The sequence below is a fragment of the Pseudomonas sp. MLB6B genome (assembly GCF_054508135.1).
The window spans coordinates 4,208,331-4,264,484 of sequence record NZ_CP199313.1; the positions used below are offsets into that span (position 1 = coordinate 4,208,331).

53 protein-coding genes (2 of these 53 running past the window's edge) are annotated in these 56,154 nt (G+C 63.5%); 34 read left to right on the forward strand and 19 right to left on the reverse strand.

What is annotated here, in order from left to right; genetic code table 11:
- Positions 1-224, forward strand: the 3' portion of a protein-coding gene (locus ACSMEV_RS18605; protein WP_459206447.1) for an NAD(P)/FAD-dependent oxidoreductase. Its footprint begins 1,393 nt before the window's first position; the window shows 224 of its 1,617 coding nt (coding positions 1,394-1,617); its start codon lies off the left edge, out of view; the stop codon is at positions 222-224.
- A 93-nt stretch (positions 225-317) separates the two neighbouring features.
- Here the strand turns inward: ACSMEV_RS18605 and ACSMEV_RS18610 are convergent, their stop codons facing one another.
- The 6 genes from ACSMEV_RS18610 to dinG form a co-directional block, all read right to left on the reverse strand.
- Positions 318-782 (reverse strand): outer membrane lipoprotein, encoded by a 465-nt coding sequence (locus ACSMEV_RS18610; protein WP_313740828.1) that lies wholly within the window; start codon positions 780-782, stop codon positions 318-320.
- Positions 783-976: 194 nt separating this feature from the next.
- Positions 977-1,624: a pyridoxamine 5'-phosphate oxidase gene (gene pdxH / locus ACSMEV_RS18615; RefSeq protein WP_459206448.1), complete on the reverse strand. Its 648-nt coding sequence runs from the start codon at positions 1,622-1,624 to the stop codon at positions 977-979.
- A gap of 18 nt (positions 1,625-1,642) precedes the next feature.
- Positions 1,643-2,653, reverse strand: coding sequence for an OmpA family protein (locus ACSMEV_RS18620; protein ID WP_459206449.1), 1,011 nt, complete (start codon positions 2,651-2,653; stop codon positions 1,643-1,645).
- 98 nt (positions 2,654-2,751) lie between these two features.
- Positions 2,752-3,897: a serine hydrolase domain-containing protein gene (locus ACSMEV_RS18625; protein ID WP_459206450.1), complete on the reverse strand. Its 1,146-nt coding sequence runs from the start codon at positions 3,895-3,897 to the stop codon at positions 2,752-2,754.
- A gap of 125 nt (positions 3,898-4,022) precedes the next feature.
- A complete protein-coding gene (locus tag ACSMEV_RS18630; RefSeq protein WP_459206451.1) occupies positions 4,023-6,260 on the reverse strand; it encodes a beta-galactosidase in 2,238 nt (745 codons plus the stop codon).
- A gap of 96 nt (positions 6,261-6,356) precedes the next feature.
- The gene (dinG, locus tag ACSMEV_RS18635; protein WP_314488490.1) at positions 6,357-8,501 is read right to left on the reverse strand and encodes an ATP-dependent DNA helicase DinG; all 2,145 of its coding nucleotides are present in this window, start codon (positions 8,499-8,501) and stop codon (positions 6,357-6,359) included.
- 95 nt (positions 8,502-8,596) lie between these two features.
- On the opposite strand from dinG, the gene ACSMEV_RS18640 reads away from it, so the two are divergent.
- Complete coding sequence (locus tag ACSMEV_RS18640; protein ID WP_459206452.1) at positions 8,597-9,061, forward strand: CopD family protein; 465 nt, start codon at positions 8,597-8,599, stop codon at positions 9,059-9,061.
- 29 nt (positions 9,062-9,090) lie between these two features.
- On the opposite strand, the gene ACSMEV_RS18645 is transcribed toward ACSMEV_RS18640, so the two are convergent.
- Both ACSMEV_RS18645 and ACSMEV_RS18650 read right to left on the reverse strand, forming a co-directional pair.
- Entirely contained in the window at positions 9,091-9,357 is a 267-nt protein-coding gene (locus ACSMEV_RS18645) for a DUF1145 domain-containing protein (protein ID WP_459206453.1), read from the reverse strand.
- A 128-nt stretch (positions 9,358-9,485) separates the two neighbouring features.
- The gene (locus ACSMEV_RS18650) at positions 9,486-10,190 is read right to left on the reverse strand and encodes an OmpA family protein (protein ID WP_459206454.1); all 705 of its coding nucleotides are present in this window, start codon (positions 10,188-10,190) and stop codon (positions 9,486-9,488) included.
- 161 nt (positions 10,191-10,351) lie between these two features.
- Here ACSMEV_RS18650 and ACSMEV_RS18655 point away from each other — a divergent pair, with 161 nt between their 5' ends.
- The 4 genes from ACSMEV_RS18655 to ACSMEV_RS18670 are packed head-to-tail and all read left to right on the forward strand — an operon-like array spanning position 10,352 to position 12,032.
- Positions 10,352-10,846 carry a DUF6231 family protein gene (locus ACSMEV_RS18655; RefSeq protein ID WP_459206455.1) on the forward strand — a complete coding sequence of 165 codons (495 nt, stop codon included), beginning with the start codon at positions 10,352-10,354 and terminating at the stop codon, positions 10,844-10,846.
- A gap of 4 nt (positions 10,847-10,850) precedes the next feature.
- Entirely contained in the window at positions 10,851-11,327 is a 477-nt protein-coding gene (locus ACSMEV_RS18660) for a YchJ family protein (RefSeq protein WP_459206456.1), read from the forward strand.
- Between the two features lie 3 nt (positions 11,328-11,330).
- Positions 11,331-11,807, forward strand: coding sequence for an LEA/WHy family protein (locus ACSMEV_RS18665; RefSeq protein WP_459206457.1), 477 nt, complete (start codon positions 11,331-11,333; stop codon positions 11,805-11,807).
- Between the two features lie 6 nt (positions 11,808-11,813).
- Positions 11,814-12,032 (forward strand): SEC-C metal-binding domain-containing protein, encoded by a 219-nt coding sequence (locus ACSMEV_RS18670; protein WP_459206458.1) that lies wholly within the window; start codon positions 11,814-11,816, stop codon positions 12,030-12,032.
- A gap of 30 nt (positions 12,033-12,062) precedes the next feature.
- Here ACSMEV_RS18670 and ACSMEV_RS18675 read toward each other — a convergent pair whose 3' ends face one another.
- Positions 12,063-12,839, reverse strand: coding sequence for an EAL domain-containing protein (locus ACSMEV_RS18675; RefSeq protein WP_459206459.1), 777 nt, complete (start codon positions 12,837-12,839; stop codon positions 12,063-12,065).
- A gap of 253 nt (positions 12,840-13,092) precedes the next feature.
- On the opposite strand from ACSMEV_RS18675, the gene ACSMEV_RS18680 reads away from it, so the two are divergent.
- The 6 genes from ACSMEV_RS18680 to pdeM all read left to right on the forward strand — a co-directional run bounded on the left by ACSMEV_RS18680 (position 13,093) and on the right by pdeM (position 22,714).
- The gene (locus ACSMEV_RS18680; protein WP_459206460.1) at positions 13,093-15,522 is read left to right on the forward strand and encodes a penicillin acylase family protein; all 2,430 of its coding nucleotides are present in this window, start codon (positions 13,093-13,095) and stop codon (positions 15,520-15,522) included.
- A 70-nt stretch (positions 15,523-15,592) separates the two neighbouring features.
- Positions 15,593-16,609 (forward strand): ligase-associated DNA damage response exonuclease, encoded by a 1,017-nt coding sequence (locus ACSMEV_RS18685; protein ID WP_459206461.1) that lies wholly within the window; start codon positions 15,593-15,595, stop codon positions 16,607-16,609.
- A complete protein-coding gene (locus tag ACSMEV_RS18690; RefSeq protein WP_459206462.1) occupies positions 16,606-18,264 on the forward strand; it encodes an ATP-dependent DNA ligase in 1,659 nt (552 codons plus the stop codon). The genes ACSMEV_RS18685 and ACSMEV_RS18690 overlap by 4 nt, the downstream gene beginning before the upstream one ends.
- Positions 18,265-18,374: 110 nt before the next feature.
- Positions 18,375-19,490, forward strand: a complete 1,116-nt coding sequence (locus ACSMEV_RS18695; RefSeq protein ID WP_459206463.1) for a succinylglutamate desuccinylase/aspartoacylase family protein — start codon at positions 18,375-18,377, stop codon at positions 19,488-19,490.
- A 70-nt stretch (positions 19,491-19,560) separates the two neighbouring features.
- Positions 19,561-22,023, forward strand: coding sequence for a ligase-associated DNA damage response DEXH box helicase (locus ACSMEV_RS18700; RefSeq protein ID WP_459206464.1), 2,463 nt, complete (start codon positions 19,561-19,563; stop codon positions 22,021-22,023).
- A 37-nt stretch (positions 22,024-22,060) separates the two neighbouring features.
- Positions 22,061-22,714 (forward strand): ligase-associated DNA damage response endonuclease PdeM, encoded by a 654-nt coding sequence (gene pdeM, locus ACSMEV_RS18705; RefSeq protein WP_459208382.1) that lies wholly within the window; start codon positions 22,061-22,063, stop codon positions 22,712-22,714.
- 6 nt (positions 22,715-22,720) lie between these two features.
- Here pdeM and ACSMEV_RS18710 read toward each other — a convergent pair whose 3' ends face one another.
- Both ACSMEV_RS18710 and dcd read right to left on the reverse strand, forming a co-directional pair.
- The gene (locus ACSMEV_RS18710; RefSeq protein WP_459206465.1) at positions 22,721-22,945 is read right to left on the reverse strand and encodes a hypothetical protein; all 225 of its coding nucleotides are present in this window, start codon (positions 22,943-22,945) and stop codon (positions 22,721-22,723) included.
- 100 nt (positions 22,946-23,045) lie between these two features.
- A complete protein-coding gene (gene dcd / locus ACSMEV_RS18715; protein ID WP_459206466.1) occupies positions 23,046-23,612 on the reverse strand; it encodes a dCTP deaminase in 567 nt (188 codons plus the stop codon).
- A 324-nt stretch (positions 23,613-23,936) separates the two neighbouring features.
- On the opposite strand from dcd, the gene ACSMEV_RS18720 reads away from it, so the two are divergent.
- Entirely contained in the window at positions 23,937-24,146 is a 210-nt protein-coding gene (locus ACSMEV_RS18720; RefSeq protein ID WP_012273869.1) for a cold-shock protein, read from the forward strand.
- A 105-nt stretch (positions 24,147-24,251) separates the two neighbouring features.
- Here the strand turns inward: ACSMEV_RS18720 and apbC are convergent, their stop codons facing one another.
- Positions 24,252-25,346, reverse strand: coding sequence for an iron-sulfur cluster carrier protein ApbC (gene apbC, locus ACSMEV_RS18725; protein WP_459206467.1), 1,095 nt, complete (start codon positions 25,344-25,346; stop codon positions 24,252-24,254).
- A gap of 156 nt (positions 25,347-25,502) precedes the next feature.
- On the opposite strand from apbC, the gene metG reads away from it, so the two are divergent.
- The 3 genes from metG to ACSMEV_RS18740 all read left to right on the forward strand — a co-directional run bounded on the left by metG (position 25,503) and on the right by ACSMEV_RS18740 (position 28,574).
- On the forward strand, positions 25,503-27,542 hold the full coding sequence (gene metG, locus ACSMEV_RS18730; protein ID WP_459206468.1) for a methionine--tRNA ligase: 2,040 nt from the start codon (positions 25,503-25,505) through the stop codon (positions 27,540-27,542).
- Between the two features lie 114 nt (positions 27,543-27,656).
- On the forward strand, positions 27,657-28,295 hold the full coding sequence (nth, locus tag ACSMEV_RS18735; RefSeq protein ID WP_459206469.1) for an endonuclease III: 639 nt from the start codon (positions 27,657-27,659) through the stop codon (positions 28,293-28,295).
- Positions 28,296-28,400: 105 nt separating this feature from the next.
- The gene (locus tag ACSMEV_RS18740; RefSeq protein WP_459206470.1) at positions 28,401-28,574 is read left to right on the forward strand and encodes a PA3496 family putative envelope integrity protein; all 174 of its coding nucleotides are present in this window, start codon (positions 28,401-28,403) and stop codon (positions 28,572-28,574) included.
- A 39-nt stretch (positions 28,575-28,613) separates the two neighbouring features.
- Here the strand turns inward: ACSMEV_RS18740 and ACSMEV_RS18745 are convergent, their stop codons facing one another.
- Positions 28,614-29,237 carry a response regulator gene (locus ACSMEV_RS18745; protein WP_459206471.1) on the reverse strand — a complete coding sequence of 208 codons (624 nt, stop codon included), beginning with the start codon at positions 29,235-29,237 and terminating at the stop codon, positions 28,614-28,616.
- A gap of 307 nt (positions 29,238-29,544) precedes the next feature.
- Here ACSMEV_RS18745 and ACSMEV_RS18750 point away from each other — a divergent pair, with 307 nt between their 5' ends.
- Entirely contained in the window at positions 29,545-29,994 is a 450-nt protein-coding gene (locus tag ACSMEV_RS18750) for a hypothetical protein (protein WP_459206472.1), read from the forward strand.
- 63 nt (positions 29,995-30,057) lie between these two features.
- Here the strand turns inward: ACSMEV_RS18750 and ACSMEV_RS18755 are convergent, their stop codons facing one another.
- Positions 30,058-31,275 carry an argininosuccinate synthase gene (locus tag ACSMEV_RS18755; protein ID WP_313739915.1) on the reverse strand — a complete coding sequence of 406 codons (1,218 nt, stop codon included), beginning with the start codon at positions 31,273-31,275 and terminating at the stop codon, positions 30,058-30,060.
- A gap of 100 nt (positions 31,276-31,375) precedes the next feature.
- Positions 31,376-32,407, reverse strand: a complete 1,032-nt coding sequence (locus tag ACSMEV_RS18760) for a flagellar protein MotY (RefSeq protein WP_459206473.1) — start codon at positions 32,405-32,407, stop codon at positions 31,376-31,378.
- 154 nt (positions 32,408-32,561) lie between these two features.
- Between ACSMEV_RS18760 and pyrC the strand changes: the two genes are divergently transcribed.
- Positions 32,562-33,608 (forward strand): dihydroorotase, encoded by a 1,047-nt coding sequence (gene pyrC / locus ACSMEV_RS18765; protein ID WP_459206474.1) that lies wholly within the window; start codon positions 32,562-32,564, stop codon positions 33,606-33,608.
- Positions 33,609-33,667: 59 nt separating this feature from the next.
- The gene (rnt, locus tag ACSMEV_RS18770) at positions 33,668-34,279 is read left to right on the forward strand and encodes a ribonuclease T (protein WP_459208383.1); all 612 of its coding nucleotides are present in this window, start codon (positions 33,668-33,670) and stop codon (positions 34,277-34,279) included.
- 68 nt (positions 34,280-34,347) lie between these two features.
- On the opposite strand, the gene ACSMEV_RS18775 is transcribed toward rnt, so the two are convergent.
- A complete protein-coding gene (locus ACSMEV_RS18775; protein WP_296263489.1) occupies positions 34,348-34,950 on the reverse strand; it encodes a peroxiredoxin in 603 nt (200 codons plus the stop codon).
- A gap of 208 nt (positions 34,951-35,158) precedes the next feature.
- On the opposite strand from ACSMEV_RS18775, the gene ACSMEV_RS18780 reads away from it, so the two are divergent.
- Together ACSMEV_RS18780 and bfr are read left to right on the forward strand one after the other, a co-directional pair.
- The gene (locus ACSMEV_RS18780; protein ID WP_296263488.1) at positions 35,159-35,380 is read left to right on the forward strand and encodes a bacterioferritin-associated ferredoxin; all 222 of its coding nucleotides are present in this window, start codon (positions 35,159-35,161) and stop codon (positions 35,378-35,380) included.
- 200 nt (positions 35,381-35,580) lie between these two features.
- Positions 35,581-36,054 (forward strand): bacterioferritin, encoded by a 474-nt coding sequence (gene bfr, locus ACSMEV_RS18785; protein ID WP_459206475.1) that lies wholly within the window; start codon positions 35,581-35,583, stop codon positions 36,052-36,054.
- 123 nt (positions 36,055-36,177) lie between these two features.
- Here bfr and grxD read toward each other — a convergent pair whose 3' ends face one another.
- Positions 36,178-36,513 carry a Grx4 family monothiol glutaredoxin gene (grxD, locus tag ACSMEV_RS18790; protein ID WP_313739909.1) on the reverse strand — a complete coding sequence of 112 codons (336 nt, stop codon included), beginning with the start codon at positions 36,511-36,513 and terminating at the stop codon, positions 36,178-36,180.
- A 264-nt stretch (positions 36,514-36,777) separates the two neighbouring features.
- Between grxD and argF the strand changes: the two genes are divergently transcribed.
- Both argF and ACSMEV_RS18800 read left to right on the forward strand, forming a co-directional pair.
- Positions 36,778-37,698: an ornithine carbamoyltransferase gene (gene argF, locus ACSMEV_RS18795; RefSeq protein WP_459206476.1), complete on the forward strand. Its 921-nt coding sequence runs from the start codon at positions 36,778-36,780 to the stop codon at positions 37,696-37,698.
- Entirely contained in the window at positions 37,695-38,795 is a 1,101-nt protein-coding gene (locus ACSMEV_RS18800) for an ABC transporter ATP-binding protein (protein ID WP_459206477.1), read from the forward strand. Before argF ends, ACSMEV_RS18800 begins: the two co-directional genes overlap by 4 nt.
- Before the next feature lie 51 nt (positions 38,796-38,846).
- On the opposite strand, the gene ybaK is transcribed toward ACSMEV_RS18800, so the two are convergent.
- Positions 38,847-39,317 (reverse strand): Cys-tRNA(Pro) deacylase, encoded by a 471-nt coding sequence (ybaK, locus tag ACSMEV_RS18805; RefSeq protein WP_459206478.1) that lies wholly within the window; start codon positions 39,315-39,317, stop codon positions 38,847-38,849.
- A gap of 288 nt (positions 39,318-39,605) precedes the next feature.
- Here ybaK and ACSMEV_RS18810 point away from each other — a divergent pair, with 288 nt between their 5' ends.
- The 4 genes from ACSMEV_RS18810 (at position 39,606) to glpD (ending at position 44,623) form a co-directional block, all read left to right on the forward strand.
- Positions 39,606-40,451, forward strand: a complete 846-nt coding sequence (locus ACSMEV_RS18810; protein WP_459206479.1) for an MIP/aquaporin family protein — start codon at positions 39,606-39,608, stop codon at positions 40,449-40,451.
- A 59-nt stretch (positions 40,452-40,510) separates the two neighbouring features.
- Entirely contained in the window at positions 40,511-42,010 is a 1,500-nt protein-coding gene (gene glpK, locus ACSMEV_RS18815; RefSeq protein ID WP_313739904.1) for a glycerol kinase GlpK, read from the forward strand.
- A 130-nt stretch (positions 42,011-42,140) separates the two neighbouring features.
- On the forward strand, positions 42,141-42,896 hold the full coding sequence (locus ACSMEV_RS18820; RefSeq protein WP_296263471.1) for a DeoR/GlpR family transcriptional regulator: 756 nt from the start codon (positions 42,141-42,143) through the stop codon (positions 42,894-42,896).
- 140 nt (positions 42,897-43,036) lie between these two features.
- Complete coding sequence (gene glpD / locus ACSMEV_RS18825; RefSeq protein WP_459206480.1) at positions 43,037-44,623, forward strand: glycerol-3-phosphate dehydrogenase; 1,587 nt, start codon at positions 43,037-43,039, stop codon at positions 44,621-44,623.
- Here the strand turns inward: glpD and ACSMEV_RS18830 are convergent.
- Positions 44,605-48,792, reverse strand: coding sequence for an NEL-type E3 ubiquitin ligase domain-containing protein (locus ACSMEV_RS18830; RefSeq protein ID WP_459206481.1), 4,188 nt, complete (start codon positions 48,790-48,792; stop codon positions 44,605-44,607). The two genes, glpD and ACSMEV_RS18830, sit on opposite strands and share 19 nt — an antisense overlap.
- A 339-nt stretch (positions 48,793-49,131) precedes the next feature.
- Here ACSMEV_RS18830 and ACSMEV_RS18835 point away from each other — a divergent pair, with 339 nt between their 5' ends.
- The 7 genes from ACSMEV_RS18835 to metR form a co-directional block, all read left to right on the forward strand.
- The gene (locus tag ACSMEV_RS18835) at positions 49,132-50,049 is read left to right on the forward strand and encodes a glutamate/aspartate ABC transporter substrate-binding protein (protein WP_459206482.1); all 918 of its coding nucleotides are present in this window, start codon (positions 49,132-49,134) and stop codon (positions 50,047-50,049) included.
- Positions 50,050-50,191: 142 nt separating this feature from the next.
- Complete coding sequence (locus ACSMEV_RS18840) at positions 50,192-50,938, forward strand: amino acid ABC transporter permease (RefSeq protein ID WP_459206483.1); 747 nt, start codon at positions 50,192-50,194, stop codon at positions 50,936-50,938.
- Positions 50,939-51,610 carry an amino acid ABC transporter permease gene (locus ACSMEV_RS18845; RefSeq protein WP_296263462.1) on the forward strand — a complete coding sequence of 224 codons (672 nt, stop codon included), beginning with the start codon at positions 50,939-50,941 and terminating at the stop codon, positions 51,608-51,610.
- Complete coding sequence (locus tag ACSMEV_RS18850) at positions 51,607-52,341, forward strand: amino acid ABC transporter ATP-binding protein (RefSeq protein ID WP_296263460.1); 735 nt, start codon at positions 51,607-51,609, stop codon at positions 52,339-52,341. The genes ACSMEV_RS18845 and ACSMEV_RS18850 overlap by 4 nt, the downstream gene beginning before the upstream one ends.
- A gap of 58 nt (positions 52,342-52,399) precedes the next feature.
- The gene (gene aauS, locus ACSMEV_RS18855) at positions 52,400-54,304 is read left to right on the forward strand and encodes a two-component sensor histidine kinase AauS (RefSeq protein WP_459206484.1); all 1,905 of its coding nucleotides are present in this window, start codon (positions 52,400-52,402) and stop codon (positions 54,302-54,304) included.
- The gene (gene aauR, locus ACSMEV_RS18860) at positions 54,301-55,626 is read left to right on the forward strand and encodes a two-component response regulator AauR (protein ID WP_459206485.1); all 1,326 of its coding nucleotides are present in this window, start codon (positions 54,301-54,303) and stop codon (positions 55,624-55,626) included. The genes aauS and aauR overlap by 4 nt, the downstream gene beginning before the upstream one ends.
- Before the next feature lie 129 nt (positions 55,627-55,755).
- Positions 55,756-56,154 carry the 5' end (the start) of a transcriptional regulator MetR gene (gene metR / locus ACSMEV_RS18865; RefSeq protein ID WP_296263616.1) on the forward strand. 519 nt of this gene lie beyond the right edge of the window, so the window shows 399 of its 918 coding nt (coding positions 1-399); its start codon is at positions 55,756-55,758; the stop codon falls past the right edge of the window.

Here is a 56,154-nt window from a genome sequence, read left to right on the forward strand (position 1 = left end):
AGGGCTATAGCCTGCACGACGCGGTATTGACTGGCCTGGAAACGCGGACCTCTTCACCGCTGCGCATCACCCGCGGTCTGGACTTCCAGAGCGTCAACCTCAAGGGCCTGTTCCCGGCTGGTGAAGGGGCCGGTTATGCGGGGGGCATTCTTTCGGCAGGGGTCGACGGTATTCGCATCGCCGAGGCGGTGGCCACTGCAATGCTCGGTGCGCACCAGGTTTGATCCCGCTCGCCTGAATAGCTTGCACTGCGTAGATCGAAACTATAAAAAAACCCGACAGGCCGGGCCCGTCGGGTTTTTTTTTTGCCAATACGATCAGTGGGAGACGCGGCTGGTGCCATCGACCGTCATGATGCGCACGCGCTCGCCGACGCGGAACACTTCGTTCTGCTGCACCTGCTGTACATAGGAGCGCATGCTGCCGTCGTCTTCGCGTACGGTGATCTCGACGCCTTGGGTACGGGTCAGACCCTCTTCGGCGGCCGAGCCGGCCAGGCCACCTGCGACCGCACCGATCACAGCCGCCACCAGGCTGCCACGACCGCCACCGATGGCGCTGCCCGCCACCCCGCCGACCACGGCGCCCGCGCCGCCGCCGATCGGCGTTTTGGTGCCCTCGATCTTCACCGGACGCAGGGATTCGATGGTGCCCAGGCGTACGGTCTGCACGCGGCGGGCTTCGTCACGGGAGTAGCTGTCGCCGGTCAGGTTGGAAGTACAGCCTCCGAGCAACAGCGACGCGGTAGTGAAGGTCGCTACCAGCAAAGCGGATTTACGCATGGGTGGAATCTCCGTTGGTAAGGTGTTCATTAGACGCCGCGCGGTGACGGCTGTCACGGTGGCGGCGAAGAAAAAAGCATGTCATTCAGCCTGCGGACAGCTTGCACCGTTCACGACATGAATGCCTTATGGAGATGTGACAGAAAGGGGGCGCCGATTGTTGCATTGTGTGTGCAGCAACGGCGCCAGTCGGCTCAGGGCGCTAGACGCTCGCGTTGCCAATGCCCATGGTCGAGACGGTAGTTCAGCCGGTCGTGCAGCCGGCTGGGGCGTCCCTGCCAGAACTCGATGCGATCAGGCACCAGGCGGTAACCTCCCCAGTGCTCGGGGCAATGGGGCTGGGTGTCGGAAAAGCGCGCTTCGGTTGCCTTGACCAAGGCTTGCAACGCTTCACGATCAGCGATCACCTGGCTCTGTGGCGAGGCCCAGGCGCCCAGGCGGCTGCCCAAAGGGCGAACCTGGTAGTAGGCGTCCGACTCTTGCGCCGAGACTTTTTCGACCCGCCCCTCGATCCGCACCTGACGCTCCAGCGCCGGCCAGAAGAAGGTCATGGCGGCGAAAGGCCGCGCAGCCAGTTGCTGGCCTTTTGCGCTGTCGTAGTTGGTGAAGAAGGTGAAGCCGCGGTCGTCCAGCCCCTTGAGCAGCAACACCCGGCAATGCGGGCGACCGTCGGCGTCGACCGTGGCCAGGGTCATGGCGTTGGCTTCGACCGGCGCCTGCTCGGTCTGCACGGCGTCGGCGAACCATTGTTCAAAAAGGCTGAAGGGCTCGCCAGGAGCTTGGTCCTCGACCAAGCCATCCCGGGTGTAGTCACGGCGCATGTCGGCCAGAGACGAAGTCATTCCAGCGTTCCTCGCCGATCAATTGGTCTTGGTGTTGGCCGCGACGCGCTTGTCATCGCTCTTGCTTTTGGCCGCAGCTTTGGCGGGCGCGGTTTTCTTGGCAGCGGGCTTGGCCGACGCCTTGGCCTTGGCTACAGGCTTTTTCGCAGCCGGTTTGGCCGCAGCTTTGGTAGCCGGTTTGGCTTTGGCCGGCGCCTTGGCAGCAGGCGCAGCGACGGCGACCGGTTTGACGTCTTGCGCAGCGACCATGGCCGCTGGCGACGGCGCTGGGGTCTGGTACTTGGCCAACAGCGCCAGCATGGTGTTCTGCGGAGTCAGCAGCAGCTCGACGCGGCGGTTGAGGGCGCGGCCTTGCGGGCTGTCGTTGGCCGCACGCGGCATCACCGAGCCCATGCCTTTGAGGTTCAGGCGGTCACGCTGCAAGCCGCTGAGGCGGAAGATCGCCGACACCGAAGCCGCACGCTCCAGGCTCAGGCGTTGGTTGGCCACGGCAGCGCCAGTGCTGTCGGCATGGCCCAGAACCAGTACGGCGGTCTTGGGGTCGCCCTCGACCACCTTGGCTACGCGGGTGATCGGTGCCAGCGTGATCGGCAGCAGCATGTTCGGGCGATCGGGGTTGTACGAGCCATCGACGGGAATGGTCACGGCGAGCACATCGTCGCGGCGCTCCAGTTGGAACGTGCTGTCTTTGAGCGCTTCGCGCAACTTGGGCTCGTATTGGTCGAGCCAGGCCTGGGTGGCTTTCTGGTCGATCTTCGGCACCGCTGCCACGGGCGCCTGGTCCTGTTTGCCCTCGCCGCCGAACGGCCACCACCAGCGGTTGCCCGAACCGCTCTTGCTGGCCGCCTTGGCATCGGCCTGAGCGACTTTTTCGGTGACGGCGTCCTTCACATCCTTGTCGGCGACCTGGTCCGAGCCGAACGGCCACCAGCTACGGCCGCTGTCGCTCGAGGCATTCTGTTGCGAGTGCTGAGCGCAGCCAGTCATGGCCAGGCACAGGGCGAGAGCTAAGGTTTTATGTGAGGACATCAGCGATACACCATGAATTGAAAAGGAATTTTGCCAGCGCACATCAAGCAGTGGCCCTCAGAATAGTCAAAGCATTCGAGCAATACCGAACTACCCGATCAAAGGCATGTCCGCAGCACCTGCACCAGGCGCTGGGCCCTTGGGTCCATCAATACGTAGGGGCCCAAGGTGTTGGTGACGAAGCCGAAGGCCACATCGTATTCGGGGTCAGCGAAGCCCACCGAGCCGCCCGCGCCCGGATGTCCGAAGGCACGCGCGCCCAACCCGAACGTAGCGTTGTCGACCTGCGGCTGGTCGAGCATGCAGCCCAGCCCGAAGCGCGTCCGGGTCAGCAACGTGCGGTCTTCGCCCAGGCTGTGCTCGCGGGTGAGTTCGTCGAGCAGTTCGGATTCGAGCAGGTTGCCGTCCAGCAAGCCAGCGTAGAACCCTGCAAGGCTGCGCGCATTGCCGTGGCCGTTGGCGGCCGGCTGCTGCATGCGCCGCCACTCGGGTTTGTTGGTGCTGGTCAGGATCGCCGGCGGGTTGGTGAAGGCGCGGGTCGAGAGCGCTTCCGGCTCGCGCAAGGTGACCTGCAACAAGCGCTGGGCCGCTGCATCCCCGGCATTGCCTTTGCCACGGCCGATGTGCGCCACGCGGTGGAACTCCTCGTCGGCCAGGCCGACATGGAAATCGAGGCCCAGCGGTTTGGCGGTGCGAGCGACGATCGACTCACCTGGGCCACGACCGTCGACCCGGCGAATCAACTCGCCGATCAACCAGCCATAGGTGATGGCGGCGTAGCCATGCTCGGTGCCGGGCGTCCACCAAGGTCGTTCGGCGGCCAAGGCATCGGTCATCGCCTGCCAGTCGTATAGCGCCTCGGCCGGCAGCAATTGGCGAATGGCCGGCAGACCAGCGCGGTGGCTGAGCAGCTGGCGCAGGGTCACCCCTTCTTTACCGGCTTGGGCGAACTCGGGCCAGTAGCGCGCTACCGGTACATCGAGCGCCAGCTTGCCCTCGCCCACCAGCTGCAGCGCGGTGACGGCGGTGAAGGTTTTGGTGCAGGAAAACAGGTTGGCGATGGTGTCGCTGTGCCAGGCCTGCTGCCCGTCGCGGTCGGCGGTACCGGCCCATAGGTCCACTACAGTCTCGCCACCGACCTGCACGCACAACGCCGCGCCGCGCTCCTGGGGATGGTCGAAGACGGCGGCGAAGGCCTCGCGCAGCGCTTCGAATTGCAGTTCGTAATGCCCCTGGATCTGCACGGCCTGGTTCTCCCGACGGGTTGGAAAAAGGCGTGCATTGTTTCAGCACTCGAAGCGTTTGCATACAGGCCATCGGCAACGAATGCAGGACAACGTCGATGCCCCGTCCTTGAACCTGACGAAGGTCAAGGCACGGGCGCGGCCAGGCGCTTGGCCAGTTGTTGATCCAGCAGCAGATTGCGCTTACGCACCGTCTCGACGAAACCGCTCCACGCCACGTCGGTGATCGCGACCAGGCCCAGATGGCCGTTCTCGCCATCGAGCAGACGCCCACTGGCGGGCTGGTCGAGGTACTGGAACCAGTGCGCGCCGACGATCGTCGGCTGTTCCAGAGCAGCATCGAGGAAGGTGGCATAGGCAGCGCCGCGATCCTCCTCGCGCGCCAGCTCCAATGGCCCCGGCCAGAACGGGCCACGGTCGCGCGAGCCGAACTGGAATTCCGAAACCAGCAGCGGCTTGTCCAGCTCGGCCAACTGCGCGAAGTCGTAACCGTCCTGGGGTTTGAGGGTATAGAAGTTGAAACTCAACACGTCGCAGAACTCGGCACAGGCCTTGACCGCCTCGGGCGAAGTGACGCCATAGCGGCCGCCCAGCAGCAGGTGGTTGGGCGCATGCCATTTCAGAGCATCGGAAATGGTCTTGAAGTAGGTCTGAGCGAAGACATCCTGGAAATGCTGGTAGTCGCGCTCGATTTCCGGATGCTCGGATGTTGGCAATGGCGCCTCGAAGCCTGGATCTTCCATCAGTTCCCAGGCTTGCAGGTCGATGCCCCAGGCCTTGGACAGCCCCTGCTGGTTGCGGTACTTGTCGCGCAACTGCTTGAGGAACGCGCGCTTGGCCGGCACATCGGTGGTCAGGCGTAAAGTGCCGAAGGCCAGGCCATAGCGGGCCTTTGCATCAGCGCCAGGCGCGGCCCAGGCCAGTTCGTTATCGGCGAAATAGCCGATCAGCCAGGGATCGTCGCGGTGGTCGCGGGCGGCGATGGCTACCGCGCGCTCGGTGGCCATGGCGAAACGCGGGTCGAACGGATCGGGCATGCGCCCCCACCAGTCCATGCCCGTGCTGATGCTGGCGTAGTCGCCCACGATGGCCAGCGGCAGGGTATAGGGCATACGCTGGGCCTGGCCTAGGGCCGGATCGCTCCAGTTGCCCAAGGTATTGAAACCCCAGGCCAGCAAGCGGTCGATGGCCTGGGTTTGCCACAGCTCGGCAGCTACCTTCGGTGCCGGACAATCGCTGCCCGGCTGGCCTTCGACCGGCGCGGGACAAGGCGCCGCGTGGCTGCGGTGGAGGTTGGCCGCGTAGAAATCGTACCAACGGCCTTGCTTGAACCCGCGCCCTTGCGAAGAAGCATTGCCGTCATCGTTGTTGCCTTGCCCGTAGAACGCGGCGAGTGGCTCGCCGTCGGCCGGCAGGGTTTTGAACATGCCTTCGCGCCCGGCGACGTAGGTGCGCCCACCGTCGGCGGCCACGGCGTTGACGCCCAGTGAGAAGAAGCCGTGGCCATCAGGCGTCACCAGGTACCAGCGTCCATCGCGCTTTTCGGTGCGGAAAAAGCCGCTGGCCTCGAACGCGGGGCCTGCCAGTACGCCGCCATAGGGGTCGAGCTGGCGCCCCTCGCGTTCGGCCAGCCAGCCCTTGAGCTGCTGCCGTTCGCGCTGCGCCGCACCTTTGAGTTGTTCGTCGGTGGCGATCTTGTCCGGCCAGTTGGCGCGGGTCGACTGGCCATAGGCGTCGATCAGCTCGGCATAGGCGGCGCTGTAGGCCTGGTCGTCGTCCTGCAGGCCGACCTTTTCGATCAGCAGGCTTTGCGCGACGTTAGGCTTGGGAATGCTCAGGCTGACCGAGCTGACCTGTTTGAGGTCGACCGCGCCCACACTGCTGGTGAACAACAGCCGCTGGCCTTGATGGTTCCACGGCATCGGCGGCCCGGCACGCATGCCCTGGCCAAGCGGAGAGCGTGCGGTCAGGGGCACCAGCACCGTTTGCGCCGGCCCCGAAGGCAAGTCGACACGACTGGTCAGGCGCTGGCCGTCGCGGCTCTCGACCACCACGTCCACGCTCAAGGCCCAATCCATGCCGCTTTGCAGACGCAGGGTAAGGAACTGCCCGCTCGACCAGTCCCAGCTGCCGCTCTGCGGCGCGAGCTGCAAGGTCGGGCGCTCGGCCGGGTTGAACACCACCCGCCTCAGCACTTCGCCCTGGGCGGTCTGCTCGGCGTTGTACTGCGGCAAGGCCGTGTCCTGCGTCAGCACATTGATGACCGAGGTCGGCCGAACGAAGCTGAACACCGCCTGCTGCCCGGCCCACAGGGGCGAGGCGAACATCAGGGCAAGCACGGCAGGCAGGCTGCGAGGGATCATGGGGCGGTGTCACTCCTTGTAGAAACCGGCCCTTGTAGAGCCATAGGGCTCGCGACCGAATGGAAGGCGATGGGCCGACGCATTTTGCGCCGGCGGTCAGCCGATTTCCCGCCGGAACGGCGGCAGTGCGTTGAGGATAGCCTTGCCGTAGCGCTGCGTGACCAGACGCCGGTCGAGCAAGGTGATGACGCCACGGTCCTGCTCGGTGCGCAGCAACCGGCCACAGGCCTGGATCAGGCGCAACGAGGCATCAGGCACGGCGATTTCCATGAACGGGTTGCCGCCGCGGGCTTCGATCCACTCGGCCAGCGCCGCTTCGACCGGATCGTCCGGCACGGCGAAGGGAATCTTGGCGATGACCACGTGCTCGCAATAGGCGCCCGGCAAGTCGACGCCTTCGGCGAAGCTGGCCAGGCCGAACAGCACGCTATGCTGCCCATCGTCGACGCGCGCCTTGTGCTTGTTCAGGGTTTCCTGCTTGGACAGGTTGCCCTGGATCAGCACCAGCTTGCGCCAGTCGCGGTCCAGGCCGTCGAACACGTCCTGCATCTGCTTGCGCGAAGAGAACAGCACGAGCGCGCCGCGCGCGTCTTCGACGATGCCCGGCAAGTCGCGGATGATGGCCGCGGTGTGCGCCGTGGCGTCGCGCGGGTCGGCGCGCAAGTCGGGCACGCGCAGCACGCCGGCGTCGCCGTGCACGAACGGGCTGGGCACTACGCAGGTCATGGCGTCACGCGGCAGGCCCGAGCGCATGCGGAAGCGGTCGAACTTGCCCAATGCCGTCAAGGTGGCCGAGGTGACCAGGGCGCCGTAGGCCACGTTCCACAGATTGCGGCGCAGCATTTCGGCGGCGAGGATGGGGCTGGCATTGACCTCGATGTCGAACTGCGCACCGCTGTCGGCCAGCGACAGCCAACGCGCCATGGGCGGGCTGTCTTCGGGATCTTCGGCGGTGAAGGCGGTCCACAGTTCCCAGTTGCCCTGGGCGCGGGTCAGCAGGCTGCCGAACAGCGGGTACCATTCCTCGGCCTGGTGGCTAGGGATACCGATGCTGACTTCGGCGTCCATGCCCTCCTTGAGCAGGTCGGCGAGGCGGGTGAACAAATCGTTGAGCCGGGCGAAGCCTTTCTTCAGTTCGATGCCGGCCTCGCGGATGGCTTCGGGCACCACGCCACCCTCGAAGCGATAACGCGGGCGCTCGCGCCCTTCGTTGTCTTCGCTGGGGCGGAAATCGGCGACCTGCTCGCACAGGGTGAACATGAACTGCTGTTGGGTACGGATTTCCCGCGCCAGCTCCGGCACCTGTTCGATCCATTTGCCCAGGTCGCCCGGCAGGGCTTGTTGGGCCAGCAGCTTGGTCAGGTTCTTGGCCGTCTGTTCCAGCCAATCGGCGGTGGAGCGCAGGCGCGAGAAGTGGGCGAAATGGCCGATGGCCTTGTCAGGCAGGTGGTGGCCTTCGTCGAACACGTACATCGTGTCGCGCGGGTCGGGCAGCACGGCGCCGCCGCCCAGGGCCAAGTCAGCCAGGACCATGTCGTGGTTGGTGACGATGACGTCGACCTTGCCCATGCCTTCGCGCGCCTTGTAGAACACGCACTGCTGGAAGTTGGGGCAATGGCGGCCGGTGCACTGGCTGTGGTCGGTGGTCAGGCGCGCCCAGTCCTGGTCCTCGAGGGTTTCCGGCCAGCTGTCGCGGTCGCCGTCCCAGCGGTTGCCGGCCAGCTTCTCGATCATGCTGCTGAACAGCTTCTGGCTGCGCTCGTCGACCTCGATGTGGAAGCCTTCCTCCTCGAACAACTGCGCGGTGGCCGACTGCGCCTGACCCTCCTGCAGGAGGATGTCGAGCTTGGACAGGCACAGGTAGCGGCCGCGCCCTTTGGCCAGGGCGAAGCTGAAGTTCAGGCCGCTGTTGCGCATCAGGTCGGGCAGGTCCTTGAAGACGATCTGCTCTTGCAGGGCGACCGTGGCGGTGGCGACCACCAGCCGCTTGCCCGCGGCCTTGGCAGCGGGAATGGCAGCCAGGCTGTAGGCCACGGTCTTGCCGGTACCGGTACCGGCCTCGACCGCGACCACGGCCGGGTCGCCGCTACGCCGGCCTTCTTCGTCCACCGCGATGTCGCCGAGCACCTTGGCGACCTCGGCGATCATCAAGCGCTGGCCATAGCGCGGCTTGAGGCTCTTGGCTTCGAGGAAACGCGAATAGGCGCCTTGGATGGTGGCTTTGAGTTCGTTGCTGATCATGGTCTGCGTGCCCGAGGGCTGGATATATTTTCAGTGCTTTACACGGGCCGGGTACTATACCCGGCAATTGTCCGTTACGCCCCATGGAGATCCACATGCTTGCCCTTGCCCTGCCCTACACACTGCATGTGCTTGCCGCGCTGATCTGGGTCGGCGGCATGTTCTTCGCCTGGCTGGTGCTGCGCCCGGCGCTGGCTGCGGCCCTGGACGGGCCGAGCCGGCTGAAGACCTGGGGGGAAGTTTTCCCACGCTTCTTCGGATGGGTCTGGGTGGCGATAGCGACCTTGGCGATCAGCGGTGTGGCCATGATCCATCAGCGCTTCTCCGGTTTCGAAACGGCGCCGCGCTATGTGCAGTGGATGATCGGCGGGGGCATCGTGATGGTGGCGTTGTTCCTGCGCGTGCAGGCACTGCTGCTACCGCAACTGCACACCGCAGTGCAGAAAGAAGACTGGGCCGAAGGTGCGCGCGTCATGGTCTCGATCCGACGGATGGTGGGCTGCAATCTGCTGCTCGGGCTGGCAGTGGTGGCCCTGGCCAGTGCGCGCTGGAGCCTGTGACTGAGCACTCGGCCAAAGGGCTGCCCGGTCTAGGGTCGGGACAAGGGCCGTGGAATGGACATGACGTGAAAGATGCCGGTCAAGAGGATTTGCAAACGGTCGAACCAAGGGTGGCTGCGCTCGCGCAGGCTGCCATTGAAGGCGAGCGTTTCCAGCACGTGTAGGCCGAACAGCAGCACGCCGGCAGCCTTGATCAACAACGCGAACGGCATGGCCTGGGGCAGCAACTGGTTGAACAGCACCACGCCCCAGAACAGCACGGTCAGTGCTTTACCCAGCATCAATACGGCTTTCATCCCGTTCTCCTCGATGGCTCCCGATGGATGCCCAGCATGCCGCAGATCGTCATGCAGCACGATCCTGGTCATCGCCCGGCTCGAAGGGAGACCCGCGCACCTTCAGGTGGTACGCGGGCACAGCCCACTCAACGCTCGATCTTGATTTCCGTGCGGCGGTTCATGGCACGGCCTTCGGCCGTGGCGTTGTCGGCCACCGGCTGGCTTTCCCCGGCACCGCTCACCGAGACGAAGCTTGCGCGAGGCACGCCGCTACTGATCAGGTAATCGGTCACCGAGTGGGCGCGGCGGTCGGACAGCTTCTGGTTATAGCCATCGGCGCCGACACTGTCGGTGTGCCCGGTCACGCTCAAGCGAGCGCTGGCCGCTTCCTGCTTGAGGCGGGTGGCGATGGTGTTGAGACGATCCTTGTCGGCGGCGGTCAGGCGCGCCGAATCGAACTCGAAATGCACGTCGCGGATCACGATGACTTCCTCTTTCTCGACCACCACGACTTCTTCGACCACCGGCGGCGGCGCTGGCGGTTGCAGCGGGCAGCCCGTGGCGTCGACCTGCACCCCGCGCGGCGTCCCTGGGCATTTGTCGCGGCTGTCGGGCACGCCGTCGCCGTCTTCATCGCCGTCGCCATGAGCCCAGCAGTAGCCGGCCGCCAGGCCGCCACCGAGCAGCGCGCCCCAACCAGTCCAACTGGAACTCTCGATGGCGCCGAGGGCGGCACCGCCTACGCCACCCACTGCGGCGCACTTGGGCCAATCGGTTTTCTGCAGGCCGGCGCAACCGGTCAACAGACCGGAAAGCAGCACCAGAGGTAACGCCGTACGGACTATGCTCATGCGAGGCTTCTCCCAGGGATAGGGCCGGCCTAGTGGCCGGCTCACCGCAGTAAAGACCCTGTCTTGCGGTACTGCCAGCGTTACGCCAGCATTGCACCCGGCGGTCTCTATGCCCACGGCCCGCAGAGGGCTAGTCTTGAGCGTCACAACGAGGAGCGGCAATGACCACGAGTTTTTCCGAACGCACCCCGCAACAAGCCCTGGCGGCCCTGCTCGACAGGGTGCGCCCGCAGCGCCTGCTCCTGGTCGGTAGCCAGTTCCCCGCGTTGGCGGCATTCACCGAGGCGCACCCGCAGTGCGTCTTCGATGTCGCCGCACCAGGCTCCCTGCCCGCCGCCATGGCCGGCCAGCGCTACGACTTGGCGATCCTGGTCGAATGCCTGGAACACCTGCCCAAGCGCTGCGGCTTGGAACTGCTCGGTGGCATCCGCAATCTGAACGCCAGCAAAGTCGCAGTGCTGGCCGACCTGCAGGCCTGCGGCTGGCAGGACACCGACTTTTTCGCCCTGGCCCTGTCGGCCAGCGAGCGGTTCCGCCGCGACCAGCAACAGCTGTGTCTGTTCACCTATGATCTACGCGACTACAAGCAGGTCCCGGACTGGCTCAACGCCCGGTTCTGGGCCAACCCGGAAAATTTTGGCAAGTATTGGTGGTGAATTCATGAGCGTTTCGGTCTGCCCTTGCGGCAGTGGCAACCTACTCGACGCCTGTTGCGGCCATTGGCATGCCGGCACGCCGGCGCCCGACGCCCAGGCCTTGATGCGCTCGCGCTACAGCGCCTACGTGCTGGGCCTGATCGATTACCTGCACGACACCACCCTGCCTGCCCAACACGCAGGTCTCGACCGCGCCGCGATCGCTGCGTGGAGCGCCCAGAGCACGTGGCTGGGGCTGGAGGTGCACGACGTGGAAGTGCTCGGCGGCCAACCAGAGCATGCGTTCGTCACCTTCACCGCACGCTGGCACGATGCCGAAGGCGATCATCAGCACCGCGAACGCTCGGCCTTCGTGCAACACGGGGGGCGCTGGTACTTCATCGACCCCACCGTGGCGCTCAAGGCCGGCCGCAACGACCCTTGCCCGTGCGCCAGCGGGCAGAAATTCAAGAAATGCTGCGCCAGCTACCTGGCAGGATGACCCATGACCCTTTCAAGCCGTCTGCTGGTTCTGAGTACGTTGCTAGGCCTGCTGACCGGCTGCGTGAGCTGGGGCGGCAACGAATGGCGCCAGCCGCAGGTGCACCTGGTGAAGGTGAAGACGGTCAAGGCCAGCCTGCATCAACAGGAATTCATCCTGCGCCTGCGGGTCGACAACCCCAACGACAGCCGCCTGTTCATCCGCAGCATCGACTATACCGTCATGCTCAACGACATCCCGCTGGTGGTCGACCAGGCCAGCCTCTGGCGCAGCGTGGCAGGCGAGGATTCGCGCAGTTTCAACATCACCGTACGCACCAACCTGTGGCGGCACATGAAACCCCTGGCGAAGCTGATCCGCAGCAAGCAGCCGCTCGCCTATCGGCTCAAGGCCGACCTGCATACCGGCCTGTTCTGGTTCACGGACCTGCATGTCTCGCGCAGTGGTGAGATACTGCACGGCGATTTTCTACCGGAGTGACCCGCAATGACCCAACAACCCCACGTTCATGGCCCCGACTGCAACCATGGTCACGATCATCATGACCACGACCACGACCGCGACCACGACCACGGCCATGTCCATGGCCCGCACTGCAACCACGGCCATCAGGAGCCGGTGCGCAACGCCCTCAAGGACGTAGGCCGCAACGACCCCTGCCCATGCGGCAGCGAGAAGAAATACAAGAAGTGCCACGGCGCCTGATCGGCGTTCTGGTCTTTGAGGTCGCTGGGCTCAGTCCAGCGGCCACTCCACGGGCGGTAGCGCCTCGTAGCTGGGCTTGGCGAACAGGTAACCCTGGAACAGCGAGATCCCCAGCCCTTTCAGCACTTTATATTCGTCGAGTTGCTCGACGCCTTCGGCGATCAGGCGAATGTTCAGCTTCTGGCAAATGCCGACGATGCCTTCGACGATGGTGAAACGCGTCGAGTCCTGGTGAATGTTGCGTATCAGCTCCATGTCGAGCTTGACGATGTCCGGCTGGAATTCGGCCAACAGCCCCAGCCCCGCATAACCGGCGCCGAAATCGTCGATGGCAGTCTTGAACCCTTGCCGCTGGTATTCGAGCAGGATGTTCTTCAAGTGGGCGCGATCGGTGAGCTGCTCGCCTTCGGTGACTTCGAACAGAATGCGCTGGGTGGGAAAGCCGACCCGACGCGCCGCTTCGAGCGTGGCGCGGATGCACGCCGCCGGCTGGTACACCGCATTGGGCAGGAAGTTGATGCTCAGATAGCCTTGCAACTGCAACTTGGCGGCCAGTTCCACCGCCTTGATCCGGCAGGTCTGGTCAAAGGTGTAGCGGTTTTGTTCGTTGACCTGTCGCAGGATGCTGTAGGCGCCGCTGCCGTCGGTACCCCGCACCAATGCCTCGTAACCGAACACACGCCGCTCGTCGACATCGACGATCGGCTGGAACGCCATGCTGAAATCGAATGGCAGGGGCGCTTGATCGGCGCACCGGCTGCAGCCGACCGGCCGGGGTGAGTCGGTAGGGGTGGATGGACGTGTCATGCTCTGTACCTCAGATGGCCTATTGCCGTCATGCTTCGACGCGCTTAATGCCCACAGGTTCTACGCCTGGCCGAATCATCTCCATGACTTTGCGGGCCATATCGCATGCTACTGTCCGCAAAGCCCGGCAGCACCGCTTGTCCGGCCTCGTCTGAGGGCGCAAAAAAGCCCGCGCCGCCGCTTGCTTACCGGACAGCCCGTCACTAACGTAGCGCCTCTCATAAACCACCCTCGCCTTGCAGGAGCCCCCGCCATGGCCGCCGCCGCCTTCGCGCCCTTTCGCCCACGCCTCAGCGCCGTCGCCGCGCTGCTCGGCACGCTTGGCCTGGCCGGCTGCCAGATGGCCGCACAACCGAGCAACGTGCCGCCCAGCGTCGGTGTGCAGCCGCTGAAGGGCCTGGCCCAGGGCGCCTCGGTGCGCCGCAACGAGATGGGCGCACCACTGATCGAGAGCGGTAACTTCCACGATGCGCTGTTCAGCCTCGGCTACGTGCAGGGCGTGGACCGCATCGAACAGATGGTCACCCTGCGCTTGCTGGCCCAAGGTCGCTTGGCCGAATTGGTCGGTGCCGATGCCTTGGACATCGACCGCCTCATGCGTGCGGCGAACCTGCGCCAGACCGCTGCCCAGCAATACGCCGATGCTTCCCCGCGCCTGCAGCGTTTCTTCGAGGTCTATGCCCGGGGCGTGAACGCCTACCTGTACCGCTACCGCGATGCCCTACCCGCAGGCCTGGCGCGCAACGGCTACCGCATCGAGTACTGGAAGCCTGAAGACTCGGCGCTGATCTTCAGCCTTTATGCCTTCACCCAATCGGTGAACCTGCACGAGGAGCTGTCAGCCGTGACCTTGGCCCAGTACGTCGGCAACGACAAGCTGGCCTGGCTGTTGCCGGTGGCCGCTGACGAGCCCTTGGCCGAGGCCGAAGTCGACAAGCTCAAGGGCCTGGACCTCGCCCGCCAGCTACCGGGCTTGGCTGCCGTGGCCGCCGCCGCCAAACGCCTGGCCGATGCGCAACTGCTGGGTACCCCAGGCTCGACCAACCTTGCCCTCGGTCCGCAACGCAGTCGCAGCGGCAACAGCCTGCTGGCCAGTGACAGTCGCGCCGCCTGGGCGCTGAGCCCGGTGCAACTGCAGACCGGCAAGTACCAGGTCGCAGGCCTTGCCCTGCCGGGCTTGCCGCTGGTGCTGGCCGGTTACAACGGCAAGCTGGCCTGGAGCAGCAGCGCAGTGCTGGCCGATGACCAGGACTTGTACCTGGAGCAGGTCCGCCGCCAGGGCGATCGCCTGACTTATCTCGCCGACGGCAAATGGCTGGCGGCGCGGGCGCGCACCGAAACCTTCCTGGTCAAAGGGCAACGCCCGGTGCGCGAGGTGCAATACGAAACCCGCCACGGCGTCCTGCTCGGCCAACCAGGCAACGGTGGCCTAGCGCTGGCGCTGCACCTGCCTTCGCTCAACGGCGATCGTAGCCTCGATGCACTGTTCGACCTGACCCGCGCCACGTCGGTGGAAAAAGCCTTCGACAGCACTCGCGAGATCGGCGCCGCCGCGCTCAACTTCGTCTTCGCCGAACCACAGCACATCGGCTGGCAGGTCAGCGGTCGCTACCCGAACCGCCGCGAAGGCCAGGGCTTGCTGCCCTCGCCCGGCTGGGACGCGCGCTACGACTGGGACGGCTACGCCGACCCGATGCTGCACCCCTACGATCAAGACCCGGCCAGCGGCTGGATCGGTCACGCCAACGAGCGCAGCCAGCCCAAGGGCTACGGCATGCAACTGTCGAGCAGCTGGTATTACCCGGAGCGCGCCGAGCGCCTGGCGCAGCTGGCCGGCAACGGTCGGCACGACAGTCGCAGCCTGATGGCGCTGCTCAACGATCAGGTCACGCCCATGGCCGACAAACTCAAACGCATGCTCCAAGCACCTGGCATGGCGCAGCCGCTGAAGCAGGCCATCGACGCCCTGCCGGCCGCTGAGCGCGACCAGGCCCGCGAAGCGCTGGCGCGACTCCTGGCCTTCGACGGCCGACTCAGTGCCGGCTCGGCGGATGCCGCGCTGTATGAGCTGTTCCTCCACGCAGTGGCGCGGCAGACCTTCCTCGACGAGCTTGGCCCCGAATCGGGCGCGGCCTGGCAGGCCTTCGTCGGCAATGCGCGGCTGTCGTATTCGGCCCAGGCCGACCACCTGCTGGGCCGTGACGACAGCCCATTCTGGGATGACCGCAGCACCGCACAGCGCGAAGATAAGCCAACCATCCTGGCTCGCAGCCTGGCCGCCGCTGTACGCGACGGTATCCAGCGCCTGGGCGCCGACCGCCGCGCCTGGCAATGGGGGGCGCTGCACCAGTACCGCTGGCCCGCCCCGGCTTTGCCCGGTGCGACCGAGGGGCCAGAACGCCCGTCCATGGCCACTGGCGGTGACTTCAGCACCCTGGCGCTGACGCCCTACGCCTGGGGCAGCGACTTCGACACGGCGCTGCCGGCCTCGGCACGCATGCTGGTCGACTTCGGTCAGGCCGAGCCGCTGCAACTGCTGACCAGCACCGGTGCCTCCGAGGCCTTCGCCGGCAAAGGCCTCGACGCCTGGTTCAAGGGCCGCTACATGACCCTGCCCATGCAGCCTCAGCATTTCGATCGCGCCTACGGCAAGCAGCGCCTGTCGCTGGTGCCCGGCAAGTAGGCGCCCGATTCGGTCGAACTTCCATCACGGCGGCGCGCTCCCAACAGGAACATCCTGAGGGGCGCACCGCATGGACCTCGTCATCGCTCGACCCGAAGGGCTCTACTGCCCACCGGGAGATTTCTACATCGACCCCTGGCGCCCGGTTTCCCGCGCGGTCATCACCCACGGCCATGGCGACCACTCGCGGCCCGGCAACGGCCACTACCTGACCGCAGCGCCCGGCGAAGGTGTGCTGCGCAGCCGCCTCGGCCAGGACATCAACCTGCAGACCCTGCCCTACGGCGAGCGCCTGCTGCACAACGGTGTGACCCTGAGCCTGCACCCGGCCGGCCACGTGCTTGGCTCGGCGCAGGTGCGCCTGGAATACCAGGGCGAGGTGTGGGTCGCGTCAGGGGACTACAAGGTCGAGCCCGACGGCACCTGCGAACCTTTCGAGCCGGTGCGCTGCCACACCTTCATCACCGAATCCACCTTCGGCCTGCCGATCTACCGCTGGCCCAGCCAGGCCGAGATCTTCGCCCAGGTCAACGAGTGGTGGCGTGGCAACGTCGAACAGGGCAAGGCCAGCGTGCTGTTCAGCTATGCCTTCGGCAAGGCCCAGCGCCTGCTGCATGGCATCGATGCGAGCATCGGGCCGATTCTGGTGCATGGCGCGGTGGAGCCGCTGAACCGGGTCTACCGCGAGGCCGGCGTCGCCTTGCCCGACACCCGTTACGCAGGCGATGTCGCGCGCAACGACCCGTTGCTGCGCAGCGCCCTGATCGTCGCGCCGCCGTCGGCCGGCGGCAGCAGCTGGATGAAGCGCTTTGGCGACTACAGCGACGCCTTCGCCAGCGGCTGGATGCGCCTGCGCGGCACACGACGCCGCCGCGGTGTGGACCGCGGCTTCGTACTGTCCGACCACGCCGACTGGCCCGGTTTGCTGTGGGCCATCGAGCAGACCGAGGCGCAGCGGGTCATGGTCACCCACGGCTCTGTCAACATCCTGGTGCGCTACCTCTGCGAACAGGGTCTGGATGCGCGTAGCTTCGTCACCGAGTACGGCGAAGAAGACGACACCACAGCGGCGGAGCCACACCCATGAAGGCCTTCGCCGAGCTGTACCTGCGCTTGGACGCCACCACTTCCAGCAACGCCAAGCTCCTGGCACTGCGCGAATATTTCGCCGAAGCGCCACCCAATGATGCCGCCTGGGCGGTGTATTTCCTGGCCGGCGGCAGGCCGCGGCAACTGGTGCCGACCCGCGTGCTACGCGAGCTGGCCACGCAGCTTTCAGGCCTGCCGGACTGGCTGTTCGAAGAGAGCTACCAAGCCGTGGGCGACATGGCCGAGACCATTTCACTGCTGCTGCCCGAATCCGCATACCTCAGCGACGAGGGCCTGGCCCAGTGGGTCGAGGCCTACCTGCTGCCGCTACGTGGGCAAACGCCCGAGGAACTGCACGAGCGTCTGCCCAGGCTCTGGGCGCAGCTCGACCGGCCCAGCCTGATGCTGTGCCTGAAGCTGATCACCGGCAGCTTCCGCGTCGGCGTGTCCAAGCTGCTGGTCACCCGCGCCCTGGCGCAACTGGCCGAGCTGGACCCCAAACGCGTGGCCCAGCGCCTGGTGGGCTACACCGACCTCAGTCACCGGCCCACTGCCGAACGCTACCTCAAGCTGATCGCCGAAGAGTCCGACGCCGAGCACAGCGAGCGTGGCGGCCAGCCCTACCCCTTCTTTCTCGCCCATGCCTTGCAGGCGCCCACCGACCAGTTCGACGGACTGCTCGGCGCGCCCAGCGACTGGCAGATCGAATGGAAGTGGGACGGCATCCGCGCCCAGGTGGTCAAACGCGACGGCCAGCTGTGGATCTGGTCGCGTGGCGAAGAGCTGGTCACCGAGCGCTTCCCGGAGCTGCACAGCCTGGGCGAAACCCTGCCCGACGGCGTGGTGCTGGACGGCGAGATCCTGGTATGGAAACCCGGCAGCACGGCCGAAGACGTCGCCGTTCAACCTTTCGCCCTGCTGCAACAGCGCCTGGGGCGCAAGACCCTGGGCAAGAAGTTGCTCACCGACGCACCCGTGGTGTTGCAGGCCTACGACCTACTGGAATGGCAAGGCGAGGACTGGCGCAGTCGCCCGCAGCACGAACGGCGCAGCCAGTTGGAACGCCTGGTGGACGAGCATCCGCTGGCACCGGTGCTGCTCTCGCCCTTGATCCAGGGCAAGGACTGGGCCGACCTCGACCACCAGCGCGAAGCGTCGCGGCGCCTGGGCGTCGAAGGCATGATGCTCAAGCAGCGCGAAGCCTTGTATGGGGTGGGCCGCACCAAGGACATGGGTGTGTGGTGGAAGTGGAAAGTCGACCCGTTCAGCGTCGATGCCGTGCTGATCTATGCGCAGCGCGGCCATGGCCGGCGGGCCAGCCTGTACAGCGACTACACCTTTGCAGTATGGGACGGCCCGCCCGGCACACCGGGACGCACCTTAGTGCCCTTCGCCAAAGCCTACTCGGGGCTGAGCGATGAGGAGATGCGCAAGGTCGATGCGATCGTGCGCAAGACCACGGTCGAAACCTTCGGTCCGGTGCGCAGCGTGACTCCGACCCTGGTCTTCGAGCTGGGCTTCGAAGGCATCGCGCTGTCCAAGCGGCACAAGAGCGGTATCGCCGTGCGCTTCCCGCGCATGCTGCGCTGGCGCCAGGACAAGACCGTCGAGCAGGCCGACGACCTGGCGATCCTGCAGGGGCTGCTGGCCTGAAGCGATAGCGGGCAGGCGCGGCGATCCTGTGCTTTCATTGGCAGGCGCCGCGCGCTTGCGGCATCGTGCCATATCGCTCGCCTACCCGTACCGCATCTTCAGGACCCCTCATGCACCTCGTCAGCCACGACCTGCTTTCACCCGTTCCTGGCGTCACCCGCCAACTGCACAGCTTCCACTTCGGCCCGCGCGGCGCTGGCAAAGTGTACATCCAGGCCGCCCTGCATGCCGACGAGCTGCCAGGCATGCTGGTGGCCTGGCACCTCAAGCGCCAGTTGCTCGCCCTGGAACAGGCCGGACGCCTGCGCCGGGAAATCGTGCTGGTGCCCATCGCCAATCCGATCGGTCTGGAGCAGGTACTGCTCGATGCGCCGCTCGGCCGTTTCGAACTGCACAGCGGCGAGAACTTCAACCGGCGCTTCGTCGACCTGGCCGACGAGGTCGGTGACCGTATTGAAGCCCAGCTTGGCGACGACGCCGAGCGCAACCTGGTGCTGGTCCGCCAGCAACTGTGCGCAGCCTTGGCCGAGCAGCGCGCCCGCACGCCTTTGCAGTCGCTGCGCCTGGCCTTGCAGCGCCTGGCCTGCGACGCCGAGCTGGTGCTCGACCTGCATTGCGATTTCGAAGCCGTCGAACACCTCTACACCACCCCCGACGCCTGGCCGCAGGTCGAGCCATTGGCGCGCTACCTGGGCGCCGAAGCCAGCCTGCTGGCCACCGACTCGGGCGGACAGTCGTTCGACGAGTGCTTCAGCCTGGTCTGGTGGCAGTTGCAACAGCGCTTCGCCAAGCGTTTCCCGATTCCGCTGGGCAGCCTGGCCGTCACGCTGGAGTTGCGTGGGCAGAGCGACGTCAGCCATGAATTGGCCGCGCAGGATTGCCAGGCGATTCTGGACTTCCTCACCTACCGCCGGGCCATCGAGGGCCAGGCACCTGCCCTGCCCGCATTGCGCCGCCCCGCCACGCCCCTGGCGGCGGTGGAACTGGTGGCGGCGGCCAGTGGCGGATTACTGGTGTACCACGCCCACCCTGGGCAGTGGCTGGACGCCGGCGCCCTGATCGCCGAGGTCATCGATCCGCTCACCGACCAGGTGCAGCAGTTGCACAGCACGCAGCCGGGCCTGCTCTACGCGCGCAGCGTACGGCGCCTGGCCACCAGCGGCATGGTGGTCGCCCACATCGCCGGAGAGCAGGTGTGCCGAAGCGGTTACCTGCTGGGCAACTGAAGCGCCGGTAAAACCAACCGGGACGCCGCGCGGTCTGTTGCAGCACAGCCCCAGCCAGGATCGGCCGCGCATGCCAGCACCCTCTGACCCCGCCAGCTCATGGTTCGCCACCCGCGGCTGGACGCCCTTCGCTTTCCAACGCAAGGTCTGGGCGGCCGTCGGCCGGGGCGAGTCCGGCCTGCTGCACGCCAGCACCGGCGCCGGCAAGACCTACGCGGTCTGGCTGGCCGCCGTACGCGCCCTGGCCGGCAAACGCGGCGCCAGCGGCACGGCCCGCCAGCCCGCACCCTTGCAGGTGCTGTGGATCACGCCCATGCGCGCGTTGGCCGCCGACACCGCAAAGGCCTTGCAAGCGCCGCTCGAAGACCTGCAACTGAACTGGTCGGTGGGCGTGCGCAGCGGCGACACCCGCAGCGCCGAGCGTGCCCGGCAGGCACGCCGCCTGCCCACCGCGCTGATCACCACCCCCGAAAGCCTCACTCTGTTGCTGACCCGTGCCCAGGCAGAGCAAGACTTCACCAGCTTGCGCATGGTGGTGGTCGACGAATGGCACGAACTACTCGGCAGCAAGCGCGGCGTGCAGCTGCAACTGGCCCTGGCACGTCTGCGCCGTTGGCATCCAGACTTGGTGGTGTGGGGCCTGTCAGCGACCTTGGGCAACCTGGACCATGCACTGGAAGTCCTGCTGCCAGGAGGCGGTCAGCTGATCCAAGGGCGGCAGGACAAACGCATGGACGTCGACACCCTGCTGCCGCCCGACATCGAACGTTTCCCCTGGGCCGGGCACATGGGCCTGAAGTTGCTACGCCAGGTCATCGAACAGATCGAGGCCAGCAGCAATTGCCTGGTGTTCACCAACACCCGTGCGCAGTCCGAACTCTGGTACCAGGCCGTGCTCGATGCGCGGCCCGACTGGGCCGGGCTGATCGCGCTGCACCATGCGTCCTTGGCGCGCGACACCCGCGACTGGGTCGAGCGCAGCCTCAAGCAGGGCACGCTCAAGGCGGTGATCTGCACGTCGAGCCTGGACCTGGGTGTGGACTTCCTGCCGGTCGAGCGCGTCTTGCAGATCGGCTCGACCAAAGGCATCGCGCGCCTGGTGCAACGCGCCGGCCGCTCTGGCCATGCGCCCGGTCGGCCATCGCGCATCACCCTGGTGCCGACCCACAGCCTCGAGTTGGTGGAAGCCGCGGCCTGCCGGCAGGCCCTGGCGGCCGGTTATCTGGAAGGCCGGCGCTCGCCTCGGCTGTGCATGGACGTGCTGGTGCAACACGTGGTGAGCATGGCGCTGGGCAGCGGTTTCATCGCCGAAGAACTGCTGGCCGAAGTGCGCAGCACTTGGGCCTTCCACGAACTGCGCGACAGTCAGTGGCAATGGGCTTTGAGCTTCGTATGCCATGGCGGCGACTCGCTCAGCGCCTACCCCGACTACCAGCGCGTGGAACTGCACCCCGACGGCCGCTACCGCGTCGCCAGCGAGCGTCTGGCGCGGCGCCACCGCATGGGCATCGGCACCATCGTCAGCGATGCGACCCTGCAGCTCAAATACTGGAGCAAAGGCGGTGGCGGCAAGCACCTGGGCAGTGTCGAAGAATCCTTCATCTCGCGCCTGCGCCCCGGCGACACCTTGGTCTTCGCCGGCCGCGTGCTGGAGCTGGTACGAGTGGAGAACATGACCGCCTACGTGCGTCGCAGCACCGCGCGCAAGGCCGCCGTGGCGCGCTGGAGCGGTGGGCGCATGCCTTTGTCGGGCGAACTGGCACAAGCCTTGGTGGCCCAGTTGGACGCCGCGGCCCATGGGCGCTACGACAGCCCGGAAATGCGCGCCGTGCGCCCTCTGCTGGCGGTGCAGGCCGGCTGGTCGGCGTTGCCGACCGCCGAAACGCTGCTGGCCGAAACCCTCAGCACACGGCAGGGTTCGCACCTGTTTCTCTATCCTTTTGCCGGGCGCTTGGCCAACCTGGGCCTGGCCAACCTAATCGCCTGGCGCGTGAGCCAGACACAGCCGCTATCGATCTCCATCGCCGTCAACGACTACGGTTTCGAACTGCTCAGCCCCAGCGCCGTGGATTGGGCCGCATACTTGCCGGCAACGCTGTCCACCGACAACCTGCTCGAAGACGTGACGGCCAGCCTCAACGCGGGTGAGATGGCGTTGCGGCGCTTTCGTGAAATCGCCCAGATCGCCGGGTTGGTGTTCGGCGGCTACCCGGCGGCGCAAAAGAGCACACGCCAGATCCAGGCGTCCAGTGGCTTGTTCTACGAAGTGTTCCGCAAGCACGACGCGGACAACTTGCTTTTGGGCCAGGCCCGTGACGAGGTGTTGCGTGAGGAACTGGAGATCGAGCGCTTGAACGAACAACTGCTGCGCATCACCGGGCTGCGCTTGGACCTCCATCGCCTGCAACGTCCCAGCCCTCTGGGGTTCGCCTTGCTGGTGGAAGGGCTGCGCGACACCATGAGCAGCGAGAAACTGGCTGATCGCATCGCCCGGATGGTGGCGGATTTGGAGAAGGTAGCGGACCGTGGATGAACTGCTGTTATCTGGCGGTGCCGTGGCGCCAGCATCGATTAGCGAGCACCGTGTGATCGAGCATTGTGGCGAGGCTTTGTGGCTGCTACCGGACAAGGCGATCTTCTGGCCGGCACAAGAGGCCTTGCTGGTGGCCGACGTACATATCGGCAAGGCGGCCAGTTATCGGGCGCTACACCAGCCCGTACCGCGGGGTACGACACAAGCGACGCTGGACCGCCTGACAGCCCTGCTGGCGCACTACCCTTGCGAAAGATTGGTCATTCTGGGCGACTTCCTGCATGCCCGCAGCGGTCGTTCGCCAGCCACGCTTGCGCGACTGCAAGCCTGGCGCGAGGCGCATCCAGCGCTCGACATGGTACTGGTGCGCGGCAACCACGACCGCAATGCGGGCGACCCGCCCCGCGAACTCGGCATGCATATCGTCGAAGAACCCTGGTTGCTCGGCCCCTTCGCTTTGCAACACGAGCCTGACCCGCACCCGGAACGCCCGGTGCTGGCCGGCCATGTGCATCCGGCTTTCGTATTGCGCGGCCGCGGCAGACAACGCTTGCGCCTGCCCTGCTTCGTGATCGACGAACGGGTCAGCTTGCTTCCCGCATTCGGCGAATTCACCGGCGGCTGGAACGTTGAACGCCAACCAGGCACCCGCTTGTTCGTAGCGGGCGCTGGCCAGGTCTGGCCGGTCTAGGACCGATCAGGCGACGGGCGCGGGTGGCGGGACATCCGGCACGGTCGGCTCGCCGGGTTCTTCAGGCTGGCTGGGCTGGGGGAAATCGGGATCGGGCTGGCCAGGCATGCCGCCCAGGTAATGCGGCATAGGCGGCACGGGCGGATGGGCGAGGAGCGACCAGACAGGTGCGCCGATCTGGTTGGGTTGAAGTCCTGCCAGCTTGGCACTGACGGCAGCGTGAAGTTTCATAGGCTTCTCCTGTCGAAGCGCTGCGGCGCGTTATGCGCCCGCAGCGTTACTGACTGTTTGGAGTGCCCATCCGAGAAACAATTCCCGCAGCTTGTCGGGCTCAGGTACGTGGCAATGTGACCCCACGCTGACCCTGGTACTTGCCGCCGCGGTCTTTATAGGAGACTTCGCATTCTTCATCCGATTCCAGGAAGAGCATTTGCGCTACGCCCTCGTTGGCATAGATCTTCGCCGGCAGCGTGGTGGTGTTGGAGAACTCAAGAGTCACGTGCCCTTCCCATTCCGGTTCCAACGGCGTGACGTTGACGATGATGCCGCAACGCGCATAGGTGCTCTTGCCCAGGCAGATGGTCAGCACGTTGCGCGGAATGCGGAAGTATTCGACTGTACGCGCCAGGGCGAACGAGTTGGGCGGGATGATGCAGACGTCGCTCTTGATATCGACGAAGCTGCCGGCATCGAAGTTTTTCGGATCGACGGTGGCCGAATTGATGTTGGTGAAGACCTTGAATTCGTCGGCGCAGCGCACGTCGTAGCCGTAGCTGGAAACACCGAAGGAAATCACCCGGTTGTCTTCGCCGCCGCGCATCTGGCGCTCGACGAACGGCTCGATCATGCCGTGCTCCTGTGCCATGCGGCGAATCCACTTATCCGATTTGATGCTCATGGCGGGGTGTCCTGAAAGTACGAAAGAAAACGAGAGGCGCATCTTACCGGTCCCGGCGCCAGGGTTAAAGTTCCCGGCCCCTGCCCCTTGTGCGGCGCGGCTTGGGCCGTCGGTCGAGCGGAATCGATGCAATGCGCATCTAGACCATTGGCAGGCTGTGGAAAGTGGGTTAAGGTGTCGCCACTGTGCTGCACGTGACACCGAGAATCTCTAGTTTGATGCACGATTTCCATCGGCCCATCGCTGAATTTTCCTACTCTTTGCACTCAGTCCGGCCAGGGCGTTTCCTGTGCCGAAATCAACTTTGTCCAAGGAGACAGACACATGTCCAACCGTCAAAACGGTACTGTTAAGTGGTTCAACGATGAGAAAGGCTACGGCTTCATCACCCCGCAATCGGGCGATGACCTGTTCGTGCACTTCAAAGCCATCCAAGCTGACGGCTTCAAAACCCTGAAAGAAGGCCAAGCTGTTACTTTCGTCGCTACCCGCGGCCAGAAAGGCATGCAGGCTGAAGAAGTTCAGATCGCCTAAGTCGATCTCGCTTCCTCGCTTCGAAAAAACCCGCCTCGGCGGGTTTTTTTATGGGCGAGGAACAAGCGCACCCTTGCAGCGGCAGTGCCGTTGCAAGGGTTTTGATCAGTCTTCGCTGACGGTGATGTTCGGCATGGCCGGTGCGGTGCTTGCTTGCAGAGCGATGCGCGCCCCTACCGAACGCGCCAGCTCCTGGTACACCAGGGCTATCTGGCTATCCGGTTCGGCGATGGCGGTAGGCTTGCCGTTGTCGGCCTGTTCACGGATCAGCATCGACAGCGGCAGCGAAGCCAGCAGGTCGACATCGTAATGGCTGGCGAGCTTCTCGCCGCCGCCTTCGCCGAACAGGTGTTCGGCATGGCCGCAATTGGAACAGATGTGCACAGCCATGTTCTCGACCACGCCCAGCACCGGAATGTTGACCTTGCGGAACATCTCAACGCCCTTTTTGGCATCGAGCAAGGCAAGATCCTGAGGTGTGGTCACGATCACCGAGCCAGCCACCGGCACCTTCTGCGCCAAGGTCAACTGAATGTCGCCCGTGCCTGGCGGCATGTCGATGACCAGATAGTCGAGATCGTCCCAGGCGGTTTGCGTCACCAGCTGCAACAACGCGCCCGAGACCATCGGGCCGCGCCAGACCATCGGGGTGTTGTCGTCGGTCAGGAACGCCATCGACATGACCTCGACGCCATGGGCCTTGATCGGCACGAACCATTTCTGCTCACGCACCTGGGGCCGCGTGCCTTCGGCGATGCCGAACATGATGCCTTGGCTGGGCCCGTAGATGTCGGCGTCCAGAATACCCACCCGCGCACCCTCGCGCGCCAGCGCCAGCGCCAGGTTGGCTGCGGTCGTCGACTTGCCCACCCCGCCTTTGCCGGAGGCCACGGCGATGATGTTCTTGACGTTGCTCATGCCCGGCACCTGGGCCTGGGCCTTGTGCGGCGCGATGACGCAATCGACGCTGACCGACGCCTGCTCGACGCCCTCGATGTGTTCGAGGGCGGTGGACAGCACCTGCGCCCAGCCCTGGACGAACAGCCCAGCGGCATACCCCAGTTGCAGTCGCACGCCGACGCGGCCGCCGTCGATGTCGATGGCCCTCACGCAACCGGCGCTGAGCGGATCTTGATTCAGATAGGGGTCGGTGTACTGGCGCAGTACATCTTCTACTGCGGCACGTGTGACGGCACTCATGGAGGCTCCCGCTGCAAGACAGTCAATGGATCGAGGGGGCTATGCTAACCCGTCAATCGTCAGCAGATGTGCACGCGGGGTGAAATATATCGCCTGGCACTTTATAGTGGCCGATCAACTTTTCGTCATTCAAAGCAGATAAGTAGCCGAGCCACCATGTCCGAGCCACGTCAGATCCTAGTCACCAGCGCCTTGCCATATGCCAACGGTTCGATCCACCTTGGCCATATGCTCGAGTACATCCAGACGGACATGTGGGTGCGTTTCCAGAAGATGCGCGGCAACCAGTGCATCTATGTCTGCGCCGACGACGCGCATGGCTCGGCCATCATGCTGCGCGCCGAAAAGGAAGGCATTACGCCCGAGCAACTGATCGCCGGCGTTCAGGCCGAACACAGTGGCGACTTCGCCGATTTCCTGGTCGATTTCGACAACTTCCATTCCACGCATTGCGAAGAGAATCGTGAACTTTCGGCCTGGGTCTATACCCGCCTAAGAGACGCCGGGCACATCGCCACGCGCTCGGTCACGCAGTATTTCGACCCTGAAAAAGGCATGTTCCTCGCCGATCGTTTCATCAAGGGCACCTGCCCCAAATGCGCGGCCGACGACCAATACGGCGACAACTGCGAAAAATGCGGCGCCACCTACGCGCCTACCGAACTGAAGAATCCGAAGTCGGCCATTTCCGGCGCCACGCCCGAGCTGCGCGACTCCCAGCACTTCTTCTTCAAGCTGCCCGATTTCCAGTCGATGCTCGAGCAGTGGACGCGCAGCGGCACCTTGCAGGAGGCGGTCGCCAACAAGCTGTCCGAATGGCTCGATGCCGGCCTGCAGGAATGGGACATTTCCCGCGACGCGCCGTATTTCGGCTTCGAGATTCCAGGCGAGTCCGGCAAATTCTTCTATGTCTGGCTGGATGCACCGATCGGCTACATGGCCAGTTTCAAAAACCTTTGCGCGCGCCGCCCGGAGCTCGATTTCGATGCGTTCTGGGGCGCCGACTCCACGGCCGAGCTGTACCACTTCATCGGCAAGGACATCGTCAATTTCCATGCCCTGTTCTGGCCTGCCATGCTCGAAGGCGCCGGCTTGCGCAAGCCGACGGCGGTCAACGTGCACGGCTACCTGACGGTCAACGGGGCGAAGATGTCCAAATCGCGCGGCACCTTCATCAAGGCCCGCACCTACCTGGACCATCTGGCGCCCGAGTACCTGCGCTACTACTACGCGGCCAAGCTGGGCCGCGGGGTGGACGACCTCGATTTGAACCTCGAAGACTTCGTGCAGAAGGTCAACTCCGACTTGGTGGGCAAGGTCGTCAACATCGCCAGCCGCTGTGCAGGCTTCATCCACAAAGGCAATGACGGCATACTGGTGGCCGGCGATGCCGCACCGGCTTTGACCGAAGCGTTCGCCAACGCCACGGCATCGATCACCGAGGCCTACGAACACCGCGATTTCGCCCGTGCCATGCGCGAAATCATGGCGCTGGCCGACCGCGCCAATGCCTGGATCGCCGAGCAGGCGCCTTGGGCACTGGCCAAACAGGAAGGCAAGCAGGCTGAAGTCCAAGCCATCTGTGCCCAGGGCATCAACCTGTTCCGCCAGCTGGTGATCTTCCTCAAGCCGGTATTGCCGCTGCTGGCCGCCGACGCAGAAGCCTTCCTCAACGTGCCGCCGCTGCGCTGGAGCGACCTGGGCTCGCGCCTGGAAAACCACCAGCTCAACGTCTTCAAGCCCCTGATGAGCCGTATCGAGCCGGCCAAGGTCGAGGCTATGGTCGCGGCCAGCCAGGAAGACCTGGCTGCCGCCAACGCCGAAGCGGCGACCGGCAACGGTGAGCTGAAGAAAGATCCCCTGGCCGCACAAATCGAATTCGATACCTTCGATGCGGTAGACCTGCGCGTCGCGCTGATCGTCAAGGCCGAAGCGGTCGAGGGCGCCGACAAGTTATTGCGCCTGACCCTGGACATCGGTGACGAGCAACGCAACGTGTTTTCCGGAATCAAGTCCGCCTATCAGGACCCAAGCCAGCTCGAAGGCCGGCTGACCATGATGGTCGCCAACCTCAAGCCGCGGAAAATGCGCTTTGGCGTGTCCGAGGGCATGGTCATGGCCGCAGGCCCCGGGGGCACGGAAATCTACCTGCTCAGCCCTGACAGCGGCGCCAAACCAGGCCAACGCATCAAGTGACCCCTGGCCGGTACTGGTCACGGCGCGAACGCCTGGCCAGTACCTTCATCGCTCAATACGACGTCCGCCGGCTTGCGCGCCCGACACGGACATCGCCATGCCATCGACGTAACCATGAACGCAACCAAACGCCTGGAAATCTTTAGCAGGCTGCATGAAGACAATCCCGAACCTAAAACCGAATTGGCCTACACCACGCCTTTCGAGCTGCTGATTGCCGTGATCTTGTCGGCACAGTCGACCGATGTAGGCGTCAACAAGGCGACCGCTCGCCTTTACCCGGTCGCCAACACGCCTGAAGCGATCTACGCCTTGGGCGTGGAGGGTTTGAGCCAGTACATCAAGACCATCGGCCTGTATAACAGCAAGGCCAGGAACGTGATCGAGACTTGCCGCCTGCTGGTTGAACAGCACGGCAGTCAGGTGCCTGAAACTCGCGAAGCCTTGGAGGCGTTACCAGGTGTAGGCCGTAAAACAGCCAACGTGGTGCTGAATACGGCCTTCCGCCAGCCAGCCATGGCGGTGGATACGCATATTTTTCGGGTCAGCAACCGCACCGGTATCGCGCCGGGAAAGAACGTGGTGGAAGTGGAAAAGAAGCTGGTCAAGTTCGTACCCAAGGCCTATCTGCTCGATGCCCATCACTGGCTGATCCTGCATGGCCGCTATGTGTGCCAGGCACGCAAACCGCGTTGCGGTAGCTGTCGAATCGAAGACCTGTGCGAGTACAAGCACAAGACCTCCGACGATTGAAGCAATAGAAACTGCCTGCGTCGTTGATTGAAAAAATCTTTTTTACCGCACCCCGCATTCTCGATATAAGGACGGCCATTGGCCCTTTATGCCGTGGAGTGATGGATGAGTACCGATAAAGACGACGACCTGCTCGATGATGACTTCACCGCTGAAGAGGAAGCGCCTGCTCCCATCGAGCAAGCGAAGACCAACCTGAGCAAACGCCGGACCATCGACAACCTGCTCGAAGAGCGGCGATTGCAGCGGCAGCTTACGGACTTCGACTACGACTTTTGACGGGTCGCATCCCCAACCAGGCCGCCCTCGGCGTTTCGCTCAGACCAAGCTGTGGCGCTGGGCGAGTTCGATCAGGTCGACCAACGAGCGGGCATTGAGCTTGAACAGTAGGCGACTCTTGTAGGTGCTTACCGTCTTGTTGCTCAGGAACATGCTGTCAGCAATCTCTTTGTTGGAACGGCCTTTTGCCAACTGCTGCAATACCATCATTTCGCGACTGGACAGTCGCTGAACCATCTCCGATTCGCTGCCGCTTCCAGGACTGCGTGCGGTATGAATAGCCTGGTTAGGAAAGTAGCTGTAACCCGACAACACCGCCTTGATGGCGCTCAACAACTCCGTCAATTCCTGCTGCTTGCAGACGTAACCGGCAGCTCCGGCCTGCATGCAACGCATGGAGAAATGCCCAGGCGACTGCGAGGTCAGTACCAACACCTTGCTCTCTGGGCTCAAGGCCTTCATTCGCGCGATGACCTCGAGCCCGTCGAGCTTTGGAATACCGATATCGAGAATGACGATATCGGGCAGCAGGTCCCGGGTGAGTTGCAGCGCATCTACCCCATTGTCGGTTTCGGCGACGACGTCGTACCCATGCCGCTCCATCAACATGCGTACAGCCAGACGAATGACCGGGTGATCGTCCACGATCAGCACTTTGTTCATGCGATGTCCATCTACTCGTTGTTGAATTAGAGAAGCGCAATAACGAGCAAGACTAACCCCAGGAATCCATGCTGTCCGGCCAGGAATGGCCGCCAGGATCAGGCCTACAGCAAGTAAGGAAAATTCTTACATTTTGTTAGAAATTTAAACACTGTTGGTTGGCATAACAGCTTGTATAACGGCAAGTCCGGAGGGTATCCAAACGCCTTGAAGGATCGGCCTGACGCGAACATAGGGAAGTCGCCCAGGTGTCAATCCGTGCCGGGCGGGCGTAGATAGCTTAAAAGCCCCTGCAGACACCGCCGCCATGAACAAGACAGATCCCATCAGCCCCCTGTCCATCATCGCCATCTTCGCTGGAATCATCGAAGCCTCGGCGCTGGCGTCGCTGCCGTTCCTGAGCGGCGAAAGCCAGTACATCTACACGTGGTTCCTGGTCGGATTCCCTTTCTTCCTGACCGTGCTGTTCTTTCTCACCCTCAACTTCAATTACCGCTCGTTATGGAAACCCGCTCCCCGGCCCACTTCGCCCACCGTCGTCACCATGGCGCCGGGCATGCTGTCCTTCGCGCCAGTCGAGCCGCCACTGACCCTGGCGCTATCGGGCACCGAGACTCAACGAGAAATCGAGCAGCGCCTGCTCCAAGCCATGGCTCAGGAGCTGGACCAAGAACGCGCCTGGGTCATTTACGATCTCGAAAAACGCAGGCGTGTCTGCCTGGTACTTAGCCCGAACATGGTCCCGTCCGGCTATTGAGCTGACACGAAGGGCAAAAAAAACCCCAGCCACCGGCTGGGGTTCTTGCAAGGCAGCGACGCTTTAGAGCAGCGAGCGGCCCTTGTTCGCAGCGATGCGCATGCGCAGGGCATTGAGCTTGATGAAGCCTGCGGCGTCGGCTTGGTTGTAGGCGCCGCCGTCTTCTTCGAAGGTCGCGATGTTGGCATCGAACAACGAGTCGTCGGACTTGCGGCCGACTACGGTCACGTTGCCTTTGTACAGCTTCAGGCGCACGACACCGTTCACGTTCACCTGCGAAGCGTCGATCATCTGCTGCAGCATGACGCGCTCCGGGCTCCACCAGTAGCCTGTGTAGATCAGGCTGGCATACTTGGGCATCAGCTCGTCTTTGAGGTGAGCCACTTCACGGTCGAGTGTGATCGACTCGATGGCGCGGTGGGCACGCAGCATGATCGTGCCGCCTGGGGTTTCGTAGCAGCCACGGGACTTCATGCCCACATAACGGTTTTCCACGATGTCCAGACGACCGATGCCGTTCGCGCCGCCGATCTTGTTGAGCTCGGCCAACACGGTGGCTGGACTCTTCTCGACGCCGTCGATGGCGACGATGTCGCCATTGCGGTAGGTGAGCTCCAGGTAGGTAGCCTGGTCCGGTGCGTTCTCCGGGGAGACGCTCCAGCGCCACATGTCTTCTTCGTGCTCGGTCCAGGTATCTTCCAGGACGCCGCCTTCGTAGGAGATATGCAGCAGGTTGGCATCCATCGAGTACGGCGATTTCTTCTTGCCGTGGCGCTCGATCGGGATGGCGTGCTTCTCGGCGTAATCCATCAGCTTTTCGCGCGAGAGCAGGTCCCACTCACGCCACGGAGCGATAACTTTGACGCCAGGCTTGAGCGCATAAGCACCCAGCTCGAAGCGCACCTGGTCGTTGCCCTTGCCGGTCGCGCCATGGGAAATGGCATCGGCGCCGGTTTCGTTGGCGATTTCGATCAGGCGCTTGGCGATCAGCGGACGAGCGATGGAAGTACCCAGCAGGTACTCGCCTTCGTATACGGTGTTGGCGCGGAACATCGGGAAGACGAAGTCGCGCACGAATTCTTCGCGAAGGTCGTCGATGTAGATTTCCTTGACGCCCATCGCCTGGGCCTTGGCGCGAGCCGGTTCGACCTCTTCGCCCTGCCCCAGGTCAGCGGTGAACGTCACCACTTCGCAGTCGTAGGTATCTTGCAGCCACTTGAGAATCACCGAAGTATCAAGGCCGCCGGAATACGCCAGTACGACCTTTTTTACGTCCGCCATGCCATCACTCCACGGGTTGTACGGAAAGCCCTGGATTCTACCGGCCTTGCGCGCAGATTTACAGGGGCGCGACAGCTTGTGACGGCAAAGCGACAGGACTTCAGGTCCCAGCCGGTTTCGCGGTACCGGTCACTGCGCCCTTGGCCGCTGTCGACGCAGGGGCCGGCGACGCGGCTGAAGGCGCAGTGGCAGGCGCTGCCGGCGTGCTGCCGGTCGCTGGGTTGGCCGCAGGCACCTGTGCGGATGGAGCCGCCGCATTCTCTACGCGCTTGGCTGCCTGGGTGACGCGCTCGAGCTGAACGCTCACGCGGCGGTTGCGTGCCCGGTTGGCGGCGCTGTTGTTCTTGGCCAGCGGATAGCGTTCGCCGTGGAAACGCACTAGGATCTGCTCCATGGGTACACCATGGCTCACCAGGTAGTCGGCCACCGCCAGCGCGCGCCGCCGCGAGGTGTCGCGGTTGCTCAGACGATTGCCGCTGTTGTCGGAGTGGCCGTCCAGCTCGATGTGGTTCACCGTCGGGTCGGCCTTGAGATAGGCAAGGATCACGTCCAGACGCGCACGGGCAGCGGCGTCCAGCTCGACACCCGCGCCGGGGAAGCCGATCTGGGTCTGGCGCACCTGGTCGTAATTCATCGGCAGCAGCTTGCCGGCGCAGGCCAGGTAATCTTCGAAGCCCTTGCTGAAGTTCACCGGCAGCACACGCACTTCGATCGGCTGGCCGCCCTCGCCCGAAGCCTTGCGTACCACCGCACTGCGACCGTCGAGCAACCCGCTGATCACGCGGCTGGCCTGGGCCTGGGTCGAGCTGAACAATACGCCACCTACGCCCAGGCGCACGCTCCCCAGCCCGATGTCGCCCCGGCCGGGCTGCCAGGGCGCGGCGGCAGCCGATAGCGTGGCGCTGCCGGCACCGAGCAGGTGGCTGTCCGAGCGCAGGCCGAAGGTCGGTTGCTCACCGGCGCGGCGGGTGAACTCACCACTGCCGAACCCCTTGATGGGCTGGATCAGACGGCACTCGAACTGATCGCCCTCGACCTTCCAGGCCGCGTCTTCGAGGCGGCTTTGCAAGGTTACGGCGCCCGCCGGCAGAGTAGCGAACAGGGTGAACAGGATCAGGTAACACTGGCGCACGGGCGGCTCCATGAATCGTTGCGGCATACCTGCAGGCTATCGGACGCAGCAGACAAAACTTGATAGTGGCCACCCTACCCGGGCTACGCTGATGCTCGAACGGCGGTTTTCCGGTAGCATGGGCACCCTGAGTTCGACCCGCCTGGAATCCCCAATGTCCGATCGCCTGACCCTCCTGCGCCCCGACGACTGGCACATCCACCTGCGCGACGGAGCGGTGCTGCAGCACACCGTCGCGGATGTGGCACGCACTTTCGCCCGCGCCATCATCATGCCCAATCTGGTGCCTCCGGTCCGCAGCGCCGACGAAGCAGGCGCCTACCGCGAGCGCATCCTCGCCGCGCGCCCGGCAGGCAGCCGCTTCGAACCGCTGATGGTGCTGTACCTCACCGACCGCACCCGTCGCGAGGACATCCTGGCGGCAAAGGCCAGCGGCATCGTCTATGCCGCCAAGCTCTATCCCGCCGGTGCGACGACCAATTCCGACTCGGGCGTGACCAGCATCGACAAGATCTTCCCCGCCATCGAAGCACTGGCCGAAACCGGCCTGCCGCTACTGGTGCATGGTGAAGTGACGCGTCCCGAAATCGACGTGTTCGACCGGGAAAAGCGCTTCATCGACGAGCACATGCGGCGCTTGGTCGAGCGCTTCCCGGACTTGAAAGTGGTGTTCGAGCACATCACCACAGGCGATGCCGCGCAATTCGTCAGCGAGGCGTCGGCCAATGTCGGGGCGACCATCACCCCGCAGCATCTGCTGTACAACCGCAACCACATGCTGGTCGGCGGCATTCGTCCGCACTTCTATTGCCTGCCGATCCTCAAGCGCAACACCCACCAGGTGGCGCTGCTCGATGCGGCCACCAGCGGCAGCGCGAAGTTCTTCCTGGGCACCGATTCGGCGCCCCATGCACGCCATGCCAAGGAAAACGCCTGCGGCTGCGCCGGATGCTATACCGCCTTCGCCGCCATCGAGCTGTACGCCGAGGCCTTCGAATCGCGCGGTGCGCTGGACAAGCTCGAAGGCTTCGCCAGCTTGCACGGCCCGGCTTTCTACGGCCTGCCGGCCAACACCGATCGTATCACCCTGGTACGCGAAGAATGGACGGCCCCGGCCAGCCTGCCCTTCGGCGAGCAGACCGTGATTCCGCTGCGCGCAGGTGAAACTTTGCGCTGGCGTTTGCTGGAGAACCAAGCGTGACCGACGAACATTACGAAGACGAGCAGGACACAGCTGGCAGCCCCGGCTCGCGCCACCCGATGGCCGAGCGTTTCCGTGGCTACCTGCCCGTAGTGGTGGATGTGGAGACCGGTGGTTTCAACAGCGCCACCGACGCCCTGCTGGAAATCGCTGCCGTGACCATCGGCATGGACGAAAAAGGGTTTCTGTTTCCCGAACACACCTACTTCCACCGAGTGGAGCCGTTCGAAGGCGCCAACGTCGAACAGGCTGCGCTGGAGTTCACCGGCATCAAGCTCGACCATCCGCTGCGCATGGCGGTCAACGAAGACGTGGCCCTGACCGACATCTTCCGTGGCATCCGCAAGGCGCTCAAAGCCAATGGCTGCAAACGGGCGATCCTGGTGGGGCACAACAGCAGCTTCGACCTGGGCTTCCTCAACGCCGCCGTTGCGCGCAACGACATGAAGCGCAACCCGTTCCACCCCTTCTCCAGCTTCGACACCGCCACGCTGGCGGGTCTGGCCTACGGGCAAACCGTGCTGGCCCGTGCCTGCCAGAGCGCCGACATCGATTTCGATGGGCGCGAAGCCCATTCGGCGCGTTACGACACCGAGAAGACCGCGGAACTGTTCTGCGCCATCGTCAACCGCTGGAAAGACATGGGCGGCTGGCGCGACTTCAACGACTGATTCGTCGCCGAATCGCCCCCATGAAAAAACCGGCCATCGCGGCCGGTTTTTTCGTATCTGGCGTAGCCTTACAGCTTGCCAGCGTTCTCGCTCAGGTATGCGGCAACGCCTTCTGGCGAAGCGTTCATGCCTTTGTCGCCTTTTTTCCAGTTGGCCGGGCACACTTCGCCGTGCTCTTCGTGGAATTGCAGGGCATCGACCAGACGCAGCAGCTCGTCCATGTTACGGCCCAGTGGCAGATCGTTGATGATCTGCGAACGCACCACACCGTTGGTGTCGATCAGGAAAGCACCACGGAACGCGACGCCGCCTTCGGACTCGACGTCGTAGGCCTTGCAGATTTCGTGGGTCATGTCGGCGGCCAGGGTGTACTTGACCGGGCCGATGCCGCCGTTGTTGACCGGGGTGTTACGCCAGGCGTTGTGGGTGAAGTGCGAGTCGATCGACACGCCGATCACTTCCACGCCGCGGGCGACGAAGTCGGGAATGCGATTGTCCAGGGCGATCAGCTCGGACGGGCAGACGAAGGTGAAGTCCAGCGGGTAGAAGAACACCAGGCCGTACTTGCCTTTGATGGCCGACGCCAGGTTGAAGCTGTCGACGATCTCGCCGCTGCCCAGTACGGCGGGAACGGTGAAGTCAGGGGCTTGCTTGCCTACGAGTACGCTCATTCTTTATCTCCTGATGGTGGGAATGATGAAAGGCCGGAGGAACCTGTCCTCTGGAATCACACAAGGCCGACCATCATACACGCCTTGCAGGAACAGGCCGAATCTACCGCCGGTCGCGCCGCTGGCATCGGGCGCCTCGGCGTTTTGACAAGCATTATCATTACCATTAAGCTCCAAGCCATCGAATCACCCAGCGATGGTCAGCCCCATGTATGTGTGTCTTTGTGTCGGCGTCACCGATGGACAGATCCGCGAAGCGATCTACGAAGGATGCTGCAGTTACCGGGAAGTCCGCGAAGCCACGCAAGTGGGTACGCAATGCGGTAAATGCGCCTGCCTGGCCAAACAGGTGGTTCGAGAAACCCTGACCGAATTGCAGGTCAGCCAGCAGACGACCCTCGCCTACCCGGTCGAATTTACCGCTGCGTAACAGCCTGATTTCTAAAGAACCGGACCTCATGTCCGGTTTTTTTATGCCCATAATTCAATAAGTTAGGCCACCAACGCGGTTCACAAACATTCTTATTCCTATTAATTTTCACTTAGTATTCAACTACTTAGGTTTGACAGCCTGACTAGCCGCGCTCAAACTTGCGCCATCGGCACACTTCTCACGGCAGGCATTCAGACATGAAAGGCGACATCAGCGTCATCCAGCATCTCAACAAGGTCCTCGGAAACGAGCTGGTCGCCATCAACCAATACTTCCTGCACGCCCGCATGTACGAAGATTGGGGCCTCAATGCCATCGGTAAGCACGAATACAAAGCGTCGATCGACGCCATGAAACACGCCGATAAATTGATCAAGCGCATCCTGTTCCTCGAAGGCATTCCCAACGTGCAGGACCTGGGCAAGCTGCTGATCGGCGAGCATGCCAAGGAAATGATCGAGTGCGACCTGATGCTCGAGCGGCGCGGGCTGGCAGAGCTCAAGGGCGCCATCGCCCATTGCGAGACCTCGGGCGACTTCGGTAGCCGTGAAATGCTCGAAGATATCCTTGAAGCCAAGGAAGAGCAGATCGACTGGCTGGAAACTCAGCTGGGTCTGATCGACAAGATCAGCATCGAGAACTACCTGCAATCGCAGATGGGCGAAGAGTAAACATCCTCCCGCAGCGCCAATGAAAAAAGCCCCGCTACTTCGACAAGTAGCGGGGCTTTTTCGTAGGACGAGCCCTTTGCACTGAAAAGCCGACTTGGCGCCGGCCCACAGGCTTCGACAGACTCAGGCCTCGGCGGACTTGGCCTTGGCAGCGGCGTCCTTGATCAGGGTTTGCAGCTCGCCGTTGTCGAACATTTCCATGACGATATCGCTGCCGCCGACCAGCTCACCGCCAACCCACAGTTGCGGGAAGGTCGGCCAGTTGGCGTACTTGGGCAGGTTGGCGCGGATTTCCGGGTTCTGCAGGATGTCGACGTAGGCGAACTTCTCACCGCAGCCCATCACAGCTTGCGAAGCCTTCGCCGAAAAGCCGCATTGCGGGGCATTGGGCGAGCCTTTCATATAAAGCAGAATGGTGTTGTTGGCGATCTGCTCTTTGATTGTTTCGATGATATCCATGAAGCACCTCTGCTGAACTTTCCGACAGGTTCGTCGGCACGGTGCCGCATTGTATCGGAAAGCCGACGGCCCTGCTCGATCGGACCGACATACGCTCTCACCAAATGCACGGTCGTGCGCCCCTTGGTTTCGAGCGACATTTAATTATAGTATTGCGTCTTCCCCTTTTTCTGTCCGCCCCGTGCGGCTTACGCCGCAGGTTTCTACCGTTGTCGAAAAAAACAACGGCACGCCTGCCGAACGTTGCAATTAAGGTATTCAATCATGAGCGCTAGGCACTTTTTCTCCCTGATGGACTTCACCGCTGACGAATTGCTCGGCGTGGTCCGTCGCGGCATCGAGCTAAAAGACCTGCGTAACCGCGGCGTGGTATTCGAGCCGCTGAAGAACCGCGTCCTGGGGATGATCTTCGAAAAATCCTCGACGCGTACCCGGGTCTCGTTCGAGGCAGGCATGATCCAACTGGGCGGCCAGGCGATCTTTCTCTCGCCACGCGATACCCAGCTCGGCCGTGGCGAGCCGATCGCCGACAGCGCCAAGGTACTGTCGCGCATGGTCGACGCGATCATGATCCGTACCCATGCCCACACCACCCTCACCGAGTTCGTCGAGCACTCGCGCGTACCGGTGATCAACGGCTTGTCCGAAGAGTCGCACCCTTGCCAGCTGCTGGCCGACATGCAGACCTTTCTCGAGCACCGCGGCTCGATCCAGGGCAAGACCGTGGCCTGGGTGGGCGACGGTTTCAACATGTGCAACTCCTACATCGAAGCGGCCGTGCAGTTCGGTTTCCAACTGCGTATCGCCTGCCCTGAAGGCTATGAACCCGATCCACGCTTCCTGGCCCTGGGTGGCGACCAGGTGCAGATCGTGCGCGACCCCAAGGCAGCGGTCAGCGGCGCGCATCTGGTAACCACCGACGTCTGGACTTCGATGGGCCAGGAAGAGGAAACTGCACGTCGCCTGGCGCACTTCGCGCCGTACCAGGTCACCCGCGATCTGCTCGACCTGGCGGCACCCGATGCCCTGTTCATGCACTGCTTGCCCGCCCACCGTGGCGAGGAAATCAGCCACGACCTGCTCGACGACCCGCGTTCGGTCGCCTGGGACCAGGCTGAGAACCGCCTGCATGCGCAGAAGGCGCTCCTCGAATTCGTCATCGAACCGGCCTATCACCACGCATGAGTGCTCCCCTACTGCTGAACCTGCGCAACCTGGCCTGCGGCTACGGCGATCAACGCATCGTCCAGACGCTCAACCTGCACCTCAATGCTGGCGACATCGGTTGCCTGCTGGGTTCGTCCGGGTGTGGCAAAACCACCACCTTGCGCGCCATCGCCGGCTTCGAGCCGGTGCACGAGGGTGAAATCCAGCTGGCCGGTGAAGTGATCTCCCGGCCAGGTTTTACCCTGGCCCCGGAAAAACGCCGGATCGGCATGGTGTTCCAGGACTACGCGCTGTTTCCTCACTTGACCGTGGCGCAGAACATCGCCTTCGGCATCGGCAAGCACCCGCGGCAGGCGGCGGTGGTCGAGGAAATGCTCGAACTGGTCAAGCTCAAGGGGCTGGGCGGGCGCTATCCGCATGAGCTGTCCGGCGGCCAGCAGCAGCGCGTGGCCCTGGCCCGAGCGCTGGCACCCGAGCCGCAACTGCTGCTGCTCGACGAGCCATTCTCCAACCTCGACGTGGAGCTGCGTCGGCGCCTGAGCCATGAGGTGCGCGACATTCTCAAGAGCCGCGGCACCAGCGCCATTCTGGTCACCCACGATCAGGAGGAGGCTTTCGCCGTCAGCGATCAGGTGGGGGTATTCAAGGAAGGCCGCCTGGAGCAATGGGACACGCCCTACAACCTCTACCACGAACCTCAGACGCCATTCGTCGCCAGTTTCGTCGGCCAGGGCTATTTCATCCGCGGCCAGATGAACAGCCACGAAGCGGTGGGCACCGAGTTGGGCGAGCTGCGCGGCAACCGCGCCTACCCCATGCCTGCGGGCACGCCGGTAGATGTGCTGCTGCGTCCAGACGACATCGTGCATGCGCCGCAGAGCCCCCTGCGCGCCCGGGTGGCGGGCAAGAGTTTTCTCGGCGCCTCGACGCTCTACCGCCTGCAACTGCCGACCGGCAGCCAGTTGGAAGCGATCTTCCCAAGCCATGACGATCACGCACTGGGCGATGAGGTCGGCATCAGCGTAGCCGCCGATCACCTGGTGCTGTTCGCCGTGCCTGGCAGCGTCGCCGCGCAATTGCACCCTGCGCAGGCTGGCGTGCGGCGCCACAGCTAAGCGCCCGGGCCACTCGCCTGCCACTTCGCAGCGGCAGGCGAACCTTTTCGCTCAAGCGCGACCGATTGGCGCGAAGCTGCCTTGGGTATGCTGCACCAAGACTGCCGCTGACAGCTCCACTTCCAAACCGCGGCGCCCTGCACTCACGTGCACGGTCGGCACCTGTTGCGCCGATGTGTCGATGAAGGTACGCAGGCGCTTCTTCTGCCCCAGCGGACTGATACCTCCCACCAGATACCCAGTGGCACGCTGCGCCACGGCAGGGTCGGCCATTTCGCATTTCTTGGCTCCGGCCGCCTGGGCCAACGCCTTGAGGTCCAGGGTGCCCACCACCGGCACGACCGCCACCAACAACTCGTGCTTCTCCGTGCAGGCCAGCAAGGTCTTGAACACCTGCCGAGGATCGAGCCCCAGCTTTTCCGCCGCCTCCAACCCATAGGACGCAGACTTGGGATCGTGCGCGTAACTGTGTACTCGGTGCTCGGCACGGGCTTTGTTCAGCAGGTCAAGGGCGGGGGTCATGCACAGCTCCGATGGCCATCGAGGGGGAGGCCCACTTTAAGCGATGGGGCCAGCGACAGCCACTAAGGGGATGGCGCTTGCAAGGTCATGCTCCCTGCGCTTGGTCAGAATGTGGCTGAACGTTCACTTTCGACCTTTGACATCCGCGTTTCTTGTCTATATTTTTTCGTTTTTGAATAGAAGGTGCACTTTCCTGGTGCGCATTTCTGCTCGCCCGCCCGTCTTTGGGTACTTGCGAGCGTTGCTGTCAGGCCATCACGGCGCATTACAACAAGAACGAGGTCCTACATGACGACTGCACTACGCCAGCCTACCCTGGCCGCCCAATGCTTGGCCGAATTTCTCGGCACCGCGCTTCTCATCTTCTTTGGCACAGGCTGCGTCGCCGCGCTCAAGGTCGCGGGCGCTAGTTTGGGCTTATGGGAAATCAGCATCATCTGGGGGGTCGGCGTGAGCATGGCGATCTACCTCACCGCCGGTGTTTCAGGTGCGCACCTGAACCCTGCGGTCAGCATCGCGCTGACGGTGTTCGCCGATTTCGACAAGCGCAAATTGCCCTTCTACATCCTCGCGCAAATCGCCGGCGCCTTCTGTGCAGCCGCGCTCGTGTACACCTTGTACAGCGCGCTATTTTTCGATTACGAAAATGCCCACGCCATCGTGCGTGGCAGTGAAGCCAGCCTGGAGCTGGCAGCGGTGTTCTCCACCTACCCCCACCCGTCGCTGTCGATCGGCGGCGCCTTCCTGGTGGAAGCGGTGATCACCGCCATCCTGATGGCCGTGATCATGGCCCTGACCGACGACAACAACGGCTTGCCCCGCGGCCCGATGGCGCCTTTGTTAATCGGTTTGCTTATCGCCGTGATCGGCAGCGCCATGGGCCCGTTGACCGGCTTCGCCATGAACCCGGCGCGCGATCTGGGCCCCAAATTGATGACCTTCTTCGCCGGCTGGGGCGAGATCGCCTTCACCGGCGCACGCGACGTGCCCTACTTCCTGATCCCGATCTTCGCCCCCATCCTCGGCGCTTGCGTCGGCGCAGGACTGTATCGCGTGCTGATCGCCCGGCATCTGCCGGTTGGGCTGCCTGCCCAGGCCGGCGATAATGCCCAGACCGAAACCCAGACTTCCTGAGGTCATGCCGGGTGGCCACACCCGCAAGACCGTCCCTTATCTTTTCCAGGCCAACGACCATGACCGACACCCAGGATAAGCAGTACATCATCGCCCTCGACCAGGGCACCACCAGCTCGCGCGCGATCATCTTCGACCGCGACGCCAACGTCGTCGGCACCGCCCAGCGCGAGTTCGTCCAGCACTATCCGCAAGCCGGCTGGGTCGAGCACGACCCGATGGAAATCTTCGCCACCCAGAGCGGCACCATGGTCGAAGCCCTGGCCCAGGCCGGCATCAGCCATGCCCAGGTGGCGGCCATCGGCATCACCAACCAACGGGAAACCACCGTGGTCTGGGACCGCGAAACCGGGCGCCCGGTGTACAACGCCATCGTCTGGCAATGCCGCCGCAGCACCGACATCTGCGCGCAGCTCAAGCGCGACGGCCACGAAGACTACATCCGTGAAACCACGGGCCTGGTGATCGACCCCTACTTCTCCGGCTCCAAACTCAAGTGGATCCTGGACAACGTCGAAGGTGTGCGCGAACGCGCCGAGCGCGGCGAGCTGATGTTCGGCACCATCGATACCTGGCTGATCTGGAAATTCACCGGCGGCAAGGTGCACGTCACCGACTACACCAACGCCTCGCGCACCTTGATGTTCAACATCCACACCTTGGAGTGGGATGCCAAGCTGCTGGAGATTCTCGGCATTCCCCGGCAGATGTTGCCCGAGGTGCGTGCGTCCTCCGAAGTCTATGGCCACACCAAGAGCGGCATCGCCATCGCCGGTATCGCCGGCGACCAGCAGTCGGCGCTGTTCGGCCAGATGTGCGTCGAGGCCGGCCAGACCAAGAACACCTACGGCACCGGCTGCTTCCTGTTGATGAACACCGGCAACAAGGCGGTCAAGTCGTCCCATGGCCTGTTGACCACCATCGCCTGCGGCCCTCGCGGCGAAGTGGCCTATGCCTTGGAAGGCGCCGTGTTCAATGGCGGTTCGACCGTGCAGTGGCTGCGCGACGAGCTGAAGATCGTCAACGACGCGCTCGACACCGAATACTTCGCCAGCAAGGTCAAGGACAGCAACGGCGTGTACCTGGTGCCGGCCTTTACCGGCCTCGGTGCGCCCTACTGGGACCCCTACGCCCGCGGCGCGCTGTTCGGCCTGACCCGCGGTGTGAAGGTCGACCACATCATTCGTGCGGCGCTGGAGTCGATCGCCTACCAGACCCGCGACGTGCTCGACGCCATGCAGCAGGACTGCGGCGAGCGCCTGTCCGAGCTGCGGGTGGACGGCGGTGCAGTGGCCAACAACTTCCTCATGCAGTTCCAGGCCGACATCCTCGGCACCTGCGTCGAGCGCCCGAAAATGCGCGAAACCACTGCCCTGGGCGCGGCCTACCTGGCAGGCCTTGCCTGCGGCTTCTGGAGCAGCCTGGACGAGTTGCGCAACAAGGCGGTAATCGAACGCGAGTTCAGCCCGCAACTGGACACGGCGCAGAAGGAAAAGCTCTACGCCGGCTGGAAAAAAGCCATCGCGCGCACTCGCGACTGGGAAGACCACGACGCTTGAGCCTGAGCGTGCCGTTGCTCCGGAACCGCTAAAGGCGCCGGAGCAACGGCAGGCACCGCCCCTGCGCTGGTCGCCAGACGTTTCCTACGGCATGATTGCAGGATTTTTCGGCTGCCCCAAAGGACCGCCCATGAACCTGCCCCCACGCCAACAACAAATCCTCGAGCTGGTCCGCGAACGCGGCTATGTCAGCATCGAGGAAATGGCGCAGTTGTTCGTCGTCACTCCACAAACCATCCGCCGCGACATCAATCAACTGGCCGAGCAGACCCTGCTGCGACGCTACCATGGCGGCGCGGCCCATGACTCGAGCATCGAGAACACCGCCTACACCATGCGCGCCGACCAGATGCGCGACGAGAAACAGCGCATCGCCGAGACCGTGGCGCGGCAGATTCCCGACCATGCCTCGCTGTTCATCAACATCGGTACCACCACCGAATCCATTGCCCGCGCCCTGCTCAACCACCATCACTTGAAGGTCATCACCAACAACCTGCACGTGGCCTCGATCCTGGGCGCCAAGGAAGACTTCGAAGTGTTGATGGCCGGCGGCACGGTACGCCCGGACGGTGGCGTGGTAGGCCAGGCCAGCGTCGACTTCATCAGCCAGTTCAAAGTGGATTTCGCCGTGGTAGGCATCAGCGGCATCGACGAGGACGGCAGCCTGCTCGATTTCGACTATCAGGAAGTGCGGGTGTCCCAGGCCATCATCGCCAACGCACGACAAGTGATCCTGGCCGCCGACTCGAGTAAATTCGGCCGCAACGCCATGGTGCGCCTGGGCTCTATCAGCCTGGTGGACTGCCTGGTGACCGACCGGCAACCCAGTGCCGCGTTGAGCCAGCTGCTGGCGCAGAACAAGGTCCGCCTGGACGTGGTCTAGCCCCAAGGGTGGGGCAACAGGTGCAATGCGTTCATCAAAATGTTCGTTTATGTTCATTTTGCTGTCATGTCGTCGATTTATCGATACATGGACTGGCAGACCGCCTACGTATGAGCTAGTATTTTCGCAAACGAACACGAATGTTCATTTTCGATGATTCAAGCACCCAGGAGACCGCTACCGTGTCCCATCCGATCCGCCCCACCTCTTCCCCTGCCGACTGCTACGACATTGCCGTGATCGGTGGCGGCATCAATGGTGTTGGCATAGCAGCTGACGCGGCCGGGCGCGGTTTGAAAGTCTTTCTATGCGAGAAGGACGATCTGGCGCAACACACCTCCTCGGCCAGCAGCAAACTGATCCATGGCGGCTTGCGCTACCTGGAGCATTACGAATTCCGTTTGGTGCGCGAGGCACTGGCCGAGCGCGAAGTGCTGCTGGCCAAGGCGCCGCATATCGTCAAACCGATGCGCTTCGTACTGCCGCACCGCCCACACCTGCGCCCGGCCTGGATGATCCGTGCCGGCCTGTTCTTGTATGACCACCTGGGCAAACGCAAACGCCTGGGCGCTTCGCGCAGCCTGCGCTTCGGCCCGGGCTACCCGCTCAAGCCGGCCATCACCCGTGGGTTCGAATACGCCGACTGCTGGGTGGACGATGCGCGCCTGGTTGCGCTCAATGCCATGACCGCCCGCGAACACGGCGCCGACATCCGCACCCGCACCCGCTGCCTGAGCGCCCAGCGCGTGGACGGTCTGTGGCAAGTGGAGCTGGAGCATACCGACGGCCGCCGCGAATCGATCAAGGCACGTGCGCTGGTCAACGCCGCCGGCCCATGGGTCGCCAAGTTCATCAAGGACGACTTGCAGCTCACCGCCCCTTACGGCATCCGCTTGATTCAGGGCAGCCACCTGATCGTGCCCCGCTTGTACGAAGGCGAACAGGCGTACATCCTGCAGAACGAAGACCAGCGCATCGTGTTCTGCATCCCTTACCTGGACCGCTTCACCTTGGTCGGCACCACCGACCGCGAGTACAGCGGCGATCCGGCCAAAGTGGCGATCACCGAAGCGGAAACCGATTACCTGTTGAACGTGGTCAATGCCCACTTCAATCACCAGATCACCCGTAGCGACATCAAGCACACCTTCTCGGGCGTACGCCCGTTGTGCAACGACGAGTCCGACAACCCTTCGGCGGTCACCCGCGACTACACCTTGGCGTTGTCTGACGAAGCTGGCAAAGCACCGCTGCTGTCGGTATTCGGCGGCAAGCTGACCACTTACCGTAAGTTGGCCGAGTCGGCCATGGGTCGTCTCAAGCCGTTCTTCTCGCAAATGGGCGACAGCTGGACGGCCACCTCGCCCTTGCCTGGAGGCGAACAGATGACCAGCGTTTCGGCATTGGTCGACGCTATATTGGCCAAGCACGCCTGGCTCTCGGCGGACATCGCCCAGCGCTGGGCACAGACCTACGGTAGCCGTGTCTGGACATTGCTCGAAGGTGTGACCGGGCCCGAGGGCCTGGGCCAGCGCATCGGAGGCGGCCTGTTCGCTCGTGAAGTCGACTACCTGTGCGAGCACGAGTGGGCCATGGAAGCCGATGACATCCTTTGGCGACGGAGCAAGCTTGGCCTGTTGACCACACCGGCCGAGCACCAGACGCTGCGCGAATATCTCGTACAGCGCCTGGCCTTGCCGGAGCCAATCTACGCAGTGGGCGTCTGATCCGAGGAGCTGTCGTGTCCGCCGCGCTGTGCCGAGGTGGACTCCAGCCCGTAAGCCTCCTCTGCCAACGTATGAATCAGCGCCAGCTCTGCGCTTTCTAATTCCGCCTTCAGCCGGTTGCTCGACTCAACCCACTGCGCCGAGTCCAGCGCCTGCGATTCGAGCGTTTCGAGTCGTTCGTAGAAAGGTGCCGCGAGCGCTTCAAAGCGTTGGGCGTAACGTTTGCGCACGTATTCTCGCCAGAACGGTCGCTGCGCCAGAGAGCCGGCCAACGCATCGGGCGCCTCCGCTTCCAGGACGAAGCGAGCCGCACGACGCAGCTCTTTGCCAGACACTTGGGCATAGCTGGCATAGTTCATGCCATCTGGCGTCGCTGGCAGATCCAGTTCTCGTTTGAGCATGACGCGGTAATAGAGGCGGACCTCCACTTCATCCACGTTTTTCACACCCTTTTGATGCATGAACTCGATGTGGCGTGCGGCGACCTCGTCCAGTCTGTCGACCCTGAACAACGACCGCTCCAGTGCCAGCAACCTGGCCTGCACCTGTTCGGCAGGTCCATCGATCAGCGTGCGCTCGACCAGGACGCTCAACTCCAATTGCGACATCACCAACAGCAGGCGGTCCTCGCACGTGCGCTCTCCAGACGCCGTTTCGAACAACCGCTCGCGCAGGGCTTCGTTGCTGTGTGCCGTGTCGAGCATTTCCCAGACGCGACCCTGGTAATGGCCCGGGTGTATGTCAAAGTCATGAGTAGCCGCGAAGTCGGCCAGAAATTGAAACAGTCCTTCGGCATTCGGCTGCGCGCGCAAGTCGGCCCACAAACGCGTGCGCCGCGAGCGCTCGACGGTTGTCGTCGAACCGAGCCAATGCTCCAGAACTGCGTCATCGACCGGATGATGGGTCCACGACACGCTGGTCCGGCTTCCCGACTCACCGACGCCGCTGAGTCGGTCGTAAGCTTGGGCGCTGGCCGGCTCGATAGGGTTGCCGTGCAGACTCACTCGCTGCAGGTCGTGCCAGAGTTCTGTCACGCCCTGACGAAGTTGCGTGATGCGGTTGCTGCGTAAATCCAGGTGCGCGCGCCAGGGCAGCGTTTCGGTAAGGTTCGGTAGCGCCTGCAAACCGGTGCTGCGCAGGTTGATGCGCTCCAGATTGTGCAACTGCGCCAATTCCGGCACCCGTTCCAGCGGGTTGTGGTTGAGGTCGAGCAGCCTTAATTGCGAGAGCTGAGACAAGCGCTGGCTACCTTGCTGGGTCATGACGATTTGGTTACGCGACAAGTGCAGCCGTCGCAGCTCGGTAAGGTGCTCGATACCTGCCGGAATCTCTTCGAGCCGGTTTTCCCGCAGGTCCAATTCGGTGACGCGGCTGAACCTGCGCAAGAAATCTTCGGGAATGTGAGTGAGGTCCATATCGCGGAGCGCCACCCGGCTGACATGGGAGAAATCCACGCCTTCGGGCAGCGTAGGCAGACTGCCCACCCGTTCGCCTTCGATGTGCAGCACGAAGTCACCGGCGTAGTCCATCAACTTGCGACGCCAACAACGGCGCAACTGGGTGGCCACTCGCCGGCGCCTGATCGACGCGATCAGACCCGCTTCGTTTCCCCACTGTTCGAGAGCCTCGCTGAGCTTATCCAAAGTCTGGGTGAGCTCGCGATAATGTTCCCAAAGGTCCACACGGCGCTCGAGCAGATCGATAACGTACCTATCCATTTGGCGATCGCTGAGCAACGGATAGATGCGCTGAAGGCCACTACGGATGGCTTGTCTCCCGTTGGGCCGCCTGCCGCTGAGTGGGTAGCCCAATCGTCCGTCGGCGAAGCGGACGGGCGGGCGCAGGCCAGAGCCGACGGGCGCCATGCCCAGCAGTTCGGCGCAGCGCTGACGATCGGCGTCGGCCTGCGCAGCCAGCCACTGTTGCAGGGTCCGTTCTGTGAGGTGGGCATCGCCGATCAGCGCTTTCTGCGAAGGTTCCAAGCTTGATAGCAGCGCCTGATATAGGCCGTCGGCGGACGTCGATGCTGGCGCTGAAGACTCACCGCCAGTGCGATAACCATTGGCCGTGCGCACGATGACACGCGTGCTTGCGCCCGCCACCTCCGCTGTCGAAGCAATCAACGGCCCTTGCTCGCTGCCCTCGCGAATCTGCAATTGCGTGCCGCTCGCGCTCGGGGCACTGCGTTCGACCAAACCCAGGACCAAGCGCTCGGTATCGGCGTTGACCGCCTCTTCGATGTGCAACCCCAGGCAGGCCCGATCCAGTCGTGCATCGCGAATCGCCCAGCGTGCTCGTTCGGCGATGGCCAACGGCACGCGCCCGGTTTCATGCAGAGCAGCGATCTGGCGTGTATCGGCTTGTTCGAGCAGCTCTGCCGCTTGGCGCACCGAGAGGCTTGGGAAGGCGCGCAGTAGTGGTGCCTGATCGTCCGAAGCGGGTGCTTGCAGGTGCCTGTACTCAGCCTCGAAAGCTTCGCCTCGTATGCCAGGTAAGCGCTCGTGCAGCGCGATCCGCTCATGCGCGTCGTGCAGTCGGGCCAGAGGTGGAGCGCCTTCGGCATGCAGGCGCCGAAGCTGATCTGGCGTGAGGTCGAGGACTTGCAGCAACGCCTGGGCCTGCCAATCGAGCGTTTCGCCAAAGGGTTCGCCCAAACGCCTGATCAGTTCGCCCGGCTCAGCCAAACCGTGGACGGACTGCTCGCCACGCGCCAGGCCTACCCGCCCTGTCGAGTCGAGCGCAGGCACCAGCTCATCGACGAACGCCACCCGTTTGAGAGCCCCGGCGGTCGCCTGGCCGGCAACTCCTATGGCGACGCCCGACACGACCATCTCGGCGACTGCGAACAAGTGATCCAACGCCCCTTGGCGATCGCCGATGCGCCAGTCCTCATAGCCCTGATAGACCTGCTCGGCAATTTGTACGACCGATATAGCCAACACGGCCTCACCCAGGCCCGGCACGAACAGGGCTGCCAAGTTGAGCAGATCGAACCCTGCGCCGAGTTGCGCTTGCAGGCGCGCATGACGGCTGGTCAGATCTTCGTCGCCGGTGGGCACGACTAGCAACCGGGCATCGTCCAGCATCTTGGCGGTTTGCAGCCGCCGCAAGTGAACGAACAGCGGGGCGTCAATGCCCAGATTGCGACCGTCCAGCTGCGCAGGGGTGCCGCGCGGTGCCGATTTCAGCACCCGGGCCATGGCCTGCACAAAGGCGGGGCGGTCGCGCTCGCTGATGAAGCGTGCGAAGAATCGCCGATAGCCAGGCGCGCGTAGACGCTCGCCGAGCCAGCCATAGAGCCCTTCCCAGGAGCGATGTTGAGTGACCGGACCAGCAGGGTCTTGTGGGATCCACAAGGTGATCGAGGACAAGGCGCCCTTCCCGGCCTCACGCTGCTCGAAGCCGACCACGCCCCGTATGCATTTGCCCAAAAGATACAGCTGCCGGGGTATGGCCAGGGCTGTCTCTGCGGTGGCATTTGGCGTCAAGGCCCATAGCGGTAGCAGGCGATCGAAGTCGGGAGCAGCGAGCTCGCCCTTGAGCCTGGCCAAGCGCATCGCAACCTCCAGCTTCACGCGCAGGTTGTTTTCCAACATCGACTCTACCGCTCGAGCCGCTGATCCCGCTGCAGCCGGGGGGCGTTCCTTGGGCGACAGCAGCGCTGTCAGCCGTTGCTGGTACTGGCCGCCCAGATCGAGGGTTCTGCAACAGCGCACGAAGTCTTCGAAGCCCAAAGGTAGACGCTTGCCTGCAGCATCGATCAACCACGCCTGACGCAACAGATCGGGCGTAAGTTCCTCCACATGAAAGTTGTGCAGGGCTGAGGCCAACAAACTGTGACGCGATCGATAGGTCTGGTAGTTGGTCAGCAGCTTGGGCGACACGGAAGGCAGCTCGATCTGCTGTTCGATCAGTACCCGCATGGCGCGCACTTCAGGGGCGGCAAGCCCGGCTTGTTGCAAGGCGTGGGTGAGCAGCGGCTCGGCGAAGGCATCGATCGGCGGCAAGGATGCGAAATGGCTTGCGATCTGCGCCGTCACGGCTTGCTCGCATCGCAGAGCCTGGTGGAGAGCACGGACCTGCTCGGGATCGGCAACGGCCAACCAGGGCGGCAAACGGTCAGCGATGAGCTGGTCCAGCGAATCCTTTGGGAAAACGTGCGTCGTCATGGTGCATTGTCCTGCTTGCAAAATCAGCAGGAGACCCCGGCAGTCGCCAATAATGGGGCGACAGTGTTACCGCTGCACACGTAGCAAGAAGTGCGGGGGCAACGGTCGTTCGGAATTCCGAATGACCACCTGGGGTGATGGTCGGGATACCGTACGAAAAATGCCTCAAGCGCTCTATCTGAGGGCATTCGAGGCTCGATCGCTGAAGCTTTGCCGTTCTTTCAGCCCATTGGCACGACTCATGCTCTACACTTTGCAGCCGAATGCTTTGGTATTCGTTGAAACGAAAGAGTCCGCCAACGGCTCAATAAAAAAAACAAACACGTCGAGGAAAGTTTGATGCGAATCGTTCGTCAATTGCTGGGCGCAGCCATCGCAGCTGCAGTCATCTCCTCCCCGGTCATGGCTGAAGAGCTGACCGGCACGCTGAAGAAGATCAAGGATTCCGGCACCATCACCCTGGGCCATCGCGATTCTTCCATTCCCTTTTCTTACCTGGCCGGCAAGCCCGAACCCGTCGGTTACTCCCACGACATCCAACTGGCTGTGGTCGATGCGCTGAAGAAGCAACTGGGCACCGACATCAAGGTCAAGTACAACCTCGTTACCTCGCAGACCCGTATCCCACTGGTGCAGAACGGCACCGTCGATCTGGAATGCGGCTCCACCACCAACAACGTCGAGCGCCAACAGCAAGTCGATTTCTCGGTGGGCATCTTCGAAGTCGGCACCCGCTTGCTGACCAAGGTCAAAGATGGCCAGCCTGCATACAAAGACTTCGCCGACCTGGCCGGCAAGAACGTCGTCACCACAGCGGGCACCACGTCCGAGCGTCTGCTCAAGGCGATGAACGCCGACAAGCAGATGAAGATGAACGTCATTTCCGCCAAGGACCACGGCGAGTCCTTCAACATGCTCGAAAGCGGCCGCGCCGTGGCCTTCATGATGGACGATGCGCTGCTGGCCGGCGAAATGGCCAAGGCCAAGAAGCCATCGGACTGGGTCATCACCGGCACGCCACAATCCTATGAAATCTACGGCTGCATGGTCCGCAAGGACGACCCAGCCTTCAAGAAAGCTGTCGATGACGCCATCGTCGCCTACTTCAAAGCCGGCGAAGTCAATAAAAGCTACGACAAGTGGTTCCAACAGCCCATCCCGCCAAAAGGCCTGAACCTGCAATTCCCAATGAGCGACGAGCTCAAGAAGCTGATTGCAGAGCCGACCGACAAAGCTGCCGACGACAAGAAAGCCTGACCCCCGTTCCTGGTCTGCCGCGCATCGCATGTGCGATTTAGCGGGCAGGCCTTCCCTAAGTGTCTAACCTTTCATTCGAGGGCGTTCGCGCCTTCGAATGTCGGAAGGTGCCTGTGAAACAACCGTCTGAGGGGAAATCCCGATGAATTACAACTGGGACTGGGGCGTTTTCTTCAAGTCCACCGGCGTAGGCAGCGAAACCTACCTCGACTGGTACATCACCGGTCTGGGCTGGACCATCGCCATCGCCATCTCCGCCTGGATCATCGCCCTGTTGCTGGGCTCGGTGCTCGGCGTCATGCGCACCGTGCCGAACCGCTTGGTATCGGGAATCGCCACCGCGTACGTGGAACTGTTCCGTAATGTGCCGCTGCTGGTGCAATTGTTCATCTGGTACTTCCTGGTACCGGACCTGCTGCCCGAGGGGCTGCAGGAATGGTTCAAGCAAGACCTCAACCCCACCACCTCGGCGTTGATCAGCGTGATCATCTGCCTGGGCCTGTTCACCGCCGCACGCGTCTGCGAGCAAGTGCGCACCGGTATCCAGGCATTGCCTCGGGGTCAGGAATCGGCGGCCCGCGCCATGGGCTTCAGCCTGCCGCAGATCTACAGCAACGTGCTGCTGCCGCAAGCGTTCCGCATCATCATTCCACCGCTCACCTCCGAATTCCTCAACGTGTTCAAGAACTCGTCGGTAGCATCGCTGATCGGCTTGATGGAACTGCTGGCGCAAACCAAACAGACCGCGGAATTCTCCGCCAACCTGTTCGAAGCCTTCACCCTCGCCACGCTGATCTACTTCACCTTGAACATGGGCCTGATGCTGCTGATGCGCCTGGTCGAGAAAAAAGTGGCCGTGCCTGGCCTGATTTCCGTAGGAGGCAAGTAAATGGAACTGGATTTCAGCGAAATCATTCCTGCCCTGCCAGCCCTGTGGAACGGCATGCTCCTGACCCTGCAACTGATGGTGATGGGCGTCGTCGGTGGTATCGCACTGGGTACCGTACTGGCGCTGATGCGGCTGTCGTCGAGCAAGCTGCTGTCGCGCGTGGCCGGTGCCTACGTCAACTACTTCCGTTCCATTCCGCTGCTGCTGGTGATCACCTGGTTCTATCTGGCGGTGCCGTTCGTGCTGCGCTGGATCACCGGAGAAGACACTCCCATCGGTGCGTTCACCTCCTGCGTCGTGGCCTTCATGATGTTCGAGGCGGCGTACTTCTGCGAGATCGTGCGCGCCGGCGTGCAGTCCATCTCCAAGGGCCAGATGGGCGCCGCCCAGGCGCTGGGCATGAGCTACGGCCAGACCATGCGTCTGATCATCCTGCCCCAGGCGTTTCGCAAGATGACGCCCCTGCTGCTGCAACAGAGCATCATCCTGTTTCAGGACACCTCGCTGGTCTACACCGTAGGCTTGATCGACTTCCTCAACGCTTCGCGCGCCAGTGGCGACATCATCGGCCGTTCCCATGAGTTTCTGCTGTTCGCCGGTGCCGTGTACTTCATCATCAGCTTCTCCGCTTCGTGGCTGGTCAAGCGTCTGCAAAAAAGGATCGCCGTATGATTTCCATCAAGAACGTCAACAAGTGGTACGGGGACTTCCAAGTACTGACCGACTGCAACACCGAAGTGAAAAAAGGTGAAGTGGTGGTAGTGTGCGGCCCGTCCGGTTCGGGCAAGTCGACCCTGATCAAGTGCGTCAATGCTCTGGAGCCGTTCCAGAAAGGCGACATCGTGGTCGACGGCACGTCGATCGCCGATTCCAAGACCAACCTGCCCAAGCTGCGCTCGCGGGTGGGCATGGTGTTCCAGCACTTCGAACTGTTCCCGCACCTGAGCATCACCGAAAACCTGACCATCGCCCAACGCAAGGTGCTGGGCCGCAGCGAAGCCGAAGCCACCAAGAAGGGTTTGGCCCTGCTTGACCGCGTCGGCCTCAGCGCCCACGCCAAGAAGCACCCTGGGCAGTTGTCCGGCGGTCAGCAACAGCGTGTGGCCATCGCCCGCGCCCTGTCGATGGACCCGATCGTCATGCTCTTCGACGAACCGACCTCGGCGCTCGACCCGGAGATGGTCAACGAAGTGCTCGATGTGATGGTCGAGTTGGCCCACGAAGGCATGACCATGATGTGCGTCACCCACGAGATGGGCTTTGCCCGCAAGGTCGCCAACCGGGTGATCTTTATGGACAAGGGGCACATCATCGAGGACTGCCAGAAGGAAGCCTTCTTCGGCGACCCGAGCGCGCGCCACGAGCGGACCCAGCACTTCCTCAGCAAGATCCTGCAGCACTGAGTGCCACCCACCTGCGCCGCCGCGGGCGGCGCAGGCTGGCGATGACAAGGCCACTGTGATGAAATGCACCCCCGCGCTCGTGCGCCTCAACCAGCCTGCCGTGAAATCCCGCCTGCTTCGCCAACTGCTCATCCCGCCTTTGATCATCCTGCTGATGCTCGGCTTCGGCGTGGTCGCCTACCTGATCAGTGAAAACAACGGCATCCGCGTGTTGAGCGAGAACGGCGAGCGCCAGCTCGAGCTGCATGCGCGTACGGTAGAAAGCGAGATCAGCAAATACACCTACCTGCCCAGCCTGCTGGAGCTGGAAAACAGCGTCTCGCGTCTACTGACCGACCCCGACGCCACCGACCGACAATCGGTCAACGAATACCTCGAAGGCATGAAGCGCCGCAGCAACGGCAGGGCAATCTTCGTGCTCGACACCGAAGGCCGTGTGCAGGCGACCAGCAACTGGCGCGATGCCGACTCGTTCCTTGGCGAAGACCTGGCCTTCCGCCCCTATTTCCAGGACGCCGTGCGCGGCAAGCCCGGACGCTTCTACGGCATCGGCAGCACCACCGGCGAAGCCGGCTATTACCTCGCCCACGGTCTGGAAGAGCACGGCAAGATCATTGGCGTGGCGGTGGTGAAAGTGCGTCTGGACACGCTCGAGGAACGCTGGCAGCGGGCACGCCTGGAAGCGTTCGTCAGCGACGAGAACGGCATCATCATCTTGTCCAGCGACCCGACGCGTCGCCTCAAGTCGCTGCAGCCGCTGACCCCGCAAGTCAAGGAGCGTTTGGCGCGCAGCCTGCAATACTACTGGTGGCCGATCAACGAACTGCAACCGCTGGACCGCGAGTCCCTGGGCGATGGCGTGGAAAAACTCACCTTCCCCATGAACAGCGAAACCGATCCTGGCGGCCCGGAAGCGGTGAGCTATCTGTCGCAGACCCGCCGCCTGGCCGATACCCCTTGGCACTTCACGCTGCTGACGCCCCTGCAGGACCTGCGCCGCGAATCGATGGTGCAAGGCGCGCTGGTGGCCTTCGCCTTCGCCCTGCTCACCATTCTCGGCATCGCCTGGAACGAGCGACGCAAGGTCATCGCCACACGGCTGGCCGCCCGTGAAGCGTTGCAGGAAGCCAACAACCAACTGGAGCGGCGCATCACCGAACGCACCGCCGACCTGCGCGCCAGCAACGAACGGCTCAAGGGGCAGATCCGCGAGCGCAGACACGCCGAGCAGACCCTGCGCCGCGCGCAGGACGAACTGGTCCAGGCCGGCAAACTGGCGGCCATCGGGCAGATGTCCACCAGCATCGCCCATGAGTTGAACCAGCCGCTGGCGGCGCTGCGTACGCTATCGGGCAACACCGTGCGCTTCCTCGAGCGCGGCGCCATGGACGTGGCCTCGACCAACCTGCGCACCATGAACGACCTGATCGACCGCATGGGGCGCATCACGGCCAGCTTGCGTTCCTTCGCCCGGCGTGGCGACGACAGCGGTCAGGCGTCGCTGTGCAAAGCGGTCGATGCCTGCCAACAGCTGCTGGCAGCGCGCCTGTCCAGCAGCGGCTTGCGGGTGCACCGCGATTTCGACGAACAACGCCTGGCCATCGACCAGACGCGTCTGGAGCAGATCCTCGCCAACCTGATCAGCAATGCACTGGATGCCACCGGCGACCGCGAGCGCCCCACGTTATGGCTGGAGGGCGAGCTGCAAGGCGACAAGTACCGCTTGCAAGTGCGCGACAACGGCCATGGCATCGACGCCGAAACGCGCAAGCACCTGTTCGAACCCTTCTTCACCACCAAACCGGGCGAGCATGGCCTGGGCCTGGGCTTGACCCTCTCGGCCAGCCTGGCCGCCGCCGCCAAAGGCAGCCTCAGCGTCGAACACCCGCTCGAGGGCGGCAGTGCCTTCGTGCTGTTGCTGCCCTTGGTCACCCCCTCCACCAATACGGCCGAGCTTCCATGACCCAAGCCCCCCTCACCGTCCTGATCGTCGAGGACGATCCCCATGTGCTGCTCGGCTGCCAACAGGCGTTGGCCCTCGAAGACATCGCCTGCGAGGGCGTGGGCAGCGCGGAACTGGCGCTCGAACGCATCGGTGAGGACTTCGCCGGTATCGTGGTCAGCGACATCCGTCTACCCGGCATCGACGGGCTGGAGCTGCTCGCCCGGCTCAAGGCCCGCGACCGCAGCCTGCCGGTGGTCTTGATCACCGGCCATGGCGACATCGACATGGCGGTCGGGGCCATGCGCAACGGCGCCTACGATTTCATGGAAAAGCCCTTCTCGCCCGAGCGTCTGGTCGATGTGGTGCGGCGCGCCCTGGAACAGCGCGGGCTGTCGCGCGAGGTGAGCGCGCTGCGCCGGCAATTGGCCGGGCAAGGTTCGCTTGAGGCGCGGATCATCGGCCGTTCGCCGGCCATGCAGCACCTGCGCGAGCTCATCACCAATGTGGGCGACACCTCAGCCAACGTGCTCATCGAAGGCGAAACCGGCAGCGGCAAAGAACTGGTGGCGCGCTGCCTGCACGAGTTCAGTCGGCGCCAGGGGCAGCCGTTCGTGGCGATCAATTGTGGCGGCTTGCCGGAAAACCTGTTCGAAAGCGAAATTTTCGGTCACGAAGCCAATGCCTTCACCGGCGCTGGCAAGCGCCGCATCGGCAAGATCGAACATGCCAACGGCGGCACCTTGTTCCTAGACGAGGTCGAGAGCATGCCGATCAACTTGCAGATCAAGCTGCTGCGGGTGTTGCAGGAGCGCACTCTGGAGCGACTCGGTTCGAACCAGAGCATCCCGGTTGACTGCCGGGTGATCGCGGCGACCAAATCCGACTTGCAGAGCCTGGGCCAGCGTGGCGAGTTCCGCAGCGACCTGTATTACCGCTTGAACGTGGTGACTTTAGAGCTGCCGCCGCTGCGCGAGCGCCGCGAAGACATCCTGCAACTGTTCGAACATTTTCTCGAGCAGGCGGCCTTGCGGTTCGACCGCCAGGCGCCGGAGCTCGACAGCCAGACGCTGTCACAGATCATGGCCCACGAATGGCTGGGCAACGTGCGCGAACTGCGCAACGTCGCCGAGCGTTTTGCCCTGGGCCTGCCGGCGTTCAAGAAAAGCGTGGCCGGTGCCAGCCAAGGGTTGGGGTTCGCCGAGGCCGTGGAGGCCTTCGAGCGCAACCTGCTCAGCGAGGCCCTGCTGCGTACCGGCGGCAATCTCAGCCAGGCCAGCCAGGAGCTGGGCATGGCCAAGACCACGCTGTTCGACAAAGTGAAAAAGTACGGCTTGGGGTGAGGCCGGCCGCTTGCGTCAACGCAGGCAGCAAACCGTCGACCATCGTGCAGCACCGGTCGACAGCTCCGGAAACATGAGGGAAACTCATCCGCTTTCTCGATGACAACTTTCTTCACCCCGGAGCTGCACGTGCTGGAAATCCGCCACCTGAAAACCCTTCATGCCCTGCGCGAGGCCGACAGCTTGGTGGAGGCCGCCGAGCGCCTGCATCTGACCCAGTCGGCGCTGTCCCACCAGTTCAAGGAGCTGGAAGAGCGCCTGGGTTTGCCGCTGTTCGTACGCAAGAGCAAGCCGCTGCGCTTCACCAGCGCGGGCCTGCGCCTGCTGCAGCTGGCCGATGCCACCTTGCCCTTGCTGCGCGGCGCCGAACGCGACATCGCGCGCCTGGCAGGCGGCACGGCCGGGCGCTTGCACATGGCCATCGAGTGCCACAGCTGCTTCCAGTGGCTGATGCCGACCATCGACCAGTTCCGTGACTCATGGCCGGAAGTGGAACTGGACCTGGCCTCGGGTTTCGCCTTCGCGCCC

Excerpts from the sequence above, each read along its gene's own strand:
- ACSMEV_RS18610 (WP_313740828.1), bottom strand. The coding sequence starts at position 782 with ATGCGTAAATCCGCTTTGCTGGTAGCGACCTTCACTACCGCGTCGCTG.
- pdxH (WP_459206448.1), bottom strand. The coding sequence starts at position 1,624 with ATGACTTCGTCTCTGGCCGACATGCGCCGTGACTACACCCGGGATGGC.
- ACSMEV_RS18620 (WP_459206449.1), bottom strand. The coding sequence starts at position 2,653 with ATGTCCTCACATAAAACCTTAGCTCTCGCCCTGTGCCTGGCCATGACT.
- ACSMEV_RS18630 (WP_459206451.1), bottom strand. The coding sequence starts at position 6,260 with ATGATCCCTCGCAGCCTGCCTGCCGTGCTTGCCCTGATGTTCGCCTCG.
- dinG (WP_314488490.1), bottom strand. The coding sequence starts at position 8,501 with ATGATCAGCAACGAACTCAAAGCCACCATCCAAGGCGCCTATTCGCGT.
- ACSMEV_RS18640 (WP_459206452.1), top strand. The coding sequence starts at position 8,597 with ATGCTTGCCCTTGCCCTGCCCTACACACTGCATGTGCTTGCCGCGCTG.
- ACSMEV_RS18645 (WP_459206453.1), bottom strand. The coding sequence starts at position 9,357 with ATGAAAGCCGTATTGATGCTGGGTAAAGCACTGACCGTGCTGTTCTGG.
- ACSMEV_RS18650 (WP_459206454.1), bottom strand. The coding sequence starts at position 10,190 with ATGAGCATAGTCCGTACGGCGTTACCTCTGGTGCTGCTTTCCGGTCTG.
- ACSMEV_RS18655 (WP_459206455.1), top strand. The coding sequence starts at position 10,352 with ATGACCACGAGTTTTTCCGAACGCACCCCGCAACAAGCCCTGGCGGCC.
- ACSMEV_RS18660 (WP_459206456.1), top strand. The coding sequence starts at position 10,851 with ATGAGCGTTTCGGTCTGCCCTTGCGGCAGTGGCAACCTACTCGACGCC.
- ACSMEV_RS18665 (WP_459206457.1), top strand. The coding sequence starts at position 11,331 with ATGACCCTTTCAAGCCGTCTGCTGGTTCTGAGTACGTTGCTAGGCCTG.
- ACSMEV_RS18670 (WP_459206458.1), top strand. The coding sequence starts at position 11,814 with ATGACCCAACAACCCCACGTTCATGGCCCCGACTGCAACCATGGTCAC.
- ACSMEV_RS18675 (WP_459206459.1), bottom strand. The coding sequence starts at position 12,839 with ATGACACGTCCATCCACCCCTACCGACTCACCCCGGCCGGTCGGCTGC.
- ACSMEV_RS18680 (WP_459206460.1), top strand. The coding sequence starts at position 13,093 with ATGGCCGCCGCCGCCTTCGCGCCCTTTCGCCCACGCCTCAGCGCCGTC.
- ACSMEV_RS18685 (WP_459206461.1), top strand. The coding sequence starts at position 15,593 with ATGGACCTCGTCATCGCTCGACCCGAAGGGCTCTACTGCCCACCGGGA.
- ACSMEV_RS18690 (WP_459206462.1), top strand. The coding sequence starts at position 16,606 with ATGAAGGCCTTCGCCGAGCTGTACCTGCGCTTGGACGCCACCACTTCC.
- ACSMEV_RS18695 (WP_459206463.1), top strand. The coding sequence starts at position 18,375 with ATGCACCTCGTCAGCCACGACCTGCTTTCACCCGTTCCTGGCGTCACC.
- ACSMEV_RS18700 (WP_459206464.1), top strand. The coding sequence starts at position 19,561 with ATGCCAGCACCCTCTGACCCCGCCAGCTCATGGTTCGCCACCCGCGGC.
- ACSMEV_RS18710 (WP_459206465.1), bottom strand. The coding sequence starts at position 22,945 with ATGAAACTTCACGCTGCCGTCAGTGCCAAGCTGGCAGGACTTCAACCC.
- dcd (WP_459206466.1), bottom strand. The coding sequence starts at position 23,612 with ATGAGCATCAAATCGGATAAGTGGATTCGCCGCATGGCACAGGAGCAC.
- ACSMEV_RS18720 (WP_012273869.1), top strand. The coding sequence starts at position 23,937 with ATGTCCAACCGTCAAAACGGTACTGTTAAGTGGTTCAACGATGAGAAA.
- apbC (WP_459206467.1), bottom strand. The coding sequence starts at position 25,346 with ATGAGTGCCGTCACACGTGCCGCAGTAGAAGATGTACTGCGCCAGTAC.
- metG (WP_459206468.1), top strand. The coding sequence starts at position 25,503 with ATGTCCGAGCCACGTCAGATCCTAGTCACCAGCGCCTTGCCATATGCC.
- nth (WP_459206469.1), top strand. The coding sequence starts at position 27,657 with ATGAACGCAACCAAACGCCTGGAAATCTTTAGCAGGCTGCATGAAGAC.
- ACSMEV_RS18740 (WP_459206470.1), top strand. The coding sequence starts at position 28,401 with ATGAGTACCGATAAAGACGACGACCTGCTCGATGATGACTTCACCGCT.
- ACSMEV_RS18745 (WP_459206471.1), bottom strand. The coding sequence starts at position 29,237 with ATGAACAAAGTGCTGATCGTGGACGATCACCCGGTCATTCGTCTGGCT.
- ACSMEV_RS18750 (WP_459206472.1), top strand. The coding sequence starts at position 29,545 with ATGAACAAGACAGATCCCATCAGCCCCCTGTCCATCATCGCCATCTTC.
- ACSMEV_RS18755 (WP_313739915.1), bottom strand. The coding sequence starts at position 31,275 with ATGGCGGACGTAAAAAAGGTCGTACTGGCGTATTCCGGCGGCCTTGAT.
- pyrC (WP_459206474.1), top strand. The coding sequence starts at position 32,562 with ATGTCCGATCGCCTGACCCTCCTGCGCCCCGACGACTGGCACATCCAC.
- rnt (WP_459208383.1), top strand. The coding sequence starts at position 33,668 with ATGGCCGAGCGTTTCCGTGGCTACCTGCCCGTAGTGGTGGATGTGGAG.
- ACSMEV_RS18775 (WP_296263489.1), bottom strand. The coding sequence starts at position 34,950 with ATGAGCGTACTCGTAGGCAAGCAAGCCCCTGACTTCACCGTTCCCGCC.
- ACSMEV_RS18780 (WP_296263488.1), top strand. The coding sequence starts at position 35,159 with ATGTATGTGTGTCTTTGTGTCGGCGTCACCGATGGACAGATCCGCGAA.
- bfr (WP_459206475.1), top strand. The coding sequence starts at position 35,581 with ATGAAAGGCGACATCAGCGTCATCCAGCATCTCAACAAGGTCCTCGGA.
- grxD (WP_313739909.1), bottom strand. The coding sequence starts at position 36,513 with ATGGATATCATCGAAACAATCAAAGAGCAGATCGCCAACAACACCATT.
- argF (WP_459206476.1), top strand. The coding sequence starts at position 36,778 with ATGAGCGCTAGGCACTTTTTCTCCCTGATGGACTTCACCGCTGACGAA.
- ACSMEV_RS18800 (WP_459206477.1), top strand. The coding sequence starts at position 37,695 with ATGAGTGCTCCCCTACTGCTGAACCTGCGCAACCTGGCCTGCGGCTAC.
- ybaK (WP_459206478.1), bottom strand. The coding sequence starts at position 39,317 with ATGACCCCCGCCCTTGACCTGCTGAACAAAGCCCGTGCCGAGCACCGA.
- ACSMEV_RS18810 (WP_459206479.1), top strand. The coding sequence starts at position 39,606 with ATGACGACTGCACTACGCCAGCCTACCCTGGCCGCCCAATGCTTGGCC.
- glpK (WP_313739904.1), top strand. The coding sequence starts at position 40,511 with ATGACCGACACCCAGGATAAGCAGTACATCATCGCCCTCGACCAGGGC.
- ACSMEV_RS18820 (WP_296263471.1), top strand. The coding sequence starts at position 42,141 with ATGAACCTGCCCCCACGCCAACAACAAATCCTCGAGCTGGTCCGCGAA.
- glpD (WP_459206480.1), top strand. The coding sequence starts at position 43,037 with ATGTTCATTTTCGATGATTCAAGCACCCAGGAGACCGCTACCGTGTCC.
- ACSMEV_RS18830 (WP_459206481.1), bottom strand. The coding sequence starts at position 48,792 with ATGACGACGCACGTTTTCCCAAAGGATTCGCTGGACCAGCTCATCGCT.
- ACSMEV_RS18835 (WP_459206482.1), top strand. The coding sequence starts at position 49,132 with ATGCGAATCGTTCGTCAATTGCTGGGCGCAGCCATCGCAGCTGCAGTC.
- ACSMEV_RS18840 (WP_459206483.1), top strand. The coding sequence starts at position 50,192 with ATGAATTACAACTGGGACTGGGGCGTTTTCTTCAAGTCCACCGGCGTA.
- ACSMEV_RS18845 (WP_296263462.1), top strand. The coding sequence starts at position 50,939 with ATGGAACTGGATTTCAGCGAAATCATTCCTGCCCTGCCAGCCCTGTGG.
- ACSMEV_RS18850 (WP_296263460.1), top strand. The coding sequence starts at position 51,607 with ATGATTTCCATCAAGAACGTCAACAAGTGGTACGGGGACTTCCAAGTA.
- aauS (WP_459206484.1), top strand. The coding sequence starts at position 52,400 with ATGAAATGCACCCCCGCGCTCGTGCGCCTCAACCAGCCTGCCGTGAAA.
- aauR (WP_459206485.1), top strand. The coding sequence starts at position 54,301 with ATGACCCAAGCCCCCCTCACCGTCCTGATCGTCGAGGACGATCCCCAT.